Here is a 57,671-nt window from a genome sequence, read left to right on the forward strand (position 1 = left end):
TGTGCTGTCGAGGGTTTGCTGATTTCTCTGATTGTTCGATACCTAGTGAGTAGATGATACTTTTTATCAATCCACTCTTTTGCCATTTTGTCAATGCGTAAGTCCTATTGGTGTATTTGAGAGGTAATGTTGAGTTTTGTTTCCTCAACCCAAGCTACAAGATCGGGTGATCGCACTTTCGAGTTTTACGAAGTTGGAAAATCTCATTAGAAGTATTTGCTAATTACATAGCCTCCCCAGCCAGCTAAAGCACCTACCGCTGCTCCCGCTGCTGTGCCCACGCCAGGTACAACCGAACCTACAAGAGCGCCTACTGCTGCTCCTGAAGCAGTAGCTGCTAATGCACCTGCGCCCTCAGCAACTTCGCTACTAGCTCCTAAACTCCTAGCACCTCCTTCTGCCAGGTTTCCAACTGCAGCACCAGTTACCAAGCTTGCGCCTACAACTGGTGTATAAGCAGCCGCCGTCCCTAAAGCAGCACCAGTTGCTGTATAGCCAGCACTATATGCGTACATTGAGCCAGTTCCTAAAACAACCTCTGCTTCTGCTACTCCAGGAACTAAGGTTCTGGTTGCAGCAAGTGCAGTGTTTCCGGCACCTGTCATCAAAGATGCTCCAACACTTGGTGAAGGAACTGTACTTCCAATAGGTCTAGGGGTAGAAGATCCAGTTGAACTCCCTCCACTTCTTGGGGAACCACCACTTCGTGCAGGTGTAGCGGCAGCAGGCACTGAACCAGATGAAGCTGCTTGTTGTTGTCGCCGTGCCGCTACTGCTGGGCTACTTGCAATACGCTGTGACTCAGTTCTCCTCGGACTTGAGGTTATCTGACGTGCCTCTCGCTCATCCCAACCAGTGCCCTGAGTACGCCAACGCACAGATTGACTAGCTGATACTTGACCTTCCCGAGTTGGTGTTCCTCCGGGCGAAGATCTTGCTGTCTCTTCTTGTATTAACATTTCTTGACCCGTATGACGAGTCCTTTGAAGCGTTCTCCCAGCTTGATCTGTGATGTCAACTTCTCTCCCAGGATGAGTTCGCCTCGATCTACTGTGTAAAGCCATCATTGTGGAAGGATCATCTCTAACCTGTCGTGGAAGTTGTGTTGTCACAGATTGATCTACACGCATTGTGTGACCAGCTTGAATAGTTCGACCACTTAAACCCTGCGCTTGTCGAAAAGCACGTTGACCGCTCGCTGCTTGACGACGTGCCTGATCATACGTGACTGGTGGTCCAGCAGGGACGCTAGGAGCAGAAGCTTGTGCAAGATCTGGACGGGCATCATGTACGCCTCTAGCTGCGGCTTGAAGTGCTGGATCATCACCAATGTCTATATGTTGTCTTCCATCATGATCCAATCGCCTAATTGGATTTCCACTAACATAGGCATACACATTTACTCCATCTACTATCCCAATAGGATCTGCTGCTGCCCATCTTCCCAGCCACGATGCATAGTATCTAGCACCATGGTAGTAAAGCCCAGTTTCATCATCGCGTTCCTTGCCCGTATAGCGATAACGTTTTAACCCCACTTCTGCTACGCTGCGTCTGGCTTGATAAGAGGTACTGCCGTAGGGATAGTATTCTTCGTAGGAGATGACATTTCTTACCTCATCTAGTTCTAAACAGGCAGAGCCAAGGTGATTATCATATTGATAGCGAATGAGAGAAATGTTGAGATTGCTGCTATCATCTGTATCTAATGTTTTGGTTTCCACCAACGCAATTCGTCGCTTGTCGTCCATGACGTGCAGCGTTTCCCGCTCCAGTTTGCGAGTGGTGCCGTCACTCTCATATTCTCGGTAAATCTCAAACCCACCCAAGTAGAGCCGCTCTTGCATCCGGGTTGGAGTTGCGCCTGCTGGGGCTTGCCCCTCCGTGACTTTCCGCACTCGCTGACCGCTGGCATCGTAAACGTAATAGGTAATTTCAGGAGTACCGCCATTATTCACCACTTGCTTTGAACTTGCCTGCAACTGGTCATGGTCATCCCACTGCATCAGAGGCAGGTGGGGCATTCGAGTCATGTTACCGTGGGCATCATATTCGTAGCGAGCACCCAAAACTCCTGGTAAATCTCCGGGTAAGCTGGTGCGGCTGAGGCGGTTGTTGACTTTTCCGGCTTCAATCAAACTGGGTTCGTTGTAGGCATAGTGGCGTGTCCAGCCTCCACTTGCTGCCTGATGAATCATTGCGAGGATATTACCCACCGCATCATATTCATAGCGCTCGGTGTAATTGCCCATCGCATTGCCATCACTCGGATGAGACAGATTCATCCGAAACCCATCATCGTGATCGGTTTGGCGAGGAGGATTCAATGCGCCACCTGTTTGTCCCAAATGCTCTCGTCCAGAGGCTTTCAGCAAGCGATAGAGCGGGTCGTATTCGTAGCTGGCACTGGGTTCGACTCGTTGATTGCGGAAGTAGATAATATTTTGAATATCGGCATGGTCATAGATGTGGGTAATGTTGCCCACCGGATCGTAGCTGTAGCGTAAATCTTGGGCGCTCTGGTTTTCGTCTTCGCTAAATTGCGGACGAATAGTCAACAGGCGAGTTAAGCGAAACGTCTTGTCATCATAGTCATAGCGAGTTCTCACCTGATTGCCATACTCAATCAGCGTGCGCTGTCCCTTGGCGTTGTAATTGATATTGGTAACGGCGTGGAGATCGGCAGTAGAAGGGGTGAGTAACCCAGTGGGTGCTGTAGGTTGGCGCAACCACACATCCACTTTTTCCAACAAATTGGCTTCGTTATAGCCTGGTTGAATGATGTTGGGACGAATGCCGTTGTGGTGTGGTGTTGTTAACGTAGTCGGACGATTGAGCGCATCATAGCTAGTGAATGCAGTGAATTGCTCCGATTCCAGTTGAGGGTTGGCAGCGGTCGTGATTGCTCCCAAGTCTGTCAAATCTCGCAACGCGATCCAATCCGCCAGTTCCTTGTAGTTCTGCGCGAACTGACGACTGCTTTGCAAGAGATTGCCCTTAAAGTCATACCGCTCATTTGCCGCGACTCCCGCGCTATCGAAGTGCTGGTACACTTGCCCTCTGAGATTGCGGTCTGCTTCTGAGTGGATTTCGCCATAAATGAGGCGTTCTAGCAACCGAGGAGTAGCCGTTCCTACCTGCACAAAAACATGAGTCGGACGCTGAAGCGGATCATAGCGAGTGCTAAACATCCGATTGAGGCTATCCCATTTGCGAATCGGCTTGCCAGCCACATTATTCAACATCCAGCGATCGCCCGCATCCATACTGCGCTGCCGAATGGGGTGCCCTAACAAGTCGTAGTCATAGACCATGACCTTCCGTCCCAGAGCATCCATCACCGATCGCTGATTGCCTTCAATATCCAATTCCACCCGCGTTTCATATTTCTGAGCCGTACCATCTGGGGCAAATCCGTTATCGGCGATCGTCAAAAACGGTCGTGCCAGAGTATCGAGATGGGCGATCGTCGGTGTATTGGCGTGTTTTGCGGCTAACCAGGCAGCGCGTGTTTCCTGATTGCCGGGTTCAGATGCGGTGGGATCAGGACTGCCGCGATCGCGATACCAATCACTCTCCAACACCGTGTCGTTCTCATCCCAGGTGCTCTGCTGCCAGGCATCAAACTCCACTTTTGAGAACGTGCCATTGGGTAAATCAGTGCGAATCACCCGCTCCAGCGGATCGTAGTAAATGATCGGCGTAACGCCACACTCAACTAACCCTTGCTCGGTTTCGTAGGTATGGGTTGGGCTGAAAAAGGGTTCGTATTGTTTAACGGGTTTGCCTTTGTTGTTGTAAATCGTGCGACCTGTTCCGACCCAACGAGGATTGGTTTCTACCAAGTTTTGCTGGCACCGCAGCACCCCGTTTGCATCGCGCACCGGAGCGGGTCCTGGTTCTGCCTGCACTTTCGTTTGAATTTCCCGCCCAAACCCATCCGAATACAGGAAGCTGTGCTGAATTTTGGTCTGTTCTCCCGCTGCTAAATCGGCGGTGTGGGTTTCTCGTACCAGAGTGTAAACTATGACGGGCTGTCCGGTTTCTGAACCATCGGGTAAAACTTGCCGAGTGCGACGATACCGTTCTAAGTCATACACCAATCGTGTAGTTGCATTCGCCAAAATTTCGTGAGGATTCGTCAGCGGATTATCGATATGATTGGCGATCGCACTGTCATCCAAATCCGCCACAAAGCCTGTCAGGTTATCGCCCTTGTTCTCCGCAACTTTTCCCATTACGGCAGTACCCACCACCATCCCCAATGCATCAAACGCCACCTGAGCGCGATTGCCATTTGGGTCAGTCACTTCCCAGGGTTGCATCACCCGATAATCATTCCGCACTTGAATCACATTGGTTTGAGGGGCAGGCAATGCATCTCGTGTTTGCTCTGCTAACAACCCGTAGGTGTCATAGACAGTGGTGTAAATGCCCCCAAAGGGATCTTTGACTTGCGTAGGTAGATAGAACTGGACTGGATCAAATGTCTGCCGTCCTGACGAAATCCACCAACCCCCATCCTCTTGGGTATACTTGCCTTCTGCTAACAACAACGCATTCAAGTCACCTGTACTGATCTTGCTGCCATAGATCTGTGTCAGCAATCCAGGTGTAAACGCCAGTTTGAAACTTTCACCGGGGAGTGCCAGCGATTCCACTTCGCACACAGGAAGCAGCGTGGGATCGGTCGTGTTTGCTTGATTATTGGGACGATAGCGCGATCGCACCCACTCAATTAACCGCCGCTGCATGCCACTGGTGGGCTGGTCTTCGTAATTGACTTCACCATCGGAAATGAGAATCAGGCTGCCTGGTTTGACTGGATCGGGTTGCACAAAGTCGGAGATCTGAAACCGACTACCCGTTTTTGCATAATCCGTCAGTTCATAGGTGCGAGTTTCGATCGGGATACCAATGCGATACCAGGTTTCCTCATCAGGCTTATTCGTCACCTGATTCTCGGTGTAAGTAATCAGGGTTTTGCCCTGCTCTGAATAAGCTGGAGTACGACGAGGATAGGCGATCGCCACACTCTTCAACCCATTGCCAAATTCATCCACTTCCAGAGTGATCGCATGAGTAATTCGGGGATCATTGGGATTGCGTTCATAGTGGTAATCAATCGTTTCGCGATCGTGGGCGTAAAATACCGCATGACGATTTGCTTGCTGACCCTGAATCAAGCGAATTTCGTAGTTACGCTCCGACACGCTATAGGGATGTTCTTCCTTGTCTGAACCATCCAGCGCATAAATTTCCTGTCGGAGAATGCGACCTTTGAGCGATCGCACTGCCTCCCGCTCTTCCTGAACCGTCAACCCCAATGGCAAAATCGTATCTGGCAGCAATGTGGTTTGAAACCTTGCCTCACGGGATTGCCGTTCTGCCTCGGTTGCATTGTCAGGAATACGATACTGAGGCTCTCGATAGTACTCCTGCTCAGCAAAAAAGTTGGAGATGCGATCGCGATCGATATAAACTCCGGTGTGGAACCAAGTCTTTGTCACTACCGGAGGAACGTGCAGAGCTTGCTCCAAAGCATTGGTACCGCCTCCCTGCTGGAACACCCCATAATCCTCAGTGTCCCACTGCTCCACAAACCCAAACCCTCGAAACTCCCGCTCCTCACCGTCGAAATAACCGTGATGGTAGGCATAGCGAGTCACAAAGCGATTACCAGAGATATAATCCCGTGTCTCCACCCGCTCCACCACATGCACCGGGAACGGCAGCTTTGTAATCCAGGGCGTACCCGCTAACCGATCTTCCAAGTAGAACTTAGTCGAAGGCGCATACTGCACCACCGTTTCTGCACCCAGGTTGTTGACGGTCTTGATCAGCAGATGCGGTTTCTGCCCACCCATTAGGTCGATGTAGCGCATCACACGGGTCGTATCTCCTAGCAATGGGGATGACCACACCAAACAAGCAGTTCCGTTACCCAGCAAATCAAGCGTTGTCACCGAAACCACATTGTCGATCGCTGGGAAATACCTCAACGTGCGCTTCGCCGCCCAACCGTTGCCTGACTGATTAAAATAAACCTGTACCCCTTTACCACTCAGGTACAAAATATCCGTCGTCCCAGAACCGTCAATATCAGCTAACAGAATCCGGCGCTGGTTGAAAATATCCGGCGCATCAAACCAAGGCGAATTATCCATCGTCACCTTAGTACCAAATCGCCCATATCCCAGATTTGCCCAATAACACACCTCCCCATTGCGAATCCGCACAATATCCGTCAGCCCATCCCCCGACATGTCCGCCAGATAAATTGACTGGGTACTGTCAAAAAACACAATGCGCGGTCCTTTCTCCTCATCCCAAGGTTGATGTACCCGTTCTGCTGCCCCAAACCCATCTTCTGCTAGAGATGGATGCCAAACAAAACAATCATCTTCTGTAATCAGAATGTCGCTGTGTCCATCACCATCTAAGTCAATAAATTTCAAATTCGGGTTATCCCAATCCAGGTTGGGCAAAGACTTAAAAGCAACAAATGATTCCCAACCTTCGTTGTGAGTACGTTCGTAAAAACCAGGGATGGGACTGCGTAAAGTTACCAAGTCAAGTTGACCGTCCCCTGCTAAGTCAAGAAACTGTGCGCCATTAGAAAGAGCAGTTGCAGGTTTACTAGCTACTAACTCAACTGGGGCAAAGCGTGCCTCAACATGCTTAGAGCCATCAATTTGGATGGTATTAACTGGGCTGAGATTGCGCTTATAAAACCACCCACTGCCTTGCTCAGTCAAAATTCCCGACAATCCTTCTCCATCTAAATCGACCCACTGGTATTTTGTGCCATCCATCCCAGAAGGCAGATTTTCTAAACTGGCAGGTTCGACTTCACGTACTGTTTCATCAATGTTGGCTTCATTGTAGGTAAACTCCAGAGGCGGCAAGGATTTCTGGATATAGCCGCCTTCAGGATTTCGTTTGTAGCCCGTCTGCTGGACTGAAAGTAATAACGAGTAAATAGGATTGCGGACACTGGTGGGGTTTTGTTCGTAGGAATAGGTAAAGTCGAGCGATCGCACCAAACAATTACTGCCTACGTCTGCCTCATCAGGAAAGTGATGGAACATCAGCACCCGTTGACAAAGGCGATACATCCGCACTTCAAAGCCCGATCGGTAAGAAGAAAACGGATCGTTCCGCACCGTCCACAGCCCTGCATCACTCGGTTTGGGATTCGCTACATCATGTTCTCCATAATCAAACACGATTTCAAACAGCCAATCCGTTCGCGCACTCAAATCTTCATTGGGTTGTCGGGGAGTGCGATTGCCATAGTAGATGTGTTTGAGATATCGATTAGCTGAGCGACTCTCGATCGTGCGGTTGTATTCGTGAGCTTGGGCAATATCAATTCCCTCAGAATTCTCAGGCTTGTAGCTGTAGCGAATCGCATTGCCCTTGTCGTCATAGCTCTCGCAGATCAACCAGCTAAACACATGGGTTGGATCAGCAGGGTCAGCAATGCGGCTCTCATCCGTCTTGCCATACAGCGTTGTAATGTTGTCCTTGGAAAGCGATCGCCAGTGCATTTCCCCCGACTCTACATTCGTCCAACGTTCAATTCGAGCAAACAACCCCTCAATGCGAGGACGATACTTGCGAATGCGGTAGCCATCTCGAATAGTTTCATCGACTGTGCCATCCACTTTCAGCACAGGCACCAAGTCTTCCGCTCCCGAAAGGAGAAAAACATCTGACTCCTCGCTGTCCCAATAACGCGGCAACCCCTTGTCCGTCTTGCGAGTAATCGACGGTAGTGAAAGGCTCCAGCCCATGCCAAAGATGCCATTGCCCGCCCCGGAGTCATAGGAAAGCGACAGTTGCGGGCCAAACCCAGAGCGACCGGGACTGGTGGCAATGGGTACACTCATGGAGCCAGTTCCAGTTACGGGGTTAGCTGCAAACTTCTCACCCATTCCTTTGATTGCCCCTCCCCCCTTGGGTAAGGATACAGCCTGGGTAGGTGCGAAGTAGTTTTTATCCTGCTCTGTGGCTGATTTACTATCATTTTGGCTTGGGCGATCAAGCATAAATCTATGCCTTTAAAATATTAGAACTGGATTTAATCAATGGACAATTCACATATCCAATACTTATGAGTTTCAAAGAAAGATAAACAAATAAAAAATAAAAATACTTGTATTTCTTGCTTTCCAAACTCGCACAAAAACAGCAAGAAGATACAATATTCCCGAACTAGAACAATTCAAAAATTCGCCTAAAAATTGATGTTATACAAACTAGAAATAATTTATCTATCTTTTGATAGATGTATCGTATGCAAATAATGTATTTTGATTTTTCGGTATTAATATGTTAGTTGGGTATTGTAATTAACCAACCTATTTTCCCTATTATCAAAAAACCAACACAGAACAAGTAATACATACTTTAAAAATTCTGCGTCAACTAGGCGGTTATTTCTTTACTTCTTCAGAAATATTTACACAAAGATTTTACAAAAGTTAGATAGGCTTACAGTACCTTTGAGGCTAATTTTTGCTTATTTCACTACTACATCAATCTTCTGTACTCAGAAGCCCTTGCAGTTCTGCCAGCAAAGATTTCAACTTTTCTTGTTTATCAGGATTAGACCATACCTTAGACTTTTTGACTTTTTTGTAAGTCTTATCCAAAAGTTTTTGTAGGTCTCCACTTTCAGATGGTGGTTGTAAAGCTTTTACCTGCTCTCGAATTTGGCTTAATGATAATGAATGCTCGATGGCAGCTTCTAAAAGCTCCATACGTTCAGAATCTGATGAAACCTTATCTATCTCTCTTGCTTTAGTATATTCAATTTGCCCAGAGCGGAGAGCCTCTAATATATCAATGTGAAGTTTGAGCAGGGGTAGCCTATGGGTTCTAAATGCCTCAGGAGTTATTCTGCCAATGGTTTTAAATATTTCTTCAACTAAAAATGAATCTTCTGGGCGGACATCGTTGTCCGCTAAACCTCGTTTGACTTTCGCTATTTTATTTAATAACGAAATGGCTCCTTCCCTATCAGTGTCTAGTCTCAAAGCCAGTAAATCTAAAATTCCTTCTGTCTCCTCTACAGGATTCAGGTCTTCACGCTGTAAATTCTCCGTCAGTGCATATTGTATTGCTTGAGAGTCTGACATCTCTTGTATAGTTACTGGCACTTCGGAAAAAGATGCTTCTTTTGCAGCTTTGTATCTTCTCTCACCAGCCACTAATTCATATTTATCTCCCACTGGTCGTACCAAAAGGGGGACTAAGATACCATCGCGCCTGACAGACTCTACCAGAGATTGCATTGCTTTAGCTGCAAAATAGCGACGGGGTTGAGTTGTTGGTATGATAATCTCGTCTATGAGTATTTTCGTGATAGCAGCAAAATTAGAATCTTTTTTTTTATCTACCAACAACGTAGTTTCAGAAACTACATCTTGTGAATCTTCTTTTTTCGCTCTAGGCTTTCTTGTTTTTGCAGATGTTTGTTGGCTAGTTGCTCTAGGACTCACATTAAAATCTCTCTACGGAGTGTTATCTATACTTTGTGTGGCAGTGATACAAAATTGTTAGGAGTTACAGAACTATATTTAATAAAATCTTTCACTCTACCTTCATAATATCCCTTTTTTATGTCTCTGGTGAAATAAAAATAAGACACTAACTTTGAATTTTATTCAAGACCTTGGCTTGAATGCTTGTTTCAGATAGAACTTATGCATTGTCAATTTCAACCAGTTCCTTTCTACTACTCTGTCAATCGCCAGAGCTGATTCATTCCCCAATAAGCTATAAAAATCAAGGGTTATAGCAAAATAAAATTGATGATTTTGCTACTTGCGTATCCAGAAAATAGACAACCACACTGTTATTTATGTGCTTAAAAGTCTGTTTCATCGTTACTCATACTTATGATTTTTATCGCTAACCATCTTGACAAATCCTGTTTGAAAAGGAATGAAACAGCCCTGCCTTCTATGCGGTTAGTGTCTACCAAGAGCATAATCCTTGCATGGTTCACTTTGTAGGCGGCAGCTTTTCCTTTCTTAGTCAACTCTTCTAGTTGCACTCGCTCTTGATCTGTCAAGGGACAATGTACTTTTTCTTCGGCATTAGTGCTTGGTGTCCTCTGGGGCTATTGCTTTTAGATTATTCTCCCTGACTTTATCCCTCAATTCAAACTTTACAGACTACTACTTCAAACTGTAAACATAACCATAGTGGCAAACATGAAAAATGTTACTACTGATTCAGCGTTAAGCAAGAAGTAATCAAAAATTATGTATATTTTTTTACTGTATAAATTTTTAGAGCTACGCTGAACTATGTCTTTAGGAAATATTTTCTCAGTAAAAATTGCAATTCATTGTATAAAAAGTCATATTTATTTTGTAGATAGAAATTAGAAATTTGTTGAATAGATTACTGATAAAGAGAAAGTAAAATTAAACTCTACGGGTATTTTAGTGCCAAAAAGTAAAAATTTATCTTTAATTTTATAAGTTTAATTGTTCATATATGACAATTCAAGCTAAACATTTTGACACTAGATTAAATCAATTGATTCATACAGATGGTAATACAAATAATCCAGATTCGCTCTTAAAAGAAGAACTTAATAATACCCTATTAGAACATTTCTTTCCTGGGGTAAACTTTTCGTTCGGGCATATGGACGAAAAGTCTACTGTGGAACAATTAACTAATCATCCTGAAGCTCATAAATTATTATTATCATCAAAAACTCGGTTATTATATGGCCCCGAAGAATGCCTAGATACAATTAGACAATTATGCCCTGATAACAAAGATAGAGGTGCTTACGGGTCTATCTTTCTTGGTTCATGTAGAAATGCTGTCAATAAAGAGTTAAATATTTTAATAGTTGATGATAATAATGGTGAAAATGGCGGCATTATCAGTAATGACCAAGCATATCGGTTAACAGGAGACTGTTACGGACAAATATCAAAAGAACTGTATCACGAATTAACCAAACATCAAAAAGGTGATAAATATCGAGTAATTCAGCACCGCTTCGGTTGGACTGATCGAGACGGAGATGATCAGAAATACCGTTTTGGTAAAGGTACACTACGCCCTGCTAATCTTGAGCAAATCCTCAATTATCAAGACTCCAATAACTCAACTAAAATTGATCTAATTCTTCCCTTATCTGCGTTCAAGGGAACTGATAAAGACAATCCTAATGGCCCGACTAAGCCTCAAATTAACCCTGGATTGTACAGGCAAAATATCTGGCTAGGTGAAAAATCACAATCTGAACTCGGCAAGACAGCTATATCGCAGTTACTCGCTTCATTCCCTAACGGACTGAAAGACTTTACAGAACAGCTAGAACTTGAAGCCAAAAAGCTTAAAGAAGCACAGGATGATCCTCGGCAACTTGCACAACTTTACTGCGAAAAGTACGAGAAGCGGAAAGCCTTTCTTGAAGAACAAGCAAGCACACTAGAAGAACAAGCAGCAGAAGATCCAACATTAGCAGAAGAGTTAGAAACTTTGCGCGATCGCATTGCTACTGACTCGTTTATTTATAAACTCATCAAAGCTGACCTGCAAGGAGAGGGGCAACTTCTCGAAATTGAGAAAGTACAGCGCGAACTCGCGCGGTTCGTCCAAAACGAGTGGAAAGAAATCGCCATCGGCAAGACGTTAACGTTTGAGCGAGCAATGGTCATTCCCTCCAAAGACCTGCAAAACGGGGAAATTTCCATACCGCATTATCAAGATAGTGAAGAAGTTCTCAACTTCCGCTCCCCTTTCCTCAACTCAAATGGTCTGTGCGTCTCAACTAACAAAATTGTAGAAGATATCCTTGGGCCTGATGGCCAACCTCTCGCTGGTGCGATCGCTGTCTCGGACGAAACAAGCGATCGCATTTACAACCGCCTCAATGAGCAAATTAAATCTATCCTGTCAGAAGCTCAAGGAAAAAATATCCACTTAGAAGGTATTGAAAATTACTTAGACCAAAATATTAGTAAGCTCGAAACTCAAGATAAAATCGAGTTTACCAACAAATTTAATCAGTATATTTTAGAACTAAAATCAGCTGGTTATGAATTAGATATTCTTCCTCAAGAGTCCGAACAAGAGCGTCAGGCACGCGATTACGATGGTGATTGTATCGGCTTCGAGCGGGCAACCAAGTATCCCAACCTCACCACGGAAGCAAAAGAGCGTAACCTTCCTGAAAACGCCTACGCTCCAACTGTCAAACTTAAAAAACAATCTTTTTACCAAGAAGATGGCAGTCAGCCAGAATTTGAGGAAATCGCCATCCACATGAGCGATGGCATTAGTGTGGGTGTTATCAACAATCACCTTACCGCAATTGAGGCGTTAGAGTCAGAAATTACGATTCTGAAAAACTTTGGTAGTGAAAAAGACTCAATTGACTACGTACAGCAGGTAGCCAAACACTACGAAGATTTATTCAAAACAGAAGCCTGGGCAAAATCCAAGGGTATTGAAGGGAAGGAGATTCCAAGCAAGTACCGCACTTACATGGAAGAGTTCATCAAAACTGTTCGACAAAAACCCTTAAACCAAGGCAATGCAATAGCGGCGATGAACATTAATACCCAAATGTACCGTGAAATGATTGCCGAGGCAGCATTTCAAAATCAAATTGCAGTTGACCTTTTCAAGAGTGCCAAAAAACCTGAAATTGAAATTATTCGCAATAATAGTCAGATTCTTAACCGTGAAGTCAACTATATTAAGGATAAGAAGAAAGATGTCTATATTGACAATATAATTCAACCGACAGGATATTCTCCTGTTGAATTACTAATTGCTCAAACCAATCAGTATTTTGAAAAAGCTCGCCTCGAATCGCGTGAAATCGTTCAATTTCAAGCTTTATTTAAAGGGATTGAATTTTCTCACGAACAGCGATTAAGAGCTACCCTCATCAAAAAAGAATTTGACAAATCATTTAACCGAGCAAGTGAGCTATCTAAACAAAAAGAAACTGAAAAAGGGCCGTCTGTAAATATTACCCTTGCCAATGGTAATCAAGTAAGTATCACTAATCTTCTACAGTATGATAATGAATTTATCTGGAAAGCTAATACAATTACAATAAAACTATCAGAAATATCCGAAGATAAACGCAACAATAACCGCCCACATAAATATTTAGTTTATGCTCAAATTAACAATGAAAATGAGAATGGTAAACCCAAGTTTAGAAAATTAGGAACACTGGCAAGGGAGCAAGAAAATAAACTCGAAGATATAGGAATTACACTTGGGCAGGAAGTAAAATCTAACAAAATATCATTCCAGCCTGAACTAAGCGAAGGTCAAATTAAACTTCTTTACCAAAAATCTTACCAGATAGCAGAGGAATTTTATAATTCGATTTCAGAAGACCAAAAGCTAACAATGGCAGCCGCCACCTGGGCGGTATCAACTACTCGTGAGACTGGTAATGATAAAAGTAGCGATCGCCAAAATAAAGTTTCTAATTTCGCCTTTGCTGCCTTTCCTCAAGAGATTATCAGTCAGTTAGATACACTCAAGTTTACCGAGTTTAGTATCACTGGGTTTGACCGGAATAGTGAGTTTTTTAATGACAACCAACCTCAGAGTATTCGATTTAATCTAGCTGAAGATGGAAAAAGCGTAATTGAAATCCAGAATCAAGAGGGTAGTTACAAAACATTTGGAAATATTGAACAAAGTAACGCCCGGCTACCAATTGGTACTATTGCTATTGGCAATATTGAAAAAGGTGAAATATACACCACCTCTGTTAGAACCAAAGTACCCGGACTACCAGAACTCACTTTCAAAGTAGGCGAAGTTAATAAGTTTGGAAATTCCCAAAGGTTTAATAATGAACCTGTAATGTTAACAATCGAAAAGGTTGACCTGATCAGGGAAGACTATACTATTTATCTTCAAAATGGTAACAAACCTGAAAAACTAGGCAATATTGATAAAGAATCAATTAAAGAAGGTATTGCTCAAGGCTGGCTAGCAGAAAAGCCTGGGAATGGGCAACAGTTACAGCTTAAAATTCAAACCATCATCACTGGACAAAATGCCTATGCTATAGCAGAGACATCTCAGAACAATTTGTTAAGAATTAATATTACGAATCCAAAATACAAGAAACAGGAGATTAACAACCAAGCATTTCAAGAAACTCTAGTTCGGGCATTTGATAAAAAGCACGTTTATATTGCTAAAATTGGCGACCAATCACTCGGTATTATTGGTCAGCATAATGAACGTCTCGAAGCTGATTTAAATAAAGGGAATATACAAAAGCAGTGGCAAAGGAAAGAAAGTAGCACTGTACAAAAATTAATTGATACGGGCATTATTCGCCCAAACCAACAACGAACCACTATCCCTGTACAGATTACCAGTAATGAAAGTACCTGTAAAATAATAATTGATCCAGAAACAGTACAATATCCCGACAAATGGGTTAAACGCAGTCAGCTTATAAGTAATGAAAAGCCTGTCAGAGACGAGCAGCAAGAAGAACGTAACCAAATTCTCGGTAAAATAAACGAACGCCCTACAATCATGTTCCAAGATAAAGAGCAAAAATTAGTAGGGCTTTTAGGATTAGCAGTTGATGAAAATCTAACCGAAAAAACCAAAAAGTATCTCGAAAAAGTAGGAGTATCATACGAACAGCTTCCTATATCACAAGCTCGGTTAGAAGCCAAAAAAGGAATGACTGTATTCGTACTTGATGAAACTACTATCAGCAGCGAATTAAGACAAACCTTTATTAACCGTGCTGGTGGTCATATCAAAAGTGCAGATATACCCTCACAACCCACTCCAATTATTGCCCAACAAACTGTATATTTTTATAATCCAAATCAACAATATACTTCCCAGGATGGAGCGCAGGTAGAAACTAAAGAAGCTTTTGGATTAGTAGTCCCCGCACAAGACGCGATCGCTGTAGCCACTTGGTTAGAATCAAAATCTACTGAAAACGATTATTTTATTGAGAGTAACACAGCTACATTTATTTTTAATAAAAATGAAATTAGTGAAGAAATAACCGAAGAATTAAATACTTTGCTGGGAGAAGCTATTAATATTGGTGAAGTTGATGGTTTTGACCGCTACGAACAGCTTAGTGCAGAGCTAAATCAAAAAATTGCAACTGAAGGTAGTCTTTTAAAATTAAACCATATTCCAGAAAATAGTGATTACCAAAAAGCTCTAAAAGCACTTCCTAACCGTCCAAAAGAACTCAATCAAAAAGATTCTCCAGTACCAATTATTCCTGCTAAAGCTTTATCAGAAAAGAATATAACTAATATTCAATTAAATACTAACGCCACAGTTGCAGAAATTTCACAAGTCTATCAAAACGCGGTTGAGACACAAGTAATAACGGATATACAAGCAGAAGCTAAGAATCAACCAATATTACTACCCAACTCGCGTCAAGCCGATCCAACTAAAGCTATCGAAATATTGGGTAAGATAAGCGAGAAAAAAGTAGAACAGCTGCGATCGCATCTTGAAACCCACCTCAAACCTATACTTGAAAATGACAAATCTAACTATGCACCACTGAGACAAGTTGCCTGGATCGGTGCAAAATGGGACTTGAAGGATAAAGACTTCAAGCCAGGGGTGCAGGACGACAAGTTGATGGAACTTGTTAAGCAAGTATATCCTGACGCTGATATTGTGCTGGTAACTTATTCCGAGAACCCCGGTGCTGGGATTAACTACCACCGCGATGACTCCTACGCCGCGACGGAGGCCCGCAGCATCAATATCGGAAATTCTGACTGGGGCTATCGCGCTGCTAAGGAACGAATGGCATGGACTAGGGAAGAGAATCAGGACGCACCATACCAAGAGTTTAAACTTGAGTCAGGTACAGTAACCCGCTTTAACTGCAAGAACGAACACGCTGCACTGAATACTGAGGCTGGTAGATGGTCTATCAACATCTGGTCAATTAAAAACGATTTGGGCAGAGAAAACAGCGTTCGCCAAAAATTTGAGAACTTCCTCACCTCAAACCAACCTCCGCGTGCGGTAGTCCAAAGCAACAACGACCTCACCATCAAAGCTAACGAGTGGACACCAGGGGGAGAAATTAAAGTAGAGCGCAGTTACACCAGCCTCAGAGAAGTCACCCAAAACATACCCTCACACCCTTCAAACCAACCAACTGTCGAAGAAATTATCGCCATTGGCAATTCCACTGCGGCACGCGCTGCTAATCCTCAGATTCCAGACAACCCAACTATATCTGGAAAACCAGTTCCAATGGTTTATTCGCTGCATCTGCACGGCGAAGCTGTCACAGTACCAGTTAACACAACCATCGATGCTATGCGCGGACACGGTAGGATACACACTACCAGAGGTGTAGACTACCAAAAAACTTATGGTATCAAAGAGGGAGATATTGCGATCGCCCAAGGTAAAAACGGCGAGCAAGTTGCGTTTCGGGTAGGTAAGCAATACAAAATTACCACCCAAATGATTCAAGACCCAAGTTACCAGCAAGCCTGGGCGAGATGGGAGAAGCATTCACCAAAAGAACTGACCCAAACTCAAGCGAGTAAGAGTCAGGTATATGGCTTATTCATGGAGCCACTAGGAGATTATGTCAATGGCAAAATTGTTCCGTTCCCAACCATCCAAAAACAAGCCGCAACTCCAGTAAATATCAGCACCGACTCCAAAGATGGGCTGGGAGTAGCACTAAGTCTTGCCACTGCACTCGCCAAAGAACAAGGCAAGCTGCAAAACGATTACCAAGTTTCAGTCAAAAATAATCCAGAAGCCCCCGCCGGGCAGTATGGAGTAGAAACCCATGTCCAAAAACCTCAAGGGGTAGCATACGCATCCGCCGAACACGCATTTAATCACCAAAAGCAGTTGCATCCATCAGTTGATGAATACCAGCTAATGGTAGAAGTGCTTCAGGCTAAACTCGAACAACACCCCCGGCTAACTGAGGCGATCGCCAAACGTGGGGGAATCAATTGGTTAGAGAACTGTACAAGCATAAGTAACGCCCAGGATCAACAGTGGGAGGGTAAGGGTAAAGAATCCGCATTTATTCAAGCCCTTAGCGAAGCGTATATATATGTAGTTGCAAAATCACAACAAACTACAGTACAAACCCAGCAGGACAAGTCCCAACAGACTGCTCTGCGGCCCACAAATCCACTCTCCCAACTCGAACCTATAAACGCCGCCGTCGCTGAACACATGAAAAAAGACATTGCGATGGCCCAAATAGCTACCCAGTTTATCGGTAAATCAGCTGCACCCCCCGGTACACCTTCAAGCACACGAAATTACGAGCAAGCATGGGGGGAACGCGCCAACACAGGAAATTACTCAAAAGAAGACATCATTATGGTGTCCGGATCTGGTCCGTGGCGTGGAGTAACAAGCGAGCAAATTTCCCAAACCTTTGAAAATCACTATAAACCCTTACTTGATAAGGCAATAGCAGCGAAAAGCTCTTTTCTAGTTGGAAACGCACAAGGAACTGACCAATTAGTTCAAAATTATCTTCAAGAAAAAGGGTACAAAGTTGAACAAACTTCCCAAGGATACGCAGTATTTAATCCTGTAGAAAACACCAAAGTTAGTAGCGATATTATTTCTAGCAATACACAAGTATCAGATAACTTATTAATTGCTAAAGACAAGAACATTTTTTCATCACAACAAAGCCAACAACCAAATATTGACCAAGCACTCGCATCACCTGCTCAACCCAATATGCAGCAGGTTGGAGCGATGGATAGCATTATCGAGCGGATGAAAGCTAATACGGTACAAAATCTCCAAGACTGGTATATAGCAGCTGAAAAACTCGGTAAATCAGACACATATCTCAATAGAATTCAGGAGGTAACTAATTTATACATTCAAGAAAATATTAGTCTTGAGAATGCTTTTAAAGCAATGGAACAAGACATTAATGAATTAGAAAAAGTTAATAAGATGACCAGTCTTGCTCAACGTGTAGTTAAGACAATTGGACAAGAGGATATTAATGGCATTATGTCAGTCCAAACAGAAAAATATCAGATTGCTACTCAAACTCAAAATCAAACTTATTTAGTTAAAGATAAAAAGGATAATATCTTGTTATATGTCAAACAAGGAAAAACTCAAGTAAGTAACATTAGTGATGAAACATTACAAGATTTTCAATTTATGAGTGATCGCATCAATAATGCACTCAAAGATGTCAAAAAAAATTTAATAGAAAGGTAACTTTACTATGAAAGAACTAATCGAGTTTCCAGTAGAAGGTTTAACTCCAGCAATGCAAGCTTGTCTCCTCAGAGAATTAATCGCACAGCTTAATATACCTGATGAGAAATTTGAAGAATCTGCAAAAAATCCTCCAACTGCTGAGGAACGACAAGAGGCTGTGTTAAAGTTAAATTCAGAAATGAATAGAATCAGTGAAATAGCACAAGAGGAAGTAAAGTTAAGCTCCACAGAAATTGAACCTATCAATTTTGTTAATCCAGTTAGTCCAGAGTCATCTTTACAATCCGAAGTAAGCCAGTCTAAAGACAATACAATTGAACCAGATGTTCTAAAAAATTTTACAGATAAAAATGACGACAATAATGGCAACTTAGTAGAAGAAAGTCAACACGATAAAGTGCAATCTCTTATCGCTAATTTACAAATTCAACAATTTGTTATTCCTGTAATTTTAGACCGCTTAAATATATTTGGGAAACCAGATAAAGAGACACAAAGTATCATTTATAAAGGTGAGGCATATACTGCAAGTCTCAAATCAGAAGAAGATTCACAAACTCTTAGCCTTGATAGAAATTCCCCTGATTCAGAAGCAAGCCAAGAAGCACTTCTAGCATCTCGTAATAATAGCTCAGAGAATTACTCTATCATCATCAATAACCTTACCCATAATGAATTTGAACGGTTTAAGGCTCTGTTCGATGAGCAACAAGCACACTGCGAACACAACCAACAACAATTCAAAAACCAGGATGCTGTTCAAGAGATAGATTAGATTAAATCAACCCAAAGCACACACCATACGAAAAAGCTATAAACCCCAAAACTAGCTTGTTATTAAAACTCAAGGGAGTTTTGGGGCAAATAACAACCGCAACAGAAAAATAGTAAAAAGACGCAGTAAAATCAAACAAACTCGTCGGGTTAATAGGTAATCTACCTAACCCGACCAAACATAGCATTCCTATTAAAGACCAAACAACAATATTTTCTATCCATCCTAAAAGTTGATTAAAATTCATAAAAAAACCTTTAGACTCCCTAAATTTGATAAATACTATTAAAACTAAAACCGATCAATAAAATTCCCTAGTAAATAGATTACTTAATGAAAACTACATAAACCACCCCATCACTTTGTAAATTTTTTAAATTTAAAAATAAAGTTTTTAAATAAGCTGATTAATTTATAGTAACTGTAAAGATTAAAAAACAATAAAAAGTAAGTGCTATAAGTATTATTATCAGGGACAATACTAAACCAAACAGTATGTAATATGAAACCTATTAATGTTGTCATCATTGAAAATGAGAACATATCTAGGGTCGGTGCGGCGATGATATTATCTGAAACTGGTAAAATCCAGGTATGTGGCCTTGCTAAAACCGGAAAAGAAGGAATAGAAATTGTTGACCAACAAAATCCAGATATCGTGGTGATAAATATTGATTTACCTGATATCAATGGCACTGATGTCATAAGTTTAATTAAATGCAAACACACGTCAATTAAAATAGTGGTTATGACTGCAAATAGCAGCCGAGATACCATTAACGCAGCAATTAGTAATGGCGCAGACTGCTACTACTGTAAAAATAATGCCAGAGAAGAAGTAGGAGAAAGATTCATTGAAGCAGTAATGGCTGCATACAATAATGAATCATGGATTGACCCAACTATTAATCGCATTCTGATTGATAATCTGAGGTCAAATGACACAGCCGATAGAAATTCACTAGATTTGTTAAGTGATTTCTCTAATAAAGAAATTACAGTTCTTAAATTAGCGGCTGGTGGCATGAAAAATAATGAAATTGCCAATGTCATGTATGTTTCCGAAGGTACAGTCAGGTCATATTTACATAATTCATTTATCAAGTTAGGAGTCAAAGATAGATTAAACGCTATCCGGGAAGCTATCCGCCTGGGAATCCTCAGCTTTGCAGACATGAAAATCGAAGAAGAAGTTACTCAAGAAACCCATACAAGAGTCAAAACCAACCAAAATAGTCAAAAGGATACAGCTAAAACGAGTAATAAGGGATACAAAGGCTGGGTTGCCTAGAGAGTTAATCAACTGCAATTATGCAGCCACCTGAATACTTCTTCTGCTGACGGCAAGTTTTAATGATGGCAGCGTTTCTAACATAAATACTACGTGCTACCTTACCTTCATTAGATTTGGCCCAATCCAGAAGCTTTTTATCTTCAGGTTGTAAAATAACAGTTCCAGAAGCCGCCTCCTGAAAAGTTACACTTTCAGCAATAGTTTTGTATGTAAAAACACCAATTGCAGATCCCAAAGCCAGTACAAAACCCAACACTCCCGCTACTTGTGCCAATCGCCAATTACTTACGCCTAAGAGAGGCAATGCCCCACCAGCTTGCTTAGTCATCTTAATTAAATCATTAGCGGCTTGGGCGATCGCACTTTTTTGTTGTTGTATTGCCACCTTAGAAGCACTATTTAACTTATCGTCCACCATGTCAGCCCAACCCACCACAAGCGAGTCAAGCCTACCGGGTAGTTCCTGCAAAGCAAATTGGGTTGTACCTAGTTCCGCGTATAGATTAAACAAGGGATCGTCAGGCCGAACACCTAATTTAAGTATCCAATCAGTAACCTCTGCTTTCTTTTCTTCAGAATATTCTGCAATAACTTTTTCAACAACTTTTGCAATATTGGTCATAGGTTGTTTCAACAGTTAATTTAAAACCTCACTGTTAATTTGGTAAAGCTAATACTTACCATTCCTCAAATTCAATATCTTCAGTTACATCAAAATTGGAAGGATTTTGTTGATTGCTACCTACAAAAGCTAGCTTTCTACAGTTCTTACTCAATCCTAAATAATTAGTAGCTATCTCATTAGTCACAATGGAATTATGAAAATTCTCCATCCAGTTGAATACTATCGAACGCTGAATAGTATTAAGAGGAGAGTCAGTTTCAATAAGTTGAGCATAGGGTAAACCAGTATCCTCAAGCAACTGGTAAAAGTCGTTATGCAACCCGCCCAAAACTAGCTCCAAGCCATTTAATTTTTTAATATTAGCTTGGAATCTACTACCTTCATAGTATCGAAATTGCTTGCCAAAGTAATAATTTTTGATAACAATATAGTCAACTTGACTACCAAAATGCTGGTATAAATCCTCAAGATAATCTTCAACACAGTCTTTACGATGTGATATCGGGTGCAAGAAAGTAACACGATATCCGAGATGGTTAAGATTTCCTATCAGTGAAACATCTTTATCAAAAAACTTGAACTCCTGATGGTTTTGACCTGGCATATCTGTCAAAACTACATCAATATTTGGAAACATTTCTAAGTCAAGTAATAATCTATCCGAATCGCCCCTAGACAATCCCAAATGGTTTATTTCAAAACCTTTTGTTTTATACATCGATAGCTTGTTACGATAACCGTGGTAGAAAACACGCGCATTGCATTTACTTCTCAAGTACAATTCCAGCAAGAGCCGAGAAACTGTGGACTTACCCACACGAGCATCACCCGATGTAATTATAAAACGCTTTCCAAACATAAAAACCAAGCAACCTATTCAATTAAGCAGCTATATCTTCAGATGGTAAATTTGCATCTTGGTTTTTAGCTTTTTCTTTTTCTTCGTTTTCTCTAAGCTCTTTAGATTTTTCCACAACTGCTGGGTAGTAACAGTCATCTGGTTGTATATCAAAACCCAATAAATTAAATGCTGGCTTAATTTGTGCTTCAAACTCAGCAAGCCAAGATTTAATTCTTGACTTAATTACAATATTTGTTTCTTTATGAGTCTGACCTTCATTAAAGGTTAAAGCATGGCGGTCAAGAAAGTCATAAGACTTGTAGAATAAATCTGGCATTACAAGTTCTATTAGACCTTCCGCAAGCATATTTTGACGTAGAGAAGAGTCATTATATCGCTCAAACTTTTCTTCTTCACCATGAAACAGATTTTTGACAACAATATAATCTACTTGGTCTTTACAAAGTTCACGAAGTTTTTCTAAAACATTTATAGAATCAAGAACTCTACTAATCACTGAAACCATTGTTACTCGACAATTAATTTCAGTTTTCAGAACTTCAAAAAATGCAAGCTCTTTGACATAACTTTCAAAGAACCCTCCAGATTGTGCAGGTAAGTCTAATAATGTGATAGGACAATCACTCTCATCTAGATTAATTAATAGATCATCAGCACCACCTCTATGAAAAATATCAATATAACGTATTATAGGGCGGTAATCTTTTTGAAAATACCTTTCTATCTGAGGATTCCTTAAGTCAGCTTCATAAGCTACACAGGGTAAATTTTTATTAATGTAAAGTTGAAATATTGCTCGTGCAAAGGTACTTTTACCCACGCCACCTTTATCACCTGTTATAATTATCAGTCGCTTTTGAGGTTTACCATTAGTATTGGAGGAAGTATTATTTGACATGGCTGGTTGTTCTTTATTTTTTCGGCTCATAATATTGTTTACAAAGTGACTAAACTTTGTTGTGTTAGGTTAATGTCAATATAAATTTTTAATTTGTAAACAAAAATCAATAAATTAAACTAATAAAATAGAAAAATCAGCAACTATATTGCTCAATAAAATTTGGCTAATTTATTTTGAATAAACTACTTTGAGTATGCAACCTCTCGCTCAAAAAGCCAAGCAACAAAATTCCACATTAAACCAACATTTGTTGATATGTAAATTAGTCATAAATTTTATGTCGTTTAAAGTAAATTGACTTTCAAAAAAGGCATTATGATATTTTGATAGAAAATAATCTATGAGTGAAGTAAGAGCAGATTATGATGGTGCTTGGAAGGAAGGAGTAGAACAATACTTTGAGGCGTTTCTGGCATTCTTTTTTCCAGAGATTCAAGCAGAAATTGACTGGAAACGAGGCTATGAATTTCTTGAGCAAGAACTCCAGTAGTTGATAAAAGAATCTGAAATTGGTAAACAATTTGTCGATAAGCTAATCAAAGTTTGGCTAAAAGATGGAAAGGAAACTTGGTTGCTGATTCATTTGGAAATTCAAAGTCAAGTAGACCCCAACTTCCCTAAACGGATGTTTTCTTACCACTACAGAATCTTTGACCGTTATAACCAAGAAGTTGTGAGCTTGGCAATTCTGGGGGATAATCAAGCCAATTGGCGACCGCAAGAATATAGTTATGGTCGTTGGGGATGTCGCCTTAGTCTTCAATTTCCCATTGTGAAACTACTGGACTATGAATCTCGTTGGTCAGAATTAGAACAAAGTGATAGTCCTTTTGCTGTACTGGTGATGGCGCACCTGCGGACACAAGCCACAACTCAAGATTTAGCAGGCCGATTGCAATGGAAGTTGAGCTTAATTAAACGAATGTATGAGTTAGGCTATAGTAGAGATAAAATCCAGCAAATCTTCCGGTTGCTAGATAGATTAATGACTCTACCACCGGAGTTAGACTTAAATTTTCAAGCCGAATTAGAGCGTTTTGAGGCTGAACAGCAAATGACATACATAACAAGCGTAGAACGCATAGGTATAGCAAAAGCTACCCAGAAATATATTGCTCAAATCCTAACAATTCGATTTAAAGATGTTCCTACTGAATTAGTAGAAAAACTAAATGAATTATATGACATTGAGTTATTGAATCAATTGTTAGAAAAAGCCGTAACTACAGGTTCAATATCTGAGTTTGGGCAACAATTAAGTCAAGAAAATACAGATACATAGTGTTAAAGTTGAATGGAACGCTGGCCGTATAGTCATAAATTCTAACTACCAGCCAACTTTTTTTTGCTTTCAAATACAAATTAATTCTCCAATCAAATCCGCTGCCCGTTTTCCATATTTTTGCCGAATAGCGTCCCTGTACGGCAAGCAATCTTCACTTAAAAAGTCGCGGATAAATAGAGAAAAATTAAATCCTCTTTTCGAGTCCACGTATTCTGCTAATTCAATATTAAACAGTGATTTAAATTCATCCTCTCTTTGTTTGAGTGCTGAATATTTAGTTAAATTATTGGCTTGGAAGATTGGTTCAACTGCTTGATTAAACAGTTTTTCCATTAAGATATCTTTCATATATCCTTCTATATTTTTGTACCCAATTTTACTCACAAATATAATAACTTCTGTAAAGCTGAATCACCTCTTTTTGTGCAGTTAAAATCTAAAATAACGAACATCTTACCGCCTGATGTCCCTCATCTTTTCCAAAATTTTTCGCTTTCCAACTCCAAGGAAAACGGTAGACACCCAGGATTGGCAGTCGCCCACTCCTTAGCTTCTGCAATTAGAGTTTCGTTACCGGAATCGAGGTAGAATTGCATTTTGGCACGTTGCTCTAAGCGATCGCGTTCTTGAGTGTTGAGAATATGTCCCGTAATTACGCAGTATTGGCGCACCTTAGCCTTAGCTTGGGTTAAAGCCATTAGCCGTAGTTTTGTCACTCGCTTGAGTTCCTCAATGCGGTAGGAAACATCAGTAGTCTCGTCACTAACAGATACACCGTGCAAGCCGTTGTTGGGGTTTTGGAGTGGTTGTTCTAGTGGAACCGCAGCAGGTATCGAAACTACACCCAGCCCGTTATTCTTCGTGTTAGATAAGTTTTGGTTATCAACTTTTGACGACGTGCCGGAGCTACAGAGGTATATAAAATCCTGATCAGAACTGAATTGATTTGATTGTAAAATATTTGTATGAACTGAATTCTTTAATTGATTGCTGGTTTTATTTGAATTAATTTCAGCAGTATTAGAAGAATTTATGAATTCAAGATTTTCCGCAGGGTGGATTAGAGCTGAGTCTGACTGAGAAACATCGGGTTGTTCAACAAACCCTGCTGACTCCAGCCCTTGGGGGGCTGTAGCAGCAGGAGGTAAACACTTACAAAAAACCTTCATATAAAAAGAATGACCGTAATTACTTATTCCACAAGGATTTTGAGTATCGTGTTTTACAAATAAGCTTTGAAATTCGTAAAATTGCCCGTTCTCGCTTGATTGATAAGGGTTTAAGCTATTTTCTGCCCAAGGGTCTAAAATGTAGCGTGTGGGATGCCACAAATGTAAGTGCTTTTGTAGTGTCTCTTGAGAGATAGTTTTGTTAAAGCGGCGTTTATACTCAGCACGTATAGCTTTTGCCCGTTCAGTAGCCCCTGCTGGTAACCCACTATCCCACTCTATTGCTGTTACTACTATCTGGATGCGTCTTTGGGCTTGTTGGCTACGTTCCCAGTTCTGCTGGTGGCGGCGGTCAAATAAAATTACGTTATCTTTGGGTTGATCAATCCTACTAACACCTGCTATGGCTTCTGCAAATGTGTTGGCGAATGTACCCAACAGCCGGTCGGGATAACTAACGTAGGCACTGTACCATTTGTTACGAATTGTGCATTCTACCCAATGCCGTACTCTAGCTTCGATTTCATGTTGGTGTCGGCAATATTGCTTATAGCCAGGGGCATTAATTGCGGTAGAAAGGCAAAATTCGACTAATTTATCGCCTCTTAAGTCTAGAAAAACGATTCCGTAGCCTGCAAAGATTTGTAGGAGGGTGTTTGTTTGTCCTTGTCCTGTCCAACCGATCGCAATTATTTCTTCCCAGTTGGCACGCCACTGTGCAGCATCAGCAGACTCTTGCTTACGATATCTCTCCTGTGAAATTTGTTTTTTGGCTTTGTTCGCTACCCGTTTTAATTTGGTTAAATCTTGCCGACTGGCCGCGCGATCGCAATAGTCGAGGAAGATAGAAACGGAATCGCTAATTGGTTGTAAGTCATCATCAAGTAAAAATGACCCACTACCCGGTTGCATGGGACAACGGATGGCTTTGTAGTTGATTATTTGTTTGGCACTATATGGTTTAGTATTGGGGAAGATTTCTAGGTGTCCTTGGCGCAGGATAAAGCCTGCATTTCTCAAAGTAATTTCTAAGGCGCAGGCTAGGGCAAAGGTAGGCAGGAGAGATGCAAAGTTTAAAATCAAATGATAACCACCACTAAAGCTGGACTGGAGAATGACGATATCGACTATGCCGATTTCCTCTAGTGCCGCTTTGATGCGATTTATAGATTCAATGTTATGGCAGTCACCAAAAAAGTCTAAATCGATTGTCGCGTAACGGGTTGTGTTGTCAAAACGCAGACCTACTAGTTTTGACTTATCTTGGTGCAGCTTCCACAGTTGGGAAGGTTGCAGGTAATAATCGATGGTACGCCATGCTGGTTTTGCACCTTCTACTAAAGAAGGGGCAACTATCGCCCCAAATGGATGCCAAAAACGCTCTACGTAGCGTTTACCCAATGATTCTGCGGGCAGGTGGGGTTTGATTTTCTTTTTTACAGGCTGTGAAAGACTTAATTGGGGCCTGTTATCAACATCTGCCCCGAAATCTTCTTGGAACATGAGTGACTGTCCTGATGGTTTTAGTGCATCAGGTAGCCTCGCTGTTGGTCAAAATGTGTTAGCCTAAATTTGAAATTTTTGTTTTATTAAGAAGCGGTTGGTTATCCGCTTGTTGGAGGCGACTGGTAATCGTCTCATGGTTGAAAGCAAACAGAGGTTATACTTGTTTAGGCTTAGACATACGTAGGCTTAGGCTAAGATTTAGTCCAACACGCTTCACCAACAACAATGCGGCTACCCAACTTTTTTTTGAGAGCTATTTAAATACGTCAGTTCTAGCGAAGTTGTGACTAAATCTAGAAAATAGTTTTGGAATAAGAATGCAAAGCTAGTAACACCTAAAAGTGTCACCAAAAACTGGCAGAGGTTAGTACAATGGGTGAAGATGAAATTACACTCCACCAACGAATTTAAAAACAAAAAACAGTCAAATATATCCATACGAGTTCAGCACCCAAAATATGAACTCGTACTGCAATCAGTATTGAGATGCTAATCTATTAGGTAACGTTAAATTGTGGGATAAATTCTCTGCTAGATTAACTGCTCACAGCTACCTATGCAGCACGAACATTACCCTTTTGTCTATTTGTAGACACTTCCATTGCTTGCATTTGGCTCTTATAGTCCTCCCAAGTTTTTTCAAATACATCAGACTCATACATCCGCAATAAAACCTCCTCTTTATCAGTTAAATTGGGGAGTTTTAACAACTCCGCTAAAGATACCTGAACTGGAAAAACATCCCTAAACTTTTCCATTAAGTGAAGTATTCTTGCTCTCTGTTCAGCAGATGGTTCATCTTGCAACTCTGCATCAATCTGTCGCGGACGTAGATTCACGATTTCTAGGTTCATATTTACTAAATTCCTCAATCCAAAGACAACAAATTCATTAGTTATACCTATAACACGCCCCACAATTTCCAACTCTGTCCGCAGTCTTTCCTTAAATTGATATACTTGACCAATTTGGAAACGCCGAAACGGATTGCGATCGCCATTCCGCATCCAAGCGATACCATCACTTATACTACCTATCTCATCTGCTTCAATTAGGTCTATAACCTGGTTACAGATATCTTGATTGCAAACGAACTTGTACGCTGCATCAATACTTCGGTTAAATTCCGCCTCCAGTGCAACAACTGCCTTAAATTTTTGCAGTTCCCTTAATTGAGAAATATATTCAAATACTTTTTTACCCTTGTGATAACTGCCAACACTTATCCTTAGATTCTCTGAAACCTCCCGAATTACAGGTTTGCCCTTATTTAATTGAGAGTTACTCTCATCTATCGAAGTGTTCAAATTTGAATACTTCGATTCATTCAAACGACGAGCGCTTTCCCTCTGTCTTTCTTTCGCTTGGGGACGAAGTACGCTCTCCCAGTACTGCCCTTCGTGAAATTTTTGGTAATGAGTCTTTCCGCCTTCGCGGTGGAGATTAAAATCAAGCACTAATTTCAAATCCTCTTCAGGCGAGCCAGACTCGACAAATTCTACTTTCACAGCAGAAATTCCCAACTGGCGAGCTATCTGCAAACGACACTTACCTGCCAAGACCACATTTACACCAGTGCGTGCAGTTACCTTCAAAGATTCCAGAATCCCTTTTTCAGAGATACTTTTTTCCAAAGCGGGACGGTTCTCATTTTCACCGTATATTTCTATCAGCTTCGGATGAACTACTAACTCCGCAGGAGAAATATATACAATTGCCGGACTATGCACCTCAGACATATTGATACTCCGGGTCACAAATTGCCTAAAAAAGATAAGTTCAATTTTGAAAAGCTTAAGCAGAAAGTAGAAAAACTCAAGCAGCAGGACTGATGGCACTTTCTCCAGTGGATGAAAGTGCTATTATTAGAAAATAATTAATTTTTGTAAATAATGAACAATTAATTATCAAACAATCTCCCGAAGAGAATTTTCGCAGTAGAAAACTATTATTATTAACCCATTTAAAACCAATTTCATTGAAGAGATATTTTTTGGTGTTATTTTTGGGAAAAATACATCTACCGAAAGAAAGATTTGTAAAACTGGCTAAACTCATGATATGATGTCTCTAGTTAATTAAATTGACAAAACAATGTTCCGCCTTGTTTTACTAACAAGTGGGCTTGTTTTCTCCTCAAAGCCCTGTTTGCACCAGGGCTTTGGGTGGGTTTTTAGAAAAAATGAACGCTACAAAAAGAGTATATCAGGCTTCATTCCATTTGGCAAAATTGTACAGTAAAGAGGGGTAAATTTTTAGATGCCTCATCTTCAGATATTAAATTCTCTTGAAAAACAAGCACTAGAGTACATAGCGGCAACGAGCAGCGATGAAGTTAGCAAAAGAGCGAAAATTCTGCTGGGGCTAAACGAAGGCAAAAAATATGTAGCTTTAGCCCAAGAGATTGGTGTAACCGAAAACTCAATAGCAAAGTGGAAGAAAAGATGGACATCAAGTACCATCTTGTCAGAAACCCAGGAGTCGGCGATCGCAAAAGCTGATGAAGTATTGGGTGTCAACGTAGGCAGACCTAAGAAGTGCAAAAGTACAGAGGCGAGCAAAATTGTCGAAATCAGCGAATGGAGCAAGAACCGAAAACCTAGTCGTTCCAAGCACCACTACCATATGCAGGTAGCAGAAGAAGCCGCTAGGAGAGGTTTACCAACACTATCGCCAAGAAGTATAGGACGCATTTTAGAAGCTCAACCTTAATAGAAAGAGTCATCAAGCAAGTATTATCCTAGCCCAAGGGAGTAGTTTTGCAATCCCAGTTTTTACCGAGGCTTTTCATTACACTCTAAGCAAGCATTTCCACACACTCGACCACTTGAGCAGAGGTCACTTGTTGCGCGATCAGAAAGTCAACGAGTCCATCGAGTTTTTTACGGTTGTAGACGGTAGAATAGCCTTGAATTCGGCATTCTTTGCAGAACTGTCGCAGTTTCCGCGCACCTAAATCCAAAAGCTTCTTCCTTTCTTCCTTAACATCTACCAGCACAAGCTGTCTAGCTTCATCCGCAACCCCAGTTTCAGCAACTGGCGGTGCAGTTTCAATAATCGAAGATTCTGGTTTAGAAAATTCTTCCCGAACAGAAACAGCGCCAACACCAGTCAAATCCCCATGAGTTTCCAAAACTGGCAACTCTTCAGAAATCACCCCAACGCTATTACTAACTTGAAGTGATACTGATTGAGCAGGGACAAATATCACATAGAAGATTGGGAAGACCATCAAAAACAACTCGATTGGAAACAAAACATCGTTAACAGATTGCACAAAAGGCGATATTGCAAAAGCAGACATAGTGTGATTCCTCCATGAATTACTGATGGGCGGCGTTTAGCGGCTTACCACCCAGTAGCGGGGGAAACCCCCGTACTGAGTGAAAGCTTTTATACGTATCCCAACCAATAGCAGGAGGAAGGAGGATAAATTGCCTTTTTAAGCAATTAGATGAACTAAGTTTTCCAAAATTTGCAGTTGTTAAATTGGAGAAATTACCAGTTCAAGATACAGAAATTGCAAAAATGCGATTTTTCCGGCTTGTACTCACAGCTTTGAGAAACTTCCTTATTCATTTCAGCACTCCAAATTTTTTACTCTTAAGGTAGTTAACGTAGCTAACCAAGTTGTAGTTATATCTGAGTTCTTGAGGAACGAAAGTTGAGTAAGGATGCAGCGATACACCATCACGGCGAAAGCGATGACAGGGCGCATATATATCAAAAAAGATAGATATTTCATCACCATCAACTTCGATTTGAGCTATGCCCTTGAGTTCCTTTGCAAACTCTAAAACTCGTCCTGATGCTACGTAGTCAAAGACCACTACATTTCGAGTACGGAAATACTGGATGTAAGAAAGAAGTTTTGCTTCCATACCAAGCTCAAGCAGTCTGTCAGAATGTTTAAGCAAGATACCGGAATAGGAGAAAGAAAACCTACGGTTAGCGTATTCATCCCACAAGATAAGATTGCCGTAAAATTTGTAAATATTCGCTTGATTGGACGATATTTCTCTATTTAAATTTTCGACAACAGCATCATCTTCAAATGGAAACAACGCCTTACGTTCATCCCATTGCTTATCTGGACAGCAACTATTTTCAAACCATCCATGTGGATGAATACCACAAACAATATTATTGGCACCATGCAGTAACTTACACCCAGCACATACTTGCAAATAGCAAGAACTAAATTCTTCACTATTAACTGCATTAATATAGCGTCGGTGTATATCTAAATGCTCCTCTAAAGCTTCACAAGGTAAAGGTTTATATGAGGAGAATGTTTGTCCAATTAATCTGTCTGGATCTGTTTCATCATAGATTACTGCCAAGTCGTCAATTTGGTGAGAACGTAGTTCTTCGTAAAGTACGGATTTCCGATATGGTTCTTCCTCAAATCTACAAATAACCAAGCACTTTGAATCAGGATGTCTTTCAAAATTTATCACCGTGTAAGTGTAAATTGAAAGCAGACAATCAAAATTTTCAAAGCTCTCAGTTTTTATTAATACAAGCGGTTTTATGTCAGCTATTTTTGCAGTTTCTCTACTCGAATTAGTTTCCTCCGATTCTTCAACAACGCTTAAGAAAGCACCGCCCAAGGAAGCAAGAATAACTCCGGTAAAGCCTAATACAATAGCACCAGTGCCAATAGAGGCAATTTGTTCGGAGCGTTCTTTCTCAACGATTGGGAATCCGCCCTTAGCTAAGTACAATAAGCCCAAACCAGAAAAAGTTGCTACAGTGCCTAAAGCAATAGCAGTCAAAGACACCATTCCAAAAGCAGCATTAAGGTTTCTCAAGCCATTAAACGCAAACTTCTTCAACATAATTCATCCCTCCAAAATGCAGGTCACAAGATTTTTAATTACTCTCGCCCCGGCACAAATTGGGATTTGTTGAGAACTACGCTACTAACCTACCCCTTACTCTATTAACAATTTCAAAACTATTTAATAGATTTGTACTCGTTAATTTTCAGTCTCAGTAGTAGTTTCATTCCCAATGGTGATAGCAAGAGTCGAACTTGCTTTGTTGCTTAAAACAACAATCTAACCGAACTGGAATATCACCAAATAACAATATCTAGAAATAACATATCTACTTTCCAAAAGTCCAAGTATTAGTTTCGTTCAATTCCAATTCTTCAAAACAATTAACAAAACTCGGAAAGTGAAAATATCCTAGCGGCATCCGAGATATTAATAGTAAAGAAAAATTTTCTAGTTTAGCTAATTGTTGTAATCTCAATAAATCGTCGCTAAAACTATCGCTAACAAAGTGCAATCTATCAAAATTATCAATCACAAGTAGTCTATTTAACCCATCAGATAATTCGCTTACTATATTTTGCCAATCCTGCTGGTAGTACAAATCAAAACTCATAGGAATAACATCAAAGAGATGAGCCACACTAAAAGGATACTCAAGATTGAGATAAACAGACTTTAAAGTAATATCTTTAAGTAAACAGTTTTTAACAGTAAAAGTTTTACCAATACCTTGTTTACCCCATAAATTAACATTCTTGCCTACATTTAGCTTACCAATCAACCAAGTATATTCTTTATAACGTAACATTACTACTATCCTTTAGATAAACTACAATTGTTTTGAGATTAAATATGTAATTTTTTGATTGTGTCTTTCTAAACTACTTCTGGAGAATTGGTTAGATACAATAAAGTTCTCTAATAAAAAATCAGGTGATTGTGAAAGTCTTAATAGCACACCATCATCACCACTACTGCGATGATAATAATGTACAACAGGTGATTGGATAACTGTCAGGTTATCGTTACGAATTGCTCGCCCTGTAACTAGCCCATCCATGATAAATTTAGCGGCAGCAGCTACATTATCACTATCTCGTGCAAAATTTTTGAGATACCAATGAAACTCAATCCAAACTGTACTATCTAAATAAAATTCACATTCTCTAACAAATTCACCAATTAAGTTTGTCCAGTACTTCTTAAGTTCAGCACTAGCTTGCCAACTCGACCGTGCCTGGTTGATAATTTCGTTCATACAAGGGGGTAAAGGCATGGTCAGTTCAAATATCATCTTCACCACCACCTTTAAAGTTATTTAAAAATTCTTCGACAACGTTTCTAAATTTCTTGTATGATCTACCATCTTGACGGGATAAATTGAATACCGCTTTGACAATTTCATCAAGTTGATAGCCCTTTTGATGCAAATTCATAATTGAGTTTCTTGCTTCTTCGTCAAGCTGCACCTTAAAACTAAAACTGCCCTCAAAATCAGTCTTAGATTGCTTAGTTTTAGTAGCAGTAGTGGCTTTAGATTTACCATTATCATTACTCTCGCCATACAAACTAGCGACAAATTCATCAAAGTCTAACCCAGATTTCCATGCTGTATAAGGATCGTTCTGGTTTTTTGCTTCCAAGAGTAATTGCTGGAAGTATTCAGGGTCTTCATCGTCAGCAACATATAAAGCTTGGAGTCGTAAAACTTCAGTCGTCTTGTACAAAAAATCACCGTATCCCAGCAAATAAACTGCACGCTTGTCTTTATCGTCCCCCAGGATAATACAACTATCTTCAGGACGGGTTGTAACAAAGGCTGTCTTCGCTGGAAAGTTGGAGCGAATCAACGGGTCTATCACGTTTTTGTCAGGTCGTTGAGTATATAACAATACATGAATCCCCGCACCACCCGCTTTTGCAAGCAACTTCATCAGCGCAGTCTCAATGCGATCGCAATAATTATCATCGGAAAGTAGGTCAAAACACTCGTCAATTAGACAAATCACTCGTGGCATGATGCAATCAGGTGCGAACCGTGAGTTGTACTGTGCGATCGTTTCAATACTGGTGTGGCGCTCAAATTCTTGGTAGCGCAATTCCATTTCTTCGACCAAGTAATCGAGTAAGTTAGCGGTAGACTCTGCATCACGCGCAACTGGGGCTACAAGATGGGGAAGCCCATCAAATTTACCAAAGGTCACGCGCTTAACATCTGAAAGTGCCAATCGAACAACAGAAGGGGGATATCGTCGCACCAAATACAAGATTGCGGCTTTCTCAAATTGCGATTTTCCACCCCGCGTCCGCCCACCACCCAGGATATGAGTCACGTTATCGCTATAAAGGGGAATTTCGACATAAGTGCCATCAACATCAACACCACCGGGGATAGACACCGAATAAATGTCAGGTTCGCCGTCAAAAGTAAAGTAATCACGGAAATAAGCAAATTGTCTATCTAACCGGGGTATGTCAAATACAACTCCCCCAGGCACTACACTCACCATTGGCGCAACTTTTAAGCCTAATTCTTCACCAAGCTGCTGTACTAAGTCATTACCTATGTCTTCTACTTTCTTGTAACTAACACCCCGTCCCAGTTTTACCCTAATACGGTTAAAAGCAGGGCCATTTTTGGCATCAACATACTTAGCATTAATATTAAAATCTTCTAAAGTATCAACTAATAGTTTTCCTGCTTGTCCCATAGTTAAAACATTTGAGCTAACAATCCCATTATTAGCAATTTCACTATTTAAATATTTAGTTTCTTTTAAAAGAATTGAGCCATCACCTGTCACTTTTAAATCTAGTGGTTTACCTGTGGCACGCGCAACAAGCACTGCCGTTCGACAGCAATAGTTTTTAATAAATTTATCTTTAGATTTATTGGCTAAATCAGTAAAATAACTAACTGGTTTATTATTTAATAATAAATTATAAAGGTTCTCTTGAACTAATTCATACCCAATCTGCTTAAGATAAATATTTTTTATAGACTCAATATATTCAAATAAAGATTCAATTGGCGAACTACTAACTATCTCAATCATTTTTTGATACACGTTATTTTGCTCCCACTGTGATGGCATTCGATTGAGATGGATATATTCAAGTGCATAACGTACAAACTCATACTGATTTAAAGTACAGTGTTCTGCACATACTGATAAGATTTCATCATCGTTTGTACCTGCAATTACTGATTCATATATTACCTGAAATAAAAATTCTAAATTAAATTCAACAACTGGACGTGATAATTTTGCTCTAAAGTCAATCTGCTTTAAAACAGTTTCAGCATAAAAAACCATTGCATCCGGTAAAGCTTCCTGTACATTCTCTACAATCTCTTCATTGCTCAAACCATCTTGTTTGGCCTGTACAATTGCAGTCCAAAGCTGTTGTTTTTGAAATTCAGTATTGTTGTTATTAATATACATTTCTAACATTATTTTTCTCAATTATTAGAATGATAAAATTGAGTTAAATACTAAAAAATTCACTATGAGAAATTGGAATAGGTGGAATGCAGAAGAAGAAAAACTTCTTGCTAGATTAGTTACAAAATGCTCAAATATTGATGAAATACATCAGGAATATTTTCCATATAGAAGTAGACAATCAGTAAAAGGAAAACTGAGGTTACTAGGATTAACACTTGAACCACAATGGACTGTCGAGGAAGAAGAAATATTACATGAACTTTACTCTGAGCTATCACCAAAGATGATACAATCTCAGTTCATGCCTCATAGAACTCTTCCCGCAATTCACGCTAAAGCACAAAGACTTAACCTAAAACAACGCCATAGATGGACAAAAGATGAAATACTATACCTCAAAGATAACTATTTAACTGAAACTTATGAGGTCATAGGAAAAAAATTAGGTAGAGACGAAGCAGGGGTAAGAGCGAAAGCTCAAGCAATGAAATTAAGAAAACTTGAGTCGTACACAGTTAATCATAATTATTTTAGCACTCCAAATTTAGAAAATTGCTATTGGGCAGGATTTTTAGCAGCTGATGGATGCATAAATTATTCAAGTCATGGTTATATTTTAGAAGTTGGACTACAGGAACAAGATTTAGAGCATTTAACAACATTAAAGGATTTACTTGAATGCGATCGTCAAATAGCCGAAATGCATAACTCTAATCAAAAACATCAATATCCATTTGGGAAAAACTACACGAATGGTAAAGCCTTTAGATTGAGAATAAATAGTAAACAAATATGTGATGATTTGATTGGCAGATTTAATATTACACCAAATAAATCTTTGACTCTTAAACCTCCTGAGCTAGATAATGAGCAATTGATAAAAGCATTCATTATCGGATTAATAGATGGGGATGGTGGCGTAAACTTATTCAAAGTCAAAGGAAAAGTTAATAGCATAGAAATAGACCTCACAGGAACAATAGAAGTACTCAATTGGGTAAAAAACTGGTTTGATATTTGGGTTCCTAATAATCATTACAAATGTGCTAAACCCAAACAAAGCATGAATTCAAAAGCTTATCGATATCATGTAGCAGGGAAACGAGGAATAGAATTATGGAAAATACTATCCCAAGTTAATGTACCTAAGTTAAAACGTAAATGGCACAAACCTTTACCCTATTTTTGACCTCCATAAACTACCAACATTTTTTGATAATAATTACGTAACTCTTCTAAAGATTTTGGATTTTGATTGTACGAGTTGCAAATAAGACTGGCCCATACCCTACCTACTTTGCATACAGCAGTATCAAATCTTCCTGCTTCAATGTCACTTAAAGCATTATTACGACGAATATATTCAATTGCCATCTTGTCCTGAGAAGCTGGACTAAAATCTTTTAAGTTTAACTTTGGTTGAAGGTCATACCAACTTATATCCAACATTTGATAAGCACCAGCCGCAGTCGAACAAACATTTTTACCATTAATAGGAGCGCACTGTTTCTTTAACGGGTGCGTAGAAAAATCATTAAAAGTTCCGTTAAATACTAACTTGCGATAACTTTCTGGCTCACTGGTTCCTGTTTCTGCCCAACGAATTGTTGCTAGAAAAGCACTCAACCGTGGTGAATAAAGATGTGGTAAGTAATCTCTTGCACTAACTCTTCTTTTTAAACTATTTGACGACAATGAATAAACACCAGTACTTTGAGAAATTGAAAAATAAATTCCCAAAGTAATTAAAGAAGCAGTTGACAAATGAATGGGTTGAAAACGGGATATAAATTGATGACGAGGACTGAAAATCAATCCTACTAAACCACCAACAATAAACCCAAATTTCCAACTATCAACTGCCTTACTAAAACTACGCACTTGACAGACAGTATCTGCACCCTTGGATACCAATCCACATGGCAGTGAAGCTACTCCGAAAGAAAATGCAACAGAGCAGGCTGCACCAACCACACCTGATATAAAAATCGGTACAATTTGCATTGCTCTTGCCAATAGCTAAATAACTTTCAACGGTTTGCTAAATATTCGTGTAAATAAGGGCGGGGGTTCTGCGCTACACCATTAACGTGAACCTCAAAATGTAAATGCGGGCCCGTCGAAAACCCCGTACTACCTACTGCTGCAATCATTTGCCCACGGACAACTTGTTGTCCCTGCTGCACATACAGCTGACTGGCATGACCGTAGAGAGTAGATAAACTTCCCTGATGCTGAATAATAACTGCTTTGCCGTAACCATCCCTGTCACCCGCAAAAGCTACTCGGCCAACATCAACTGCATAAATTGGAGTACCCTTGGCTGCACCAAAATCAATTCCCCTGTGAAACTTGCGATCGCCTGTAATGGGGTGTGTCCGCCAACCAAATTCACTAGTTACAGGAGTACTAGCCGCAGTAGGAAAGGCAATTCGACCGTTATTTAAAACCTGATTACTAACAACAGTTCTAGGTAGTATTAGATTCTGGAGAGATTTAACTAACAATTGAGATTCAATCCATTCAGAAACCTGGGGAATGACCATAGCTGCAATGACAACTGAGGTGGCGATCGCATATCTCCAACTTTCACTCGAATTAGTATCGGCTGTCTCATCCAAACTAGTTACAGTCGAATTACTAACCTCCTTTTTACTGTCAGTTTCAAAGATTATTCGCATTGTCTCAACGCCTTTTTGCATTAGCAGGAGAAACCTGCCAACAACCAATCTTTGCAGTACTCAATACTTCCTCAAAATCATTCTGAGCTACACGGCAATCAGGAGAATTTAGTCCATCTCCGGATGTTGCAGATTCCTTAACTTTAGGAGAATAGTGCCTAGAGACAGGATTAGAAGATATATTCACACTAGGCGCAGCAGTAGAAACAGCAGCTGGCGATAAAAATTGAAGCTTTTGTGCTAATGCCACAGCATTACGCCAGTTATAAAACTGCAAATACCCCGGTTGCAAGATATCTGCAATCCATACCAGCAGTACGAACCAAAAAATTGCCTTTACCGACATTAATCCAACTGCTTAACCACAGGCAGGGCAAAAGAAGGAACTTCCTTCGGTACAACTTCAATCTTCTTCCCAGCTGCATATCCTGGCCCGGTGTAACTGCCATTAAGGAGAAAATTCAACAGCATTATTAACAACCACACTCCTACAGCAGCGACACCCACAGGAGATTTAATTACATCAGATAAAAAATATACTGGATACCAGCCAAATCTCCAGGGATTTTGTGGATGCAACCTATGTGCTTTCCAAGTCTCAATATAAGGAATTTCTATCTGAGGAACTCTCGGCTTATAAGCAGTAGGTGCATTAATATACCTAACTTCTACAGGTTGAGTATCATAAGTGGTCATAGGAGAAATGTTATGTTGCTGATTTACCATTCCTCCTTGCTGTACCTGCTGTAACATATTTTGCAACCGATTGGCAGGCACAATTGCTCCACCTTCAGAATAATCAACATCAAAATTACGGCGTTGATTTCTACTCATAATATGACCTCAAATTAACTAACTAGCTGGCGGGTTTATTATTTATTTGGGAGTTAGTATCTTTCCAAAAATCTTCATCTTGAAGTTGGGCGTAAAACTCTTCTGGAGATAACATTCCAGGTTGATTTTGCACTCCATCTTCAACAAACTGACTACTATCTACTCGCCCTAATCCAGAAACAGTAGAACGAGGAGAAAATTGAACGACATTTTTAGCAGAAAACTCGTTATTAAATCTCATCCCAGGAGGCGAAACTGGGGGGATTAAAGAAGGCTGAATATCAGTATTAGAAACACCAACATGAAGTTGTTGATTGCCATTTCCCAAGTTATCAGACACTGCATCTGTTTCTTCAACTGCATTGTTATAGTCAGAAATGCCCCAACTCAAGAAACAAGTAAACCCAGCCAAAAATATAACTGCACTCATCCAATGCACTCCTGAATTGGGAGATGGCATCATTTCAACCGTTGTGCGAGTTGAACCTTCCAGGGTAGTACGAATAGGTGTACGTTTGACTGCCGCTACAACATTGAGCGAACACAAAGCTATGCAAATTATCGCAGCAGCAAACTTAACATACATGACATCACTCCCCTGATTTATTAACAGGTTTTCTATTAGCAATTGGATTAGGTAATTGCTTCTTCATTTGTTGGAGATATATTCGCCTTTGCTCCTCTTTTTGGCGTATTTTCTCGCGGATATCTGCCACCTGTGCCATCTGCTCTACTGGGTCTAAATACCCCCGCGCCCGTAATAGCTGCGCCTGTGCAAGCGAGTATGGTTCTTGAGCATTCCTAATCTGAATTAGCATTTGATTGAGATCGACCGATGGTTGAGATTCCAAATTCTGGGCGTAATCAATCGCCTCTAATTTACCCAAGATCAACACAGCAGCAGCCCCGGTTGGTATCTTCTCCTCAACTTTCGTACCATCGGTTTTGCGGTATCCCCAATAAAAACTATTATTTCCAGAAGCCGCTTCTAGTAAAATATCCAGCGAGTTGAACTTAACTATCTCCAGTGCCGGCATATAGTGCAGGCGGTAAAATCCAGATTTCTCATTAGCTTGCATTCTGGATATCTCACCTCGCAATTGCTGTCCCCACAATGCCGCCGCTAACTGTCGCCAGCCTGTAAGAGTAGGCGCACCCTCTACTGAGGAGTAACTGGACAGATGGTCTATATTGTAGTCAGTACGGGACAGCTTTTCTAAGTACACTTCTCGAATTTGGGCAACTTGCGCCTTTACTTGCTGTACCTCCGATATCTGATTACTTGGAATTTGTTGCTTCCATCCAACCATTAATGCAACCGCCCCAATCACAGACAGCGCACTAACAGTCGAACAAACCGTCCACAGGGTGACATTTACCTTTTGTCTTCTTCGACTTGGTTGTTTATTTCGCACAGGTGTAGGAGTAAACATCATTTACCCCTCACGTATTATCAACAACCAACTGCAACTGAGGGCGCTTGTTTAACTCGCGTGCGATCGCAATTCCTGCACCACCCACAACTATTCCGGTAAGTAGCAACAGAGGATGCAGGGCAAGAGCAGCCCCCACTCCCAACAGTTGTCCCACCATCCCAGAAACACCCAAGTTCATTAACAAACCACCCGCAGTGTTAACCAAAAAGTCAAATGCTGCACTCATACTTACTCCCTGGTAAACCAAATAACTACTAGTGCCAGAATTAAACCAACTAATTCACCTATGCCTACACCCACCAAAATTGGCTGGATGCTGTAAATCTCCTGTTTATCCTGCGTTGGGGGAATTGCTACCCATGTCCCAACCACAGTACCAGCTACTACCGAAATTAAATTTATACCAACTGCTTGGGTAGATGTTTTTCTCAAATTAAGTAAACTTTCATCCCGTATTCGATAGCAGAGGGGTAGCATCTGAGCTACTATTTCTTCTGAGATTGCCCGGTTTTCGGCTGCGAGGACTTCAACTGTCTGGGCTGCGGTGTCGATGTACCGACCAACAGTGGATGAGTCTCTTCCCCCCAGTTCACCTTGCCGAAAAAATCGTTATCAATGCGCGAATTGATTCGCTCTTGCGCCTGGTCGTAACCAGCTGGAACGGAAGTATTACCTTCAGCCAGCGAACTACTGCCATGAAAAACAAATTCTTCGAGAGCAAGTGTGGAAGATTCAAGCACCACTTTATGGCGTAATTCTCCTAACTGAATTCCCCTGTCTGCATCCCGATAAAGTATTCCAACAAAACTATCGGGGGAAGCTTGTTCTGGATCTACGCCAAATCGCTGTTTAATATACTCGCGCTTGTCGAACTTGTGTTCGCCTACTTCTGATTTGCGATCGCGCATTGCAATCAAGTGCTGGGCAGCTTCTTCCAAGGACATACCTTCACGAGAAGCTATCTCTTTAAGTTGAACTAATTGCTGTTCGATTGTTTCGTCAAGCGTATCATTTGGTTGCAAAGCTAAATCTAACAACCGACAGCAGGTACGTACTACATCAGGCGACACCTGCAAAGTCTCTGCCACTTTGTTGATATGCTTCATTGCGCTCAATTCTCCTAATTACTGATTGCACAATTGGGTTGTTTTTTTCTTCATCAGATATGTGCTTGGTCAAAAAGTTATAAAGGGTTAAGCCATTAACTTTTTGTAAATAAGCATCTAAGCCACCAGCAGGAATTACTTGCTGTAAATATTCCTTATACGTCAACCGCCGAATTTTTGTAGCAACGTAGAAAACATCAGCAATCTCAACTGTTGCTGCATCAAAATATCCTCCCCGCTTTCGCGGTTTTATTATACCGGCATAGGGATACCACTTTTGTAAAGCAGAGATTGAAATCCCGTATCTTTCGGCAAGTGTTTTTTGGGTGTAGATAACGTTTTCACATATCATCAAACTCAATTCCAAGTGAAAGACAACATCAATGAGAAGCGAATTAAACTAGCAAATTACTAAACTGTTTATAAATTAGAAAATAATTTACCAAATATGCCAGTTTAGTACAGGTATAGCTCAACTCAAATACACCTACATTTCAACCTATCTCCAAATAAACTGCACACTAGCCAAGTTACATACTGCCTGTTGATAATGCAAGCACGTTTGTATATATGAGTAAGAAATTGAAAAAATAACTTTTTTGAGAAAAAAGCACTCTAACAGAAATTCATAGTCAAAAGTGAAATTTTTGGTATCAAAATCAATTGTTACTTTTCTATCTGTAAACTTTCAGTTTTAATATCGTAATGCCGAAAAATTCATAATCATAAGTACAGTATGTATTTCAAATGTTGAAATTATTTGATTGTTAGTAGCTCAAAAAGATGATTTTGGTAGCAAATGCCACGCTTTACCATAGTCTGAAATTAAAATATAATCGTCTGATATTGCTGCGTCTCACGGACAGCTAGTGGTAAAATTTATAACTAACACTAGTTGATAAGTCCGGTACTTTAGGTGTGTATGCTATGGCAGCAATGCCTTTCGGATGACAAAACGAAAAGTGCCATTGTACTTATGTAGGACAAAATGCCAGCAATGAACCTTGAAGCCGGACAAATCGTTCGGGTACGCTCCCGACAGTATCTTGTAGAAGATGTAGTTCTTGGGCCGTCTGCTGAGGAAGACACCTTAGTTCGCCTTTCGTGTCTAGATGACGATGCACTAGGAGTTCCCCTGGAAGTTTTGTGGGAGAGAGAAGTTGATGCTCAGTACATAAGTGCAACTAATTGGGATGTAGTTGCCAGCCGAGGATTTGACGATGCACGGCTATTTTCTGCTTATCTGCACACATTGCGTTGGAACTGTGTTACCTCAATAGACCCAAAATTATTTCAAGCACCTTACAGAGCTGGAATTGAGGTAAAAGCTTATCAGCTAGAGCCGCTACGTAAAGCCTTACTGATGCCTAGAGTGGCTTTGTTTATTGCTGATGATGTTGGTTTAGGAAAAACCATTGAAGCTGGGCTGATCCTGCGTGAAATGTTGATGCGGCAAAAAGTGAGGCGCGTTATCATTTCCTGTCCCCCATCGGTGGTACGACAATGGCGCGATGAAATGGAGAGCCGATTTGGACTCACTTTTATGATTTTTGACCGGGAGTTTGTTGCCTCCCGTCGTCAAGAACGCGGCTATGGAATTAACCCTTGGACAACGCACAACCGCTTTATTATTTCTCATGCACTACTCCGAGATGAAACCTATGCTGCACCATTACGTGATTGGTTAGGTGATTTTTCTGCTGCATCAATGCTGATACTTGATGAGGCTCATAACGCCGCCCCAGCAAGTGGTGCCAAATATGCTGTTGATTCTCAACTGACACGAACTGTCCGTGACTTAGCACCTCGGTTTGAGCATAAGCTGTTTCTGTCTGCCACTCCCCACAACGGCCACTCTAACAGCTTTGCCGCATTACTAGAAATTCTTGACCCACAACGGTTTTGCCGAGGCGTACCCGTTCGCAACCCAAAACTACTTGATACTGTGATGGTAAGGCGATTAAAACGTGATCTCCGGGAAATAGGAGAAGATTTTCCTAATCGCCAAGTTATCCCCATAGTTATTGATGGACTACCTGCAAATGCCCCAGAGTTAAAGCTGTCTCGATTGTTACAAGAATATCGCCAACTACGTGAGGAGCGGTTAAAAGATACATCCAAATCTACTCAAAAGTCAGCGATGCTTGTTGTCACCTCTTTGCAAAAACGCCTACTCTCCTCTATCGAAGCATTTGCCAGAACTTTAAAGGTGCATCGTACTGCAATTGAAAAGCAAGCTGCTTCTACTCCTAATACAACTAAATTGTCACGTAATTTACCGCTACTGTGGGAACCTCCAGGGGCTGATGATGACCGCGCTGAACTTGATGAAATCGAAGTGCAGGCGGAAGAAGATGCTCAGATGATGACAGCAACTAGTCAAGCTACGACCTCTGCACTTACAGCCCGCGAACTAGAACTACTAGAAGAAATGTCTGAGACTGCAAATGCTGCACGTTATCAGCCAGATCCCCGCATCAAAGAACTAGAAAATTGGATTCGTAGTAATCTGTGTCCAAATTTGGGCGAACCAGGGGCTACTTGGAATGACCGCCGAGTAATTATATTTACTGAGTATACAGATACAAAACGTTACCTCCAACAGCAATTAGAAGCGTTGATTGCAGGCTCAGAGCGGGAACATGAGCGTATCGATGTATTTCACGGTGGTATGAGCGAAGAACGTCGAGAAGCAATCAAACTCGCTTTTAATACTGACCCGTTTCGCCATCCTCTACGTATCCTCATTGCCACCGACGCAGCACGGGAGGGGGTAAACCTACAAAATAATTGTGCTGATTTGTTCCACTTTGACGTTCCCTGGAATCCCAGCCGCATGGAACAGCGAAATGGGCGGATTGATAGAAAACTGCAACGATCGCCTATTGTTCGCTGTTACTATTTTGCATTGCCACAGCGAGCCGAAGACCGGGTACTAGATATCTTAATTAAAAAGACAGCAACCATACAAAAAGAACTGGGTAGCCTTTCCCCAGTGGTAGAGAAGAATTTATCAAGATTGCTGGAAGGGGGTATTCGCCATGAAGAAGCAAATTCAATTGCTGAGGTGATTAAAAAAGTAGACCAGTCTGAGACTCAAGCCAACGCTTTCTCCCAAGTAGTTGATGAAGAATTGGAGGAAATTAGACTCAGGAAAGAGCAGTTGGTTAACCAAGTGGCACAACTTCAAGAAATGCTCAAAACTTCCCAGGACTGGTTGGGACTGGATGACCGCCATTTTCGGGATGCTATTTCCGCTTCTTTGGAAATTTTGGGAGTAAGTTCGCTCGCACCTGTGGATGCTAATGAGGCAGCTAATGATCCTACTACTACACGTTGGATATTACCATCTCTTAACCAACGCTTGGGAACAGACCCCACCTGGGCTAGTACCCTTGATACCTTAAGAATACCGCGAAAACACGGTCAAAAACCTTGGGAATGGCGGCGGGAAGCTCCTATTCGTCCGGTAATCTTCCGTGACTCCGGTACTTTGGATGGCGATGTAGTTCACTTGCATTTGGAACACCGATTGGTACAGCGATTGCTGGGACGCTTTTTATCGCAAGGTTTTACCCATGATGAATTAACTCGTGCTTGCGTGTGTCTCACGGATGAACCTTTACCCAAAGTGTTAATTTTAGGACGTTTATCTTTGTATGGCGATCGCGCTACTAGATTACATGATGAAGTAATTGCTGTGGCTGCGGAGTGGTCAGACCCAGTAACTAGAGGGCGTAAAAAGTTACAAGCTTTACCAGAAGGACAAAAGGATGATGTTTTAGCTTTACTGGAAACTTCCTTGGCTTCTCCCCGGTTGCGAGAGGTTCCCGCATCAGTGAGACAACGCTTATGTCAAGCTACATCTCAGGATGTGGGAGAGTTGACACCACATTTACACAAACGCGCAGAGGTACTAGCTGAACGCGCCAAGAAAAAGCTGACAGCCAGAGGACAAAAGGAAGCTGAGGAAATGAAGAAGATTTTAGAAGAACAACGCGATCGCATTCTCAAAACTAAACAAGAAACCGAACAACCCCTACAGCTGTCATTATTTCCTGAAGAAGAATTGCGTCAGTTAGAAGCAGACCGTCGCCATTGGGATAAGCGGCTAAATATGTTAGCCCAAGAGTTAGTACGCGAACCAGCACGAATTGAAGCAATTTATGAAGTGAAGGCAGTACGAGTTGAGCCTGTAGGTATAGTTTATTTGTATCCAGTTAGCGGTTAGTTGTTAATTTGCAGTAATTGATTCTTAAATCTATGACTTATGCTGAAATTTTTTCAACAGAAACTTGATACATAATTGTCTCTTTTAACGCATCTGCTGCAACTGCTGCAATAGTTTCCCAATCTTCTTGTTTCAACAACACCGCCAGCAATTCGCGCAGTATCTCTCGATTAGAGATAAACTCTTCGCCGTAAAGTTCATCTTTTCCCAAAACAATGAGTATCTGTTCTCTGACTTCTGGTGTAGGTTGTCTTAATCTTTGAAGTAATCTATCTCTTGCAGTTTTTACCGCAATTTTTGTAGCTGTTCCTAAATTCCAATTATTCAGCAGCAACCGCACTTCTCGATTAAGAGAAACTCGTAAAGTTGTTAAACGTCCTAAAAGTTCAAAGTTAAGCATGAGGTCGCCAAATCCAGAACCCCAATCCAATCCAGCACCAATATTACCACCTACTTTATCTTCTGCTTCAACAGCTTTTCTCAACCATTTTTCATCAAACAATAAATCCATCGGATTTACTGCATTTTCTTGATCAAAAGTGCTTTGAATATAATTAGGTTCTTCCTGATTCATTAACTTCACCTCGCTACCTTATTCAGAAGAACGGCGAACTCCATACTCAAAATAAACCAGGTCTTCGTAATCCTCATCCTCTCCTAAATCAATCATCCCTTGATTATCATAAAATTCTTCTGCTCCTGGTAGCGAATGCAACCCAACTCTACCCTCGTAACCTAGTTCTATACTGCGGTTTCTGGCAAATGCTAAGAGTGCAGTACCAACGCCTTTTAATTTGGGTGGGCGTTGAATAAATTCCCGGTTCCAAGGCGCAGAAGCAATTCCATCAATGTATACTAACCGTTTACCCTCACTGATACGCGAACCGTGCATTTGAGTTTCAATCAGCATTAACCCTTGAGTTTTGCCTTCATACTCAATTGCATAGCCTTCGCGGTTTGGTTGTCTGTGAATAACGAACTGAAGTTTAAACTCCCAGTCCCAAAATTTATCTTCTTGTCCGTACAATCTTAATTGTTCTTTCCACTCTGAGGCATAATCATTGACGTGCTTTTGCACTAATTCTACTAAATCTGCTTCCACGGTCATGCTATCTTGACCGCGAATTAGTTGTATTTTTATTCGCATCGCACCAAAATCGTGTGCATTAGCAGATTTTGATGTTATCAGATTAAGTAAACAAACTGTACCAGACTCAAAGACCGCAAAGGAGAAACGATGGCAATTGACCCAGAAATCACCAGACACAAAGAGTGGTTGGGTTTTCTCCAGCCTGTAGGGTTGGTGGTATCTCCCCCGGCGTTGGTGAAGGCGCAGGCGGTGGTCAACCGGAATGTTGTAGATTTGCAACAATCGTTGCTGGCTGCGGTTGATGAGGATGGCTTGATTGCTGATTTTCTGGCTTTTACGGTTAATGTATTAGGCTGGGCTGAGAGCGACCTTGTTAAACCATCACCAGAATATGAGATAGCTTTACCTGATTACAGCGAAATTCTTGCGCCTACCTATATTGTCCCTGACCCAGATAGCGACAAGCCACAGATTTTGGTGCAATTAATTTCTTCTGGTACTGAGTTGGATGTAGTCGCACCAGAATTAACTAAGTCTAGCAGTGGTTGGCACGCCAGCCCCCAAGCTAAATTTGAGCGGTTGCTGCGGGAGACGCAAATACCCATAGGTTTGTTGTGTAATGGTGGGTTGCTGCGTTTGGTGTATGCACCACGGGGCGAGTCTTCTGGACACTTGACCTTTCCAGTGCAGGCGATGTGTGAGGTGTCTGGAAGGCTGATTTTGGGGGCGATGGAAATGCTGCTATCGGCATTTCGCGTGTTTAGTGCTACTACAGGCCGTCGGTTACAAAATTTGTTGGAAGATAGCCGTAAGTACCAAGCAGAAGTTTCTACAACCTTGGCTAACCAAGTACTAGATGCTTTGTGGGAACTGCTGCGTGGGTTTCAGATGGCGGATGCGGCTGTTGATGGTAAGCTCTTAAGTGAAATTGCTGCCACAAATCCGCAACACATTTATGGTGGATTAATCACTACACTGATGCGGCTGGTGTTTTTGCTCTACGCTGAGGACGAAGGGTTAATGCCACCAGACGATGTTTACCAGCGTAACTATTCTGTATCTGGATTGTATGAACGGCTACGAGAAGACGCGGGGAATTACCCTGACACGATGGATCAGCGTTATGGGGCGTGGGTATGGCTGTTAAGTTTATTTCGCTTAGTTTATGATGGGGGCGGACAAACACCAGAGTATTTACCAGCACGGCATGGTCAGCTTTTTGACCCAGATGAATATGCGTTTTTGGAAGGTCGCCCACGCGGTAGTAAGTTTGTGGCGGGTCAAGCAATCGAGCCTCCGCGAATACCCGATGGTGTGATTTATCGGTTGTTAGAAAAATTACTAATTTTAGAAGGGGAACGGCTATCTTATAGATCCTTAGATGTAGAGCAAATTGGCTCAGTATATGAAGGCATTATGGGTTTTGCTGTGGAACGGGCAGAAAGTCCCAGTATTGGAGTTTACAGTAAACCCAAGGGTTCCAAAGTTTCTACAACGGTGGTAGTTGATGTAGCAGCGATTTTGGCAACGAAATCGAGCGATCGCCAAAAGTTACTCAAGGAATTAGCAAATTGCGAAGTATCAGGTAATGCCCTCAAGGAACTGAAAGCAGCGCAGTCATTGGAAGATATAGTGATTGCACTAGGTCGCAAGGTATCGCGGCAAACACCAAATTTGTTGCCTGTGGGTTCGCTGTACTTGCAACCAGGGGAAGAACGCAGGCGTTCTGGTTCGCATTATACGCCCAGGTCACTGACTAAACCAATTGTGGAAACAACCCTGCGTCCGGTTTTGGAAGCGTTGGGAGAAAAACCGACTGCGGAACAGATTTTATCTTTGAAAGTTTGTGATTTGGCGATGGGTTCTGGTGCGTTTTTGGTAGAAACCTGTCGTCAATTGGCTGAGAAGGTGGTGGAAGCGTGGGAACGCGAGGAAAACGATACCCGCAAGGAAATGGGAATTAGCGATCGCTCCGCCAGCCAAAGGCATCCCAACCAGAATGCAACAATTAGCAATTCTGGCAAAGAAGAACCTTTATTAATTGCGCGTCGCTTGGTGGCGCAACGGTGTTTATATGGTGTGGATAAAAACCCGTTTGCGGTGAATTTGGCGAAGTTATCTTTATGGTTGGTGACGCTGGCGAGGGATTTACCGTTTACATTTCTTGACCATGCCCTCAAGTGTGGGGATTCGCTGGTAGGGTTGAGGAAAGAGCAGATTGGGTCTTTTGGTAAAGATGCGACTGACGATTTACCGCTATTTGTATATTTAAAAGAGCAACTTGACCGTGCGCGTTCTTATCGAGCGGAAATTCAGGCTTTGGATACCCGCAGTGATGCTGATGATGACCAAAAGCGGGATTATTTATACAAAGTAGAACAAGAATTGTACCAAGCGCGGTTAACAGGGGACGTAAGAATTGCGGCGTTTTTTGAAGGAAGTAATAAGAAGCAGCGAGAGAAGAGAGAAACTGAGATTGCAGAATTGGTAAGAAGGTGGCGATATCACCAAGCTGATACTGAAAGTTTGGAGGAAATTGCTAACAGGTTGCGAAGTGGAAATAAGGGGATTATTCCATTTAACTGGGATATTGAGTTTCCAGAGGTTTTTGATAGAGAGAATCCGGGGTTTGATGCAATTGTTGGAAATCCACCATTTTTGGGTGGAACAATGATTTCTGGTGCAACTTCAAAAGAATATCTCGATTGGATTACAATACAGTTTCCAGAAACAGGAAATAGAACGGATTTAGTAGCTTATTTTTTCCGTCGTGCATTTGATTTATTACGTGAAAGTGGTTCATTAGGGCTGATTGCAACTAATACAATTGCTCAAGGTGATACCCGTTATGGAGGACTTCGATGGATTTGTAAAAATAACGGTATTATTTTTGAAGCACAAAAAAGATTTAAATGGTTTGGTCAAGCCGCAGTAATTGTTAGTATTATCAATATTTTTAAAGGTAAAATATCACCTCCTTTCTATCTCGATAAAAAACCTGTACAACAAATTACTGCTTTTCTTGTCCACTCCGGAGGTCATGATAATCCAAGCAAATTTTTAGAAATGTCTGGTAAATCTACCAAGGGTATTGAACTTTATGGAAATGGTTTTTTATTCGCAGATGATGATCCTGACGCTTCTCCAATTTCATTAATGAACACACTGTTATCTAATAATCCAAAAAATCAAGAGCGTATTTTTCCTTATTTGGGTGGTTCAGAAGTTAATGAAAGTCCTACGCATTCTCACAAGCGTTATGTTATTAATTTTGGTTCGATGGAAGAACATGAAGCCAGAGAATGGGTAGAATTAATAGAAATTTTGGAGCAAAAAGTTAAACCCTCACGTTTAACAAAAGCTTCTGATGTAGCTAAAGCTCCCTGGTGGTTATTTTGGCGACCAAGAAATGATTTCCAAGCATCTATTCATCAACTAAATAATGTTTTAGCTTGTTCTAGACATCAACCACATTGGACGTTAACAATGCTTCCTTCAAGAGCAATATGGTCTGATGCTTTAGTTGTATTTGCATTTTCCAGTATGTCGGCATTTGCAATCTTACAATCTCGCATACATGAAATTTGGGCGAGATTTTTTGGTTCATCAATGAAAGATGACCTCCGCTACACCCCCTCAGACTGCTTTGAAACTTTCCCCTTCCCTGAAAACTGGGAAACTAACCCCACCCTAGAAGCCATAGGTAAAGAATACTACGAATACCGCGCCGCCTTAATGGTTCGCAACAACCAGGGACTAACCGACACTTACAACCGCTTCCACGACCCAGAAGAACGCGACCCTGATATCCTAAAATTACGCTCACTGCACGCCGCGATGGATAAAGCCGTACTCGAAGCTTACAGATGGAGTGATATCCCCACCGACTGCACCTTCCTACTAGACTACGACGATGAAGATGAGGAAGAAGAAACCAGCAACGGACGACAGCGAAAAAAACCTTGGCGTTACCGTTGGACAGAAGAAGTACATGATGAAGTATTAGTACGCCTACTCAACCTTAACCAAAAAAGAGCGCAAACTGAAATTCTCGGCGGTAAAGCAGCACAAAAGAAACCCAAGGCTAAAGCTACTAAGAAAAAAACAACCAAAACTAAATCTAAAAAGGTTGGGGAAACTACACCAATAATACCGGGATTTGATGTGGAGACTAGCTTATGAAAATTCAATCCCTACAGCTAAAATACTTTAAAAAATTCCGGTCTTCTACATTTGATTTCACAGATCCAGAAACTGGGTTGGCGCGAGATATTATTGTTCTCATCGGCATGAACGGTGCTGGAAAAACAAGTCTTTTACAAGCGATCGCCGCAACTCTCGGTACAGCAACCGGACGCTTAAAAGAACCTTCCGATTTAGAATGGGCAGGTTTTAACTATGAACTGCTTGGAAGTAACTGGGGAGCATTTGAGCCGGAGGTAACTGTACAGGTGCAGTTTTCATCTAGCGAACTCGAAGCTGTGCGGTATTTTCAACAGAAATTACGAGAAATGGGTCGTGATTTGCAGCCTCCTGCTGAAAAGCATATTGTTAACCTTAAATGGCGAAATGGGCGTGTTCAAGCAGATAGTGCTGCGGAATTATTTCAATTTAAAGGACGAGAATACGCTAAACAACTACTCCGTGCTGAAGGATTTTCAGTATTTGAACGAGTGGGTACAATTCTTTGGTACACAGAACAGAGAACTTCAACTAGCCTAACTACAGAAGACCCAGAACGCAAACTAGAAATTACAGAAGACCTGTTGCGCGATCGCCTTTCTAAGTTGCGACAATTTCATCAAGATGTAGAAAGCCGTAAAATTCCCAATCTACGCCCAGGACAAAAGGATTTATACGCCGAAATTGAACGCGCTTACAAAGCAGTCTTTCCACAACGCAGTTTTGAAGGCCCAGTTCCGCGAGAGAATGTAGACGATATCTTAAGTGAACCCTGGTTTTATTTATACGACGGTAAAAACCAGTATGAAATTTCTGAGATGTCCGGCGGTGAACGTGCTATTTTCCCAATGTTAATGGACTTTGCTAGTTGGAATATTCACAACTCTGTCATTCTAATTGATGAAATTGAATTGCACCTACATCCACCAATGCAACAGGCATTACTGAGAGCTTTACCCAAATTAGGCACAAATAATCAGTTTATTATTACAACCCACTCTGATTATGTAGAGCAATTAGTACCTGAAGCATATATTATCCGGCTAGAGGTGTAATTGTGAGTGTCGTTAGTGGCAAAATTATTTTCTGTGAGGGCAAGCAAACTAGTTTAGATTTTAGACTACTTAACAGAGTTGTCGAGAACCTTGGAACAAATAAGCCCACAATTGTTCCCTCTGGCAGTAAATTTACCTTTTCAGGTTTTGTTCAGGGTTACTTTTCTAGAGAGGGAACGACAAATCAACAAGCTATCATTTTTCGCGATCGCGATTTTGACGCTCAACCTACTACCAACATTGGATTAATCCCATTCCAATCCATGTTGCTTACCCATCGTGCTTGTGTGGAAAATTATTTAATAAATGCCGATTTAATTCACGATTATTGGCACTCAAAATATCTAGAAAAACAAGAAAATCCCACTTCCAAATGGGGACATGGAGATTCACCAGGGATTGAGGCGATCGCAACTTGGATTGAAGAAGCTGCAATCAGTTTGCAAGATTATCAAGCAGTAAGATGGGCATTAGCCGACTTGTTGCAATCAAGTGCAAGTCGGCATCAATTAAAAACAACATGGACAGGTGGTAGTGGTAAACTCCCATCCTCACTCACCCTCCAAGACTGTCAAACTGAAGCTGAAGCACTAATTAACCAGTTTCAACAAGCAGTTGGAACAGTTACATTAGCCAGATTTCAACAAAGCCTTGCTGTATATCAGCAGCAGTTTACCCAAGAGGAATTTTGGACACAGAAGCAATATTTGATCTGGTTTCATGGTAAAGATATTCAAAAAGCAATGCAGCAACAGAAACCTCAGTATATTTCTCTGAACGCTTTTTTTGATTGGGTGCTGAATCAACTTGATGTTAATCAGTATCCAGATTTAATTGAGTTACAAAGCAGAATTAACCCACTTCAATAGTAATTTCTGATTGTAAAGATAGAATAAAGTATTATTTGACACTTTTAAACACTTCGGGCAACATAAGAAAACAGTTAATTGCTTGTTATATCTTTTAAAGGAGTAAACAGCGATACACTATGCCCAATACTCCTGCCGAAGTGCGTTCATGTCTCATTGATGCCCTACAACTTGACTTAGTGGGGCCTACACCCAATGATATCGCCCATGTTGACGAAATTATCGACCAAGCTCCATCTAAGTGGTATCTCACGGGTTTTTTAGTGCCTTATGAAGCTTCGGTAGAACAGCGTTCAGAAGATATAGGTAACGATGACATAGACGAGATTTCTCAGGTGAACGCTGGCGATGATGAAAAGCAACCCGACAGTGCCTCCGCCCGGAGAGCATTTTTCCCCTCATCAATGGGTTTAAGCATCCTTGTACCAGCAACCGCTAAGGAAATCAATGTTACTGTTCACTGGGGCGATTACAGTCCAGTTGATGAAGAGGATGAAGACAGTCAGGAAGACTCTAAAAGCCAACTCCAGTTACCCCGGCTGTGGCAAAGAACCCCCGGACAAGCAGAATTAACTGTTCCTCTCCATTTAAGTAATGTACCCAAACATTGGGAAATTCCTGGTAGTAATGGTTTGAGACTCGTTACCTCAGTGCGTCCCGTAACTGCGGCGGAGTTAGTTCCTGTTGGTACTCGCTCCGTATCCGTATTCTTGGTGAACTATCGCCCGCCCGCCGCCAACCCCTACAGCGATATTGCTTTCGCCTTCCAAACTTGCCTCATCGTCCGCACTCCTTATTCTCTCGTCCCTCGTCCCAACCTGCGCGGACGGCATGGTGATGATTGGGATGAGAAGGTAGCAGATTTACAGTATCGAGATGACTATGAGTATGCAGTGGGACATAACGTTTCAGCTGTTGCTGTCACCAACGATGACACTACTTGTCAAGAAGTCCGCACTGCTTGGATGCCCATTGCTGATGTAGAAAAGGTAGTACCTGAGCAAGTTGCAGGTGTGGAACTGGGGATGGAAGCACTAGCCGCCGCACCCACGGTGGAAACTCTGCGAAATATGATGTCTGGGATAGTTGATGCTTATGGGGTGTGGATTGAAGCACAAAAGCTCAATCTTCCCAGTGAACCAGAACGACTGGAAGTTGCTAACGACTTACTCAACCGGGCAACCAGGGCAAACAAACGCATTGCTGCCGGATTGCAAGCACTAGATGATCCTAATGTATTAGAAGCATTTCAAATTGCCAATCGTGCGATCGCCACTGCTATCCGCCAGCGTCTTACCCACAATACAGATACTACCCCAGAATCTGTCAGACCTCCGGCATGGCGACCTTTTCAGCTGGCGTTTTTATTAATGAACTTGGTTGGTATCGCCCATCCCGAACACCCTGACCGAGAATTAGTAGATTTGCTGTTCTTCCCCACAGGCGGTGGTAAAACCGAAGCTTACTTAGGATTAGCAGCATTCGCAATGGTATTGCGCCGCCTGCGAAACCCCACAATAAACTCAGCTGGCGTAAGTGTTTTGATGCGTTATACCCTGCGCCTCCTTACCCTCGACCAACTAAGCCGTGCTGCTACTCTTGTCTGCGCTTTAGAGTTAGAAAGACAAAAAGATACACAAAAATTAGGCCCCTGGCCTTTTGAAATTGGACTGTGGGTGGGACAAACCGCTACTCCCAACCGTATGGGAAAAAAAGGCGATAACGATGAATACACCGCCCGCGCCCGTACTATTGCCTTTCAAAATGACACCCGCAAACCTTCACCCATCCCTTTAGAAAACTGTCCTTGGTGCGGTAAACGGTTTACCTCTGATTCCTTTCAATTACTACCAGATACAAATCAGCCAAAATCACTGCAAATTACTTGTATCAACCGCAAATGCAAATTTACCCGCAATCAATCGTTGCCCATCGTTGCCGTAGATGAACCAATTTACCAACGATTACCCAGCTTTATTATCGCCACCGTCGATAAATTCGCCAATCTCCCTTGGGTAGGAGAAACTGGAGCATTATTTGGACTGGTAGACCGTTATGACAAAGATGGTTTTTACGGGCCTGCCCATCCTGGTCGCGGTCAAGCACTTGCTGGTCATTTACCAGCCCCAGACTTGATTATTCAAGACGAGTTGCACCTAATTTCCGGCCCCTTGGGAACAATGGTAGGGTTGTATGAAACCGCCATTGACGAACTGAGCAGCCGAGAAATTAATGGTAAGAAATTACGCCCTAAAATTATTGCCTCTACCGCAACAGTACGGAGAGCTAGTAAACAAATTCGAGCCTTATTTGGTCGAGATGCTGTAGATATTTTCCCACCTCCCGGCCCAGATCGCCGCGATTCATTTTTCGCCAAAACAGTACCAGCAAGTGTCAGTAATGCCCGTACCTATGTAGGCATTGCAGCCCAGGGACGAAGCTTAAAAGTGGTACTGTTACGAACTTACTTAGCACTACTGGGTGCTGCACAGAAACATTATCAAGCAGCAGGAGGAGCAAAAAATCCTGATAACCCCGCAGACCCTTACATGACCTTGCTGGGATATTTTAACTCCCTACGCGAGCTAGGTGGTAGTCGCCGCATCGTAGAAGATGAAGTCAATTCTCGTCTAGCAAGGTATAGCCTGAGAAAACGAGTCAACGAAACTGAAGGTTTATTTGCTGACCGTCAAATTGCCTATGAACCGGCGGAATTAACTTCCCGTGTCAGCACTAATGTTGTTGCTGAAATCAAAAGCTGCTTGGCACTACCATTTCACGAGAAGAAACATATCGATGTAGCCTTAGCAACAAATATGATATCCGTGGGTTTGGATATCACCCGTCTAGGGTTAATGGTCGTGTTGGGTCAACCAAAAACAGCATCCGAGTATATTCAATCTACCAGCCGGGTGGGACGGGATGAAAATCGCCCTGGTTTGGTGATTACATTATTAAATATACATCGACCACGCGATCGCTCTCACTACGAACGCTTCCCAGCTTGGCATACCAGCTTTTATCGTTCTGTAGAAGCAACTAGCGTCACCCCATTTTCCCCTCGTGCCATTGACCGGGGTATCGCCGCTATTTCCGTTGCCTTGGCGCGTTTAGGACATCCTGGCATGACTGCACCACCCCGCGCTATCGAGATTTTACAACATCGGCAGGATTTAGAATATGTTGTCGATGCCATTAGCGATCGCGCAGAAATGCACGATAAAGAACTTGATGCTGTGGAAGCCGAAGCACTACGTCAAAAAGTTCGAGGACGGGTGAAAGATTTACTGGACACTTGGGAACGCATCGCCAGTCAAAAAATTAGCTTGCAATACCAACAAGAAGTAGGACAAGCGCCGCCATTATTATTTGACCCCCTTGACCCAGAACTTGAAAAGCAACCAATGGAAGCACGCAAGTTCAAAGCACAACGCAGCCTGCGAGATGTAGAACCAACAGTCAACTTGTGGGTTTGCAACCCTGATGGTTTTGAGGTTGAGGAGGACGAAAAATGAAGTCAAAAAGCAAACGCAAGCCTTCAGGAGAAATACGGCAAAGCCAAATTATCTCCACCTTTGGCCCCGGCGCAATGGTGGACTTACCAAATTACTCAGTTATCATCGGCGGACTCAACCACTGGCGGGGTAATAGACGGCGAATTTACGAAGACCGCCTTGCAGCCAGGGTTGCCGAGATTTTGGGTGTCAGAGACATTACCATGTATGCACCACCTACAGACGAGCAAGACCCAGCCGCCGCCAGAAGTGGGATTTCAGCTTTTACCTTCCCCACTTGGTTTGTCGCCCAAGTAGAAGAAACTTGGACTTCTCCTAACGCCAAAGAATACCGTACTCGTCCTCTGATACCTTGGGGTAGCTTAGTTAAAGGTAAATACCTCAGCGATACCAAAAAGAAAATCCCAGTTGTCCCCGTTCGCTTTGTCCAAGCTTGTGTTAACGGACACATCAGTGATATCGACTGGTATCGCTTTGTCCACAGCAATAGCGATGTTTCCAGTAAATGCCGGGGTCAACTTTGGCTTGACGAACGTGGTTCTGGCAACGATTTCGTAGATATCTTCGTTCGCTGCGAAGCCTGCGGCGCTCGTCGTCCCCTCTCTGATGCCACAGTACCCAATGGCAAAATTTTGGGTCAATGTTTGGGGCATCGTCCTTGGCTTGGGCCAAAAGCTTTTGAACCTTGCGTTTCCCGCGTCACTGGTAAACCAGAGTACAACCGACTGCTAGTAAGAGCTGCAAGTAATACCTACTTTTCTCAAGTTTTGAGTGTTATCTCCCTCCCAGACTCAGATGAAGCCCTGCGAGCAGCAGTTAATTTAGTCTATGAAGACTTTCTTCAGTATGCAGAAAGCTCAGATGATGTCAAAAGAGAACGCCGTAAACAAAAAGTTGCCAACGCCTTAGAGGGATTTAGCGATGAAGCTGTATGGGCAGAAATACGGCGCAAGCAAAGTGGACATGGAGACCAAGGTAAAAGTATTAAGCAAGTAGAAATTGAAACCTTGCTTTCCAGCCCAGAAGAGATGGGAGAAGATGCCCCAGATGGAGACTTTTACGCCCGCGCCCGCAAGTTAACTGCTTTGCCCTCATTATTATCGTCTCGTATTGACCGGATTATTTTAGTACATCGGCTACGAGAGGTCATTGCCCAAGTCGGGTTCACCCGCTTTGAACCTGCAATGCCTGATATTGATGGCGAATTGGCCCTTGATGTGCGACGGGCAGTCCTTGATATCGAACCAAGCTGGGTTCCTGCCATCGAAAACCGTGGTGAGGGTGTATTTATCAGTTTTCAAAAACAGGCAATAGAAAACTGCGTAAAGCAGCCTGCGGTACAAAAACGTGGACTGGAATTGTTGAGGGGCTTCGAGGTGTGGCAGAAGCGCAAGGCACTCCCAGAAGCTAAATTTCCTGGGCTACCTTATATTATGCTGCATTCTTTATCACATCTATTGATCACAGCAGTATCTCTAGAATGTGGTTATGCTGCTTCATCAATTCGTGAACGCATTTATGTTGGTGACACTGGCTATGGAATTCTTTTATACACTGGTTCTCCTGGGTCGGAGGGAACTTTGGGAGGTCTGGTACAAATTGGCAAGCGAATTGAGTACCATCTAACTACCGCCCTAGAATTAGGAAGGCTATGTTCTAATGACCCTGTTTGCGCCCAACACCAGCCAGACAACGTACAAGAGGAGCGTTTTTTGCATGGTGCAGCCTGTCATGGATGTTTATTAATTG

General features: G+C 41.7%; 36 protein-coding genes and 2 pseudogenes (1 of these 38 running past the window's edge). 12 read left to right on the forward strand and 26 right to left on the reverse strand.

From position 1 onward, the window contains the following. Nucleotides 1-206: 206 nt before the first annotated feature. From H6G14_RS15395 to H6G14_RS15405, 3 genes and pseudogenes are all read right to left on the reverse strand, one after another. Nucleotides 207-8,054, reverse strand: a complete 7,848-nt coding sequence (locus tag H6G14_RS15395; RefSeq protein ID WP_242053447.1) for a SpvB/TcaC N-terminal domain-containing protein — start codon at nt 8,052-8,054, stop codon at nt 207-209. A gap of 489 nt (nt 8,055-8,543) precedes the next feature. Continuing rightward, complete coding sequence (locus H6G14_RS15400) at nt 8,544-9,509, reverse strand: ParB/RepB/Spo0J family partition protein (protein ID WP_190568239.1); 966 nt, start codon at nt 9,507-9,509, stop codon at nt 8,544-8,546. A 458-nt stretch (nt 9,510-9,967) separates the two neighbouring features. Next, nucleotides 9,968-10,110: pseudogene (locus H6G14_RS15405) on the reverse strand (IS630 family transposase); the annotation flags it as partial. Between the two features lie 405 nt (nt 10,111-10,515). Between H6G14_RS15405 and H6G14_RS15410 the strand changes: the two are divergent. The 3 genes from H6G14_RS15410 to H6G14_RS15425 all read left to right on the forward strand — a co-directional run bounded on the left by H6G14_RS15410 (nt 10,516) and on the right by H6G14_RS15425 (nt 20,339). Beyond that, nucleotides 10,516-18,270 (forward strand): hypothetical protein, encoded by a 7,755-nt coding sequence (locus H6G14_RS15410; RefSeq protein WP_190568240.1) that lies wholly within the window; start codon nt 10,516-10,518, stop codon nt 18,268-18,270. A gap of 7 nt (nt 18,271-18,277) precedes the next feature. Further along, the gene (locus H6G14_RS15415; protein ID WP_190568241.1) at nt 18,278-19,048 is read left to right on the forward strand and encodes a hypothetical protein; all 771 of its coding nucleotides are present in this window, start codon (nt 18,278-18,280) and stop codon (nt 19,046-19,048) included. Between the two features lie 502 nt (nt 19,049-19,550). Continuing rightward, complete coding sequence (locus H6G14_RS15425) at nt 19,551-20,339, forward strand: response regulator (protein ID WP_190568243.1); 789 nt, start codon at nt 19,551-19,553, stop codon at nt 20,337-20,339. A gap of 4 nt (nt 20,340-20,343) precedes the next feature. Here the strand turns inward: H6G14_RS15425 and H6G14_RS15430 are convergent, their stop codons facing one another. The 3 genes from H6G14_RS15430 to H6G14_RS15440 are packed head-to-tail and all read right to left on the reverse strand — an operon-like array spanning nt 20,344 to nt 22,757. Continuing rightward, the gene (locus H6G14_RS15430) at nt 20,344-20,964 is read right to left on the reverse strand and encodes a DUF6753 family protein (RefSeq protein ID WP_190568244.1); all 621 of its coding nucleotides are present in this window, start codon (nt 20,962-20,964) and stop codon (nt 20,344-20,346) included. 55 nt (nt 20,965-21,019) lie between these two features. Beyond that, on the reverse strand, nt 21,020-21,826 hold the full coding sequence (locus H6G14_RS15435; protein WP_190568245.1) for a hypothetical protein: 807 nt from the start codon (nt 21,824-21,826) through the stop codon (nt 21,020-21,022). A gap of 22 nt (nt 21,827-21,848) precedes the next feature. Next, nucleotides 21,849-22,757: a P-loop NTPase family protein gene (locus H6G14_RS15440; protein WP_190568246.1), complete on the reverse strand. Its 909-nt coding sequence runs from the start codon at nt 22,755-22,757 to the stop codon at nt 21,849-21,851. Between the two features lie 313 nt (nt 22,758-23,070). Here H6G14_RS15440 and H6G14_RS15445 point away from each other — a divergent pair. Beyond that, nucleotides 23,071-24,012 (forward strand): annotated as a pseudogene (locus H6G14_RS15445) (RpnC/YadD family protein). Between the two features lie 69 nt (nt 24,013-24,081). Here H6G14_RS15445 and H6G14_RS15450 read toward each other — a convergent pair. The 3 genes from H6G14_RS15450 to H6G14_RS15460 all read right to left on the reverse strand — a co-directional run bounded on the left by H6G14_RS15450 (nt 24,082) and on the right by H6G14_RS15460 (nt 28,429). After that, nucleotides 24,082-24,363 (reverse strand): hypothetical protein, encoded by a 282-nt coding sequence (locus H6G14_RS15450; RefSeq protein ID WP_190568247.1) that lies wholly within the window; start codon nt 24,361-24,363, stop codon nt 24,082-24,084. A gap of 122 nt (nt 24,364-24,485) precedes the next feature. Then, nucleotides 24,486-26,687, reverse strand: coding sequence for a hypothetical protein (locus H6G14_RS15455; RefSeq protein WP_190568248.1), 2,202 nt, complete (start codon nt 26,685-26,687; stop codon nt 24,486-24,488). Between the two features lie 557 nt (nt 26,688-27,244). After that, nucleotides 27,245-28,429, reverse strand: coding sequence for a ParB N-terminal domain-containing protein (locus H6G14_RS15460; RefSeq protein ID WP_190568249.1), 1,185 nt, complete (start codon nt 28,427-28,429; stop codon nt 27,245-27,247). Nucleotides 28,430-28,949: 520 nt separating this feature from the next. Here H6G14_RS15460 and H6G14_RS15465 point away from each other — a divergent pair. Beyond that, a complete protein-coding gene (locus H6G14_RS15465) occupies nt 28,950-29,402 on the forward strand; it encodes a helix-turn-helix domain-containing protein (RefSeq protein ID WP_190568250.1) in 453 nt (150 codons plus the stop codon). Between the two features lie 85 nt (nt 29,403-29,487). Here H6G14_RS15465 and H6G14_RS15470 read toward each other — a convergent pair whose 3' ends face one another. The 5 genes from H6G14_RS15470 to H6G14_RS15490 all read right to left on the reverse strand — a co-directional run bounded on the left by H6G14_RS15470 (nt 29,488) and on the right by H6G14_RS15490 (nt 34,929). After that, nucleotides 29,488-29,994, reverse strand: coding sequence for a hypothetical protein (locus H6G14_RS15470; protein WP_190568251.1), 507 nt, complete (start codon nt 29,992-29,994; stop codon nt 29,488-29,490). Between the two features lie 271 nt (nt 29,995-30,265). Then, on the reverse strand, nt 30,266-31,531 hold the full coding sequence (locus H6G14_RS15475) for a hypothetical protein (RefSeq protein WP_190568252.1): 1,266 nt from the start codon (nt 31,529-31,531) through the stop codon (nt 30,266-30,268). A 271-nt stretch (nt 31,532-31,802) separates the two neighbouring features. Next, a complete protein-coding gene (locus H6G14_RS15480; RefSeq protein WP_190568253.1) occupies nt 31,803-32,282 on the reverse strand; it encodes an AAA family ATPase in 480 nt (159 codons plus the stop codon). A 21-nt stretch (nt 32,283-32,303) separates the two neighbouring features. Continuing rightward, nucleotides 32,304-32,768 (reverse strand): hypothetical protein, encoded by a 465-nt coding sequence (locus H6G14_RS15485; protein ID WP_190568254.1) that lies wholly within the window; start codon nt 32,766-32,768, stop codon nt 32,304-32,306. Further along, nucleotides 32,758-34,929, reverse strand: a complete 2,172-nt coding sequence (locus H6G14_RS15490; protein WP_190568255.1) for a DNA translocase FtsK — start codon at nt 34,927-34,929, stop codon at nt 32,758-32,760. The genes H6G14_RS15485 and H6G14_RS15490 overlap by 11 nt, the downstream gene beginning before the upstream one ends. A 55-nt stretch (nt 34,930-34,984) precedes the next feature. On the opposite strand from H6G14_RS15490, the gene H6G14_RS15495 reads away from it, so the two are divergent. Then, on the forward strand, nt 34,985-36,112 hold the full coding sequence (locus tag H6G14_RS15495; RefSeq protein WP_190568256.1) for a hypothetical protein: 1,128 nt from the start codon (nt 34,985-34,987) through the stop codon (nt 36,110-36,112). Here H6G14_RS15495 and H6G14_RS15500 read toward each other — a convergent pair. From H6G14_RS15500 to H6G14_RS15545, 10 genes are read right to left on the reverse strand one after another with little or no spacing between them, the layout of a single operon-like run. Next, entirely contained in the window at nt 36,103-36,927 is an 825-nt protein-coding gene (locus H6G14_RS15500) for a glycoside hydrolase family 24 protein (RefSeq protein ID WP_190568257.1), read from the reverse strand. The two genes, H6G14_RS15495 and H6G14_RS15500, sit on opposite strands and share 10 nt — an antisense overlap. A gap of 26 nt (nt 36,928-36,953) precedes the next feature. Next, nucleotides 36,954-37,604: a M23 family metallopeptidase gene (locus H6G14_RS15505; RefSeq protein ID WP_242053450.1), complete on the reverse strand. Its 651-nt coding sequence runs from the start codon at nt 37,602-37,604 to the stop codon at nt 36,954-36,956. 4 nt (nt 37,605-37,608) lie between these two features. Further along, nucleotides 37,609-37,950: a hypothetical protein gene (locus H6G14_RS15510; protein ID WP_086834079.1), complete on the reverse strand. Its 342-nt coding sequence runs from the start codon at nt 37,948-37,950 to the stop codon at nt 37,609-37,611. Continuing rightward, complete coding sequence (locus H6G14_RS15515; RefSeq protein ID WP_190568259.1) at nt 37,950-38,438, reverse strand: hypothetical protein; 489 nt, start codon at nt 38,436-38,438, stop codon at nt 37,950-37,952. Before H6G14_RS15515 ends, H6G14_RS15510 begins: the two co-directional genes overlap by 1 nt. A 22-nt stretch (nt 38,439-38,460) precedes the next feature. Next, entirely contained in the window at nt 38,461-39,024 is a 564-nt protein-coding gene (locus H6G14_RS15520) for a hypothetical protein (RefSeq protein ID WP_190568260.1), read from the reverse strand. Between the two features lie 4 nt (nt 39,025-39,028). Next, nucleotides 39,029-39,871: a phage terminase large subunit family protein gene (locus H6G14_RS15525; protein ID WP_190568301.1), complete on the reverse strand. Its 843-nt coding sequence runs from the start codon at nt 39,869-39,871 to the stop codon at nt 39,029-39,031. Nucleotides 39,872-39,881: 10 nt separating this feature from the next. Further along, a complete protein-coding gene (locus H6G14_RS15530; protein ID WP_045873786.1) occupies nt 39,882-40,100 on the reverse strand; it encodes a hypothetical protein in 219 nt (72 codons plus the stop codon). Nucleotides 40,101-40,102: 2 nt separating this feature from the next. Next, nucleotides 40,103-40,351, reverse strand: a complete 249-nt coding sequence (locus H6G14_RS15535) for a hypothetical protein (RefSeq protein WP_190568261.1) — start codon at nt 40,349-40,351, stop codon at nt 40,103-40,105. An 8-nt stretch (nt 40,352-40,359) separates the two neighbouring features. After that, on the reverse strand, nt 40,360-40,911 hold the full coding sequence (locus H6G14_RS15540; RefSeq protein ID WP_190568302.1) for a hypothetical protein: 552 nt from the start codon (nt 40,909-40,911) through the stop codon (nt 40,360-40,362). 22 nt (nt 40,912-40,933) lie between these two features. After that, nucleotides 40,934-41,332, reverse strand: coding sequence for a hypothetical protein (locus H6G14_RS15545; protein WP_190568262.1), 399 nt, complete (start codon nt 41,330-41,332; stop codon nt 40,934-40,936). A 645-nt stretch (nt 41,333-41,977) separates the two neighbouring features. On the opposite strand from H6G14_RS15545, the gene drmD reads away from it, so the two are divergent. Beyond that, nucleotides 41,978-45,211, forward strand: a complete 3,234-nt coding sequence (drmD, locus tag H6G14_RS15550; RefSeq protein ID WP_190568303.1) for a DISARM system SNF2-like helicase DrmD — start codon at nt 41,978-41,980, stop codon at nt 45,209-45,211. Between the two features lie 37 nt (nt 45,212-45,248). On the opposite strand, the gene H6G14_RS15555 is transcribed toward drmD, so the two are convergent. Continuing rightward, nucleotides 45,249-45,785 carry a hypothetical protein gene (locus tag H6G14_RS15555; RefSeq protein ID WP_190568263.1) on the reverse strand — a complete coding sequence of 179 codons (537 nt, stop codon included), beginning with the start codon at nt 45,783-45,785 and terminating at the stop codon, nt 45,249-45,251. A gap of 18 nt (nt 45,786-45,803) precedes the next feature. Next, complete coding sequence (locus H6G14_RS15560) at nt 45,804-46,358, reverse strand: GNAT family protein (protein WP_190568264.1); 555 nt, start codon at nt 46,356-46,358, stop codon at nt 45,804-45,806. A 90-nt stretch (nt 46,359-46,448) separates the two neighbouring features. Between H6G14_RS15560 and H6G14_RS15565 the strand changes: the two genes are divergently transcribed. From H6G14_RS15565 to drmB, 5 genes are all read left to right on the forward strand, one after another. Next, on the forward strand, nt 46,449-50,483 hold the full coding sequence (locus tag H6G14_RS15565) for an Eco57I restriction-modification methylase domain-containing protein (RefSeq protein WP_190568265.1): 4,035 nt from the start codon (nt 46,449-46,451) through the stop codon (nt 50,481-50,483). Next, a complete protein-coding gene (locus H6G14_RS15570) occupies nt 50,480-51,538 on the forward strand; it encodes an AAA family ATPase (RefSeq protein ID WP_190568266.1) in 1,059 nt (352 codons plus the stop codon). The genes H6G14_RS15565 and H6G14_RS15570 overlap by 4 nt, the downstream gene beginning before the upstream one ends. 2 nt (nt 51,539-51,540) lie before the next feature. Beyond that, nucleotides 51,541-52,407, forward strand: coding sequence for a hypothetical protein (locus H6G14_RS15575; RefSeq protein ID WP_190568267.1), 867 nt, complete (start codon nt 51,541-51,543; stop codon nt 52,405-52,407). Between the two features lie 119 nt (nt 52,408-52,526). After that, a complete protein-coding gene (gene drmA / locus H6G14_RS15580; RefSeq protein WP_190568268.1) occupies nt 52,527-55,922 on the forward strand; it encodes a DISARM system helicase DrmA in 3,396 nt (1,131 codons plus the stop codon). After that, nucleotides 55,919-57,671 carry the 5' portion of a DUF1998 domain-containing protein gene (gene drmB / locus H6G14_RS15585; RefSeq protein WP_190568269.1) on the forward strand. It continues 107 nt past the right edge of the window, so only the first 1,753 of its 1,860 coding nucleotides appear in the window; it begins with the start codon at nt 55,919-55,921; its stop codon lies off the right edge, out of view. Before drmA ends, drmB begins: the two co-directional genes overlap by 4 nt.

Origin of the sequence: Nostoc parmelioides FACHB-3921 (assembly GCF_014696625.1) — a bacterium.
Lineage (GTDB): Bacteria > Cyanobacteriota > Cyanobacteriia > Cyanobacteriales > Nostocaceae > Trichormus > Trichormus parmelioides.

What these genes read in the sequence shown, in the direction of transcription:
- H6G14_RS15395 (WP_242053447.1), bottom strand. Translation starts at nt 8,054, where the DNA reads ATGCTTGATCGCCCAAGCCAAAATGATAGTAAATCAGCCACAGAGCAG.
- H6G14_RS15410 (WP_190568240.1), top strand. Translation starts at nt 10,516, where the DNA reads ATGACAATTCAAGCTAAACATTTTGACACTAGATTAAATCAATTGATT.
- H6G14_RS15415 (WP_190568241.1), top strand. Translation starts at nt 18,278, where the DNA reads ATGAAAGAACTAATCGAGTTTCCAGTAGAAGGTTTAACTCCAGCAATG.
- H6G14_RS15425 (WP_190568243.1), top strand. Translation starts at nt 19,551, where the DNA reads ATGAAACCTATTAATGTTGTCATCATTGAAAATGAGAACATATCTAGG.
- H6G14_RS15430 (WP_190568244.1), bottom strand. Translation starts at nt 20,964, where the DNA reads ATGACCAATATTGCAAAAGTTGTTGAAAAAGTTATTGCAGAATATTCT.
- H6G14_RS15435 (WP_190568245.1), bottom strand. Translation starts at nt 21,826, where the DNA reads ATGTTTGGAAAGCGTTTTATAATTACATCGGGTGATGCTCGTGTGGGT.
- H6G14_RS15440 (WP_190568246.1), bottom strand. Translation starts at nt 22,757, where the DNA reads ATGAGCCGAAAAAATAAAGAACAACCAGCCATGTCAAATAATACTTCC.
- H6G14_RS15450 (WP_190568247.1), bottom strand. Translation starts at nt 24,363, where the DNA reads ATGAAAGATATCTTAATGGAAAAACTGTTTAATCAAGCAGTTGAACCA.
- H6G14_RS15455 (WP_190568248.1), bottom strand. Translation starts at nt 26,687, where the DNA reads ATGTTCCAAGAAGATTTCGGGGCAGATGTTGATAACAGGCCCCAATTA.
- H6G14_RS15460 (WP_190568249.1), bottom strand. Translation starts at nt 28,429, where the DNA reads ATGTCTGAGGTGCATAGTCCGGCAATTGTATATATTTCTCCTGCGGAG.
- H6G14_RS15465 (WP_190568250.1), top strand. Translation starts at nt 28,950, where the DNA reads ATGCCTCATCTTCAGATATTAAATTCTCTTGAAAAACAAGCACTAGAG.
- H6G14_RS15470 (WP_190568251.1), bottom strand. Translation starts at nt 29,994, where the DNA reads ATGTCTGCTTTTGCAATATCGCCTTTTGTGCAATCTGTTAACGATGTT.
- H6G14_RS15475 (WP_190568252.1), bottom strand. Translation starts at nt 31,531, where the DNA reads ATGTTGAAGAAGTTTGCGTTTAATGGCTTGAGAAACCTTAATGCTGCT.
- H6G14_RS15480 (WP_190568253.1), bottom strand. Translation starts at nt 32,282, where the DNA reads ATGTTACGTTATAAAGAATATACTTGGTTGATTGGTAAGCTAAATGTA.
- H6G14_RS15485 (WP_190568254.1), bottom strand. Translation starts at nt 32,768, where the DNA reads ATGATATTTGAACTGACCATGCCTTTACCCCCTTGTATGAACGAAATT.
- H6G14_RS15490 (WP_190568255.1), bottom strand. Translation starts at nt 34,929, where the DNA reads ATGTTAGAAATGTATATTAATAACAACAATACTGAATTTCAAAAACAA.
- H6G14_RS15495 (WP_190568256.1), top strand. Translation starts at nt 34,985, where the DNA reads ATGAGAAATTGGAATAGGTGGAATGCAGAAGAAGAAAAACTTCTTGCT.
- H6G14_RS15500 (WP_190568257.1), bottom strand. Translation starts at nt 36,927, where the DNA reads ATGCAAATTGTACCGATTTTTATATCAGGTGTGGTTGGTGCAGCCTGC.
- H6G14_RS15505 (WP_242053450.1), bottom strand. Translation starts at nt 37,604, where the DNA reads ATGCGAATAATCTTTGAAACTGACAGTAAAAAGGAGGTTAGTAATTCG.
- H6G14_RS15510 (WP_086834079.1), bottom strand. Translation starts at nt 37,950, where the DNA reads ATGTCGGTAAAGGCAATTTTTTGGTTCGTACTGCTGGTATGGATTGCA.
- H6G14_RS15515 (WP_190568259.1), bottom strand. Translation starts at nt 38,438, where the DNA reads ATGAGTAGAAATCAACGCCGTAATTTTGATGTTGATTATTCTGAAGGT.
- H6G14_RS15520 (WP_190568260.1), bottom strand. Translation starts at nt 39,024, where the DNA reads ATGTATGTTAAGTTTGCTGCTGCGATAATTTGCATAGCTTTGTGTTCG.
- H6G14_RS15525 (WP_190568301.1), bottom strand. Translation starts at nt 39,871, where the DNA reads ATGTTTACTCCTACACCTGTGCGAAATAAACAACCAAGTCGAAGAAGA.
- H6G14_RS15530 (WP_045873786.1), bottom strand. Translation starts at nt 40,100, where the DNA reads ATGAGTGCAGCATTTGACTTTTTGGTTAACACTGCGGGTGGTTTGTTA.
- H6G14_RS15535 (WP_190568261.1), bottom strand. Translation starts at nt 40,351, where the DNA reads ATGCTACCCCTCTGCTATCGAATACGGGATGAAAGTTTACTTAATTTG.
- H6G14_RS15545 (WP_190568262.1), bottom strand. Translation starts at nt 41,332, where the DNA reads ATGATATGTGAAAACGTTATCTACACCCAAAAAACACTTGCCGAAAGA.
- drmD (WP_190568303.1), top strand. Translation starts at nt 41,978, where the DNA reads ATGAACCTTGAAGCCGGACAAATCGTTCGGGTACGCTCCCGACAGTAT.
- H6G14_RS15555 (WP_190568263.1), bottom strand. Translation starts at nt 45,785, where the DNA reads ATGAATCAGGAAGAACCTAATTATATTCAAAGCACTTTTGATCAAGAA.
- H6G14_RS15560 (WP_190568264.1), bottom strand. Translation starts at nt 46,358, where the DNA reads ATGCGAATAAAAATACAACTAATTCGCGGTCAAGATAGCATGACCGTG.
- H6G14_RS15565 (WP_190568265.1), top strand. Translation starts at nt 46,449, where the DNA reads ATGGCAATTGACCCAGAAATCACCAGACACAAAGAGTGGTTGGGTTTT.
- H6G14_RS15570 (WP_190568266.1), top strand. Translation starts at nt 50,480, where the DNA reads ATGAAAATTCAATCCCTACAGCTAAAATACTTTAAAAAATTCCGGTCT.
- drmA (WP_190568268.1), top strand. Translation starts at nt 52,527, where the DNA reads ATGCCCAATACTCCTGCCGAAGTGCGTTCATGTCTCATTGATGCCCTA.